The 55639-nt window shown below is 69.9% G+C and carries 51 protein-coding genes (1 of these 51 cut by a window edge); 23 read left to right on the forward strand and 28 right to left on the reverse strand.

Annotated elements, in window-relative coordinates:
- Positions 1–110 precede the first annotated feature (110 nt).
- From ACFXI3_RS26690 to ACFXI3_RS26705, 4 genes are all read right to left on the reverse strand, one after another.
- Positions 111–1115: a hypothetical protein gene (locus tag ACFXI3_RS26690; RefSeq protein WP_378403056.1), complete on the reverse strand. Its 1005-nt coding sequence runs from the start codon at positions 1113–1115 to the stop codon at positions 111–113.
- A gap of 46 nt (positions 1116–1161) precedes the next feature.
- Positions 1162–2820 (reverse strand): SDR family NAD(P)-dependent oxidoreductase, encoded by a 1659-nt coding sequence (locus ACFXI3_RS26695; RefSeq protein WP_378403058.1) that lies wholly within the window; start codon positions 2818–2820, stop codon positions 1162–1164.
- Between the two features lie 267 nt (positions 2821–3087).
- Positions 3088–3687 carry an AAA family ATPase gene (locus ACFXI3_RS26700; RefSeq protein ID WP_378403060.1) on the reverse strand — a complete coding sequence of 200 codons (600 nt, stop codon included), beginning with the start codon at positions 3685–3687 and terminating at the stop codon, positions 3088–3090.
- Positions 3688–3697: 10 nt separating this feature from the next.
- The gene (locus ACFXI3_RS26705; RefSeq protein WP_378403062.1) at positions 3698–4519 is read right to left on the reverse strand and encodes an MBL fold metallo-hydrolase; all 822 of its coding nucleotides are present in this window, start codon (positions 4517–4519) and stop codon (positions 3698–3700) included.
- Positions 4520–4620: 101 nt separating this feature from the next.
- Between ACFXI3_RS26705 and ACFXI3_RS26710 the strand changes: the two genes are divergently transcribed.
- Positions 4621–5055, forward strand: coding sequence for a MarR family winged helix-turn-helix transcriptional regulator (locus ACFXI3_RS26710; RefSeq protein WP_378403064.1), 435 nt, complete (start codon positions 4621–4623; stop codon positions 5053–5055).
- On the opposite strand, the gene ACFXI3_RS26715 is transcribed toward ACFXI3_RS26710, so the two are convergent.
- Positions 4979–5617 carry a TetR/AcrR family transcriptional regulator gene (locus ACFXI3_RS26715; RefSeq protein ID WP_378403066.1) on the reverse strand — a complete coding sequence of 213 codons (639 nt, stop codon included), beginning with the start codon at positions 5615–5617 and terminating at the stop codon, positions 4979–4981. The genes ACFXI3_RS26710 and ACFXI3_RS26715 overlap by 77 nt on opposite strands.
- 92 nt (positions 5618–5709) lie before the next feature.
- Between ACFXI3_RS26715 and ACFXI3_RS26720 the strand changes: the two genes are divergently transcribed.
- Complete coding sequence (locus tag ACFXI3_RS26720) at positions 5710–6771, forward strand: Gfo/Idh/MocA family protein (RefSeq protein ID WP_378403068.1); 1062 nt, start codon at positions 5710–5712, stop codon at positions 6769–6771.
- Positions 6772–6911: 140 nt separating this feature from the next.
- On the opposite strand, the gene ACFXI3_RS26725 is transcribed toward ACFXI3_RS26720, so the two are convergent.
- A complete protein-coding gene (locus ACFXI3_RS26725; RefSeq protein ID WP_370936952.1) occupies positions 6912–7901 on the reverse strand; it encodes a malate dehydrogenase in 990 nt (329 codons plus the stop codon).
- Positions 7902–8466: 565 nt separating this feature from the next.
- Here ACFXI3_RS26725 and ACFXI3_RS26730 point away from each other — a divergent pair.
- On the forward strand, positions 8467–9105 hold the full coding sequence (locus tag ACFXI3_RS26730) for a DUF4360 domain-containing protein (RefSeq protein WP_378403069.1): 639 nt from the start codon (positions 8467–8469) through the stop codon (positions 9103–9105).
- 38 nt (positions 9106–9143) lie between these two features.
- Here ACFXI3_RS26730 and ACFXI3_RS26735 read toward each other — a convergent pair whose 3' ends face one another.
- Positions 9144–9581 (reverse strand): MarR family winged helix-turn-helix transcriptional regulator, encoded by a 438-nt coding sequence (locus ACFXI3_RS26735; protein WP_378403070.1) that lies wholly within the window; start codon positions 9579–9581, stop codon positions 9144–9146.
- 72 nt (positions 9582–9653) lie between these two features.
- Between ACFXI3_RS26735 and ACFXI3_RS26740 the strand changes: the two genes are divergently transcribed.
- Positions 9654–10070 carry a nuclear transport factor 2 family protein gene (locus ACFXI3_RS26740; protein ID WP_378403071.1) on the forward strand — a complete coding sequence of 139 codons (417 nt, stop codon included), beginning with the start codon at positions 9654–9656 and terminating at the stop codon, positions 10068–10070.
- A gap of 202 nt (positions 10071–10272) precedes the next feature.
- Here the strand turns inward: ACFXI3_RS26740 and ACFXI3_RS26745 are convergent, their stop codons facing one another.
- Positions 10273–12054 (reverse strand): hypothetical protein, encoded by a 1782-nt coding sequence (locus ACFXI3_RS26745; protein ID WP_378403072.1) that lies wholly within the window; start codon positions 12052–12054, stop codon positions 10273–10275.
- Between the two features lie 128 nt (positions 12055–12182).
- Between ACFXI3_RS26745 and ACFXI3_RS26750 the strand changes: the two genes are divergently transcribed.
- Entirely contained in the window at positions 12183–13130 is a 948-nt protein-coding gene (locus ACFXI3_RS26750; protein ID WP_378403074.1) for an aldo/keto reductase, read from the forward strand.
- 1 nt (position 13131) lies between these two features.
- On the opposite strand, the gene ACFXI3_RS26755 is transcribed toward ACFXI3_RS26750, so the two are convergent.
- The 3 genes from ACFXI3_RS26755 to ACFXI3_RS26765 are packed head-to-tail and all read right to left on the reverse strand — an operon-like array spanning position 13132 to position 18743.
- Positions 13132–15219: an FUSC family protein gene (locus tag ACFXI3_RS26755; protein WP_378403076.1), complete on the reverse strand. Its 2088-nt coding sequence runs from the start codon at positions 15217–15219 to the stop codon at positions 13132–13134.
- Positions 15216–18305, reverse strand: a complete 3090-nt coding sequence (locus tag ACFXI3_RS26760; RefSeq protein ID WP_378403078.1) for a GH92 family glycosyl hydrolase — start codon at positions 18303–18305, stop codon at positions 15216–15218. The genes ACFXI3_RS26755 and ACFXI3_RS26760 overlap by 4 nt, the downstream gene beginning before the upstream one ends.
- Positions 18306–18344: 39 nt before the next feature.
- Positions 18345–18743 carry a GNAT family N-acetyltransferase gene (locus tag ACFXI3_RS26765; RefSeq protein WP_378403080.1) on the reverse strand — a complete coding sequence of 133 codons (399 nt, stop codon included), beginning with the start codon at positions 18741–18743 and terminating at the stop codon, positions 18345–18347.
- 56 nt (positions 18744–18799) lie between these two features.
- Here ACFXI3_RS26765 and ACFXI3_RS26770 point away from each other — a divergent pair, with 56 nt between their 5' ends.
- On the forward strand, positions 18800–19012 hold the full coding sequence (locus tag ACFXI3_RS26770; protein ID WP_378403082.1) for a hypothetical protein: 213 nt from the start codon (positions 18800–18802) through the stop codon (positions 19010–19012).
- 318 nt (positions 19013–19330) lie between these two features.
- Here ACFXI3_RS26770 and ACFXI3_RS26775 read toward each other — a convergent pair whose 3' ends face one another.
- Positions 19331–23638 (reverse strand): GH92 family glycosyl hydrolase, encoded by a 4308-nt coding sequence (locus tag ACFXI3_RS26775; RefSeq protein WP_378403084.1) that lies wholly within the window; start codon positions 23636–23638, stop codon positions 19331–19333.
- A 207-nt stretch (positions 23639–23845) separates the two neighbouring features.
- Between ACFXI3_RS26775 and ACFXI3_RS26780 the strand changes: the two genes are divergently transcribed.
- Positions 23846–24499, forward strand: a complete 654-nt coding sequence (locus ACFXI3_RS26780) for a class I SAM-dependent methyltransferase (RefSeq protein ID WP_378403086.1) — start codon at positions 23846–23848, stop codon at positions 24497–24499.
- Entirely contained in the window at positions 24499–25131 is a 633-nt protein-coding gene (locus ACFXI3_RS26785) for a class I SAM-dependent methyltransferase (protein ID WP_378403088.1), read from the forward strand. Before ACFXI3_RS26780 ends, ACFXI3_RS26785 begins: the two co-directional genes overlap by 1 nt.
- 3 nt (positions 25132–25134) lie before the next feature.
- Here ACFXI3_RS26785 and ACFXI3_RS26790 read toward each other — a convergent pair whose 3' ends face one another.
- Both ACFXI3_RS26790 and ACFXI3_RS26795 read right to left on the reverse strand, forming a co-directional pair.
- A complete protein-coding gene (locus ACFXI3_RS26790; RefSeq protein WP_378403090.1) occupies positions 25135–26439 on the reverse strand; it encodes a M20/M25/M40 family metallo-hydrolase in 1305 nt (434 codons plus the stop codon).
- Positions 26432–27259, reverse strand: coding sequence for a M55 family metallopeptidase (locus tag ACFXI3_RS26795; RefSeq protein WP_344275397.1), 828 nt, complete (start codon positions 27257–27259; stop codon positions 26432–26434). The genes ACFXI3_RS26790 and ACFXI3_RS26795 overlap by 8 nt, the downstream gene beginning before the upstream one ends.
- A gap of 188 nt (positions 27260–27447) precedes the next feature.
- On the opposite strand from ACFXI3_RS26795, the gene ACFXI3_RS26800 reads away from it, so the two are divergent.
- From ACFXI3_RS26800 to mptB, 5 genes are all read left to right on the forward strand, one after another.
- The gene (locus tag ACFXI3_RS26800; protein WP_378403092.1) at positions 27448–29223 is read left to right on the forward strand and encodes an ABC transporter substrate-binding protein; all 1776 of its coding nucleotides are present in this window, start codon (positions 27448–27450) and stop codon (positions 29221–29223) included.
- Between the two features lie 232 nt (positions 29224–29455).
- A complete protein-coding gene (locus ACFXI3_RS26805; protein ID WP_344275392.1) occupies positions 29456–30484 on the forward strand; it encodes an ABC transporter permease in 1029 nt (342 codons plus the stop codon).
- Positions 30481–31395, forward strand: a complete 915-nt coding sequence (locus tag ACFXI3_RS26810) for an ABC transporter permease (RefSeq protein WP_378403094.1) — start codon at positions 30481–30483, stop codon at positions 31393–31395. The genes ACFXI3_RS26805 and ACFXI3_RS26810 overlap by 4 nt, the downstream gene beginning before the upstream one ends.
- The gene (nikE, locus tag ACFXI3_RS26815; protein ID WP_344275386.1) at positions 31392–33044 is read left to right on the forward strand and encodes an ABC transporter ATP-binding protein; all 1653 of its coding nucleotides are present in this window, start codon (positions 31392–31394) and stop codon (positions 33042–33044) included. Before ACFXI3_RS26810 ends, nikE begins: the two co-directional genes overlap by 4 nt.
- Positions 33045–33135: 91 nt before the next feature.
- Positions 33136–34698 (forward strand): polyprenol phosphomannose-dependent alpha 1,6 mannosyltransferase MptB, encoded by a 1563-nt coding sequence (gene mptB / locus ACFXI3_RS26820; RefSeq protein ID WP_378403097.1) that lies wholly within the window; start codon positions 33136–33138, stop codon positions 34696–34698.
- A 40-nt stretch (positions 34699–34738) separates the two neighbouring features.
- Here mptB and ACFXI3_RS26825 read toward each other — a convergent pair whose 3' ends face one another.
- The 3 genes from ACFXI3_RS26825 to ACFXI3_RS26835 all read right to left on the reverse strand — a co-directional run bounded on the left by ACFXI3_RS26825 (position 34739) and on the right by ACFXI3_RS26835 (position 37746).
- The gene (locus ACFXI3_RS26825; protein WP_378403099.1) at positions 34739–35548 is read right to left on the reverse strand and encodes a hypothetical protein; all 810 of its coding nucleotides are present in this window, start codon (positions 35546–35548) and stop codon (positions 34739–34741) included.
- 143 nt (positions 35549–35691) lie between these two features.
- Positions 35692–36141 carry a hypothetical protein gene (locus tag ACFXI3_RS26830; protein WP_378403101.1) on the reverse strand — a complete coding sequence of 150 codons (450 nt, stop codon included), beginning with the start codon at positions 36139–36141 and terminating at the stop codon, positions 35692–35694.
- A 51-nt stretch (positions 36142–36192) separates the two neighbouring features.
- Positions 36193–37746: a hypothetical protein gene (locus ACFXI3_RS26835; RefSeq protein ID WP_378403103.1), complete on the reverse strand. Its 1554-nt coding sequence runs from the start codon at positions 37744–37746 to the stop codon at positions 36193–36195.
- 121 nt (positions 37747–37867) lie between these two features.
- Between ACFXI3_RS26835 and ACFXI3_RS26840 the strand changes: the two genes are divergently transcribed.
- Entirely contained in the window at positions 37868–38347 is a 480-nt protein-coding gene (locus tag ACFXI3_RS26840) for a nuclear transport factor 2 family protein (RefSeq protein WP_344275372.1), read from the forward strand.
- Between the two features lies 1 nt (position 38348).
- Here ACFXI3_RS26840 and ACFXI3_RS26845 read toward each other — a convergent pair whose 3' ends face one another.
- Complete coding sequence (locus tag ACFXI3_RS26845) at positions 38349–39197, reverse strand: alpha/beta fold hydrolase (RefSeq protein WP_378403105.1); 849 nt, start codon at positions 39195–39197, stop codon at positions 38349–38351.
- A gap of 71 nt (positions 39198–39268) precedes the next feature.
- Positions 39269–40147: an NAD(P)-dependent oxidoreductase gene (locus tag ACFXI3_RS26850; protein WP_378403107.1), complete on the reverse strand. Its 879-nt coding sequence runs from the start codon at positions 40145–40147 to the stop codon at positions 39269–39271.
- A 211-nt stretch (positions 40148–40358) separates the two neighbouring features.
- Here ACFXI3_RS26850 and ACFXI3_RS26855 point away from each other — a divergent pair, with 211 nt between their 5' ends.
- Complete coding sequence (locus ACFXI3_RS26855) at positions 40359–40640, forward strand: winged helix-turn-helix transcriptional regulator (RefSeq protein ID WP_378403158.1); 282 nt, start codon at positions 40359–40361, stop codon at positions 40638–40640.
- Between the two features lie 7 nt (positions 40641–40647).
- Here ACFXI3_RS26855 and ACFXI3_RS26860 read toward each other — a convergent pair whose 3' ends face one another.
- Genes ACFXI3_RS26860 through ACFXI3_RS26885 form a run of 6 tightly spaced genes read right to left on the reverse strand, consistent with a single transcriptional unit; the run spans position 40648 to position 45259 of the window.
- Complete coding sequence (locus ACFXI3_RS26860) at positions 40648–40836, reverse strand: hypothetical protein (RefSeq protein ID WP_378403108.1); 189 nt, start codon at positions 40834–40836, stop codon at positions 40648–40650.
- 2 nt (positions 40837–40838) lie between these two features.
- Entirely contained in the window at positions 40839–41207 is a 369-nt protein-coding gene (locus tag ACFXI3_RS26865) for a hypothetical protein (protein WP_378403110.1), read from the reverse strand.
- A 51-nt stretch (positions 41208–41258) separates the two neighbouring features.
- Complete coding sequence (locus ACFXI3_RS26870) at positions 41259–41966, reverse strand: hypothetical protein (protein WP_378403112.1); 708 nt, start codon at positions 41964–41966, stop codon at positions 41259–41261.
- A gap of 46 nt (positions 41967–42012) precedes the next feature.
- A complete protein-coding gene (locus ACFXI3_RS26875) occupies positions 42013–42426 on the reverse strand; it encodes a TIGR03668 family PPOX class F420-dependent oxidoreductase (RefSeq protein WP_344275355.1) in 414 nt (137 codons plus the stop codon).
- 5 nt (positions 42427–42431) lie between these two features.
- On the reverse strand, positions 42432–43331 hold the full coding sequence (locus ACFXI3_RS26880) for an LD-carboxypeptidase (protein ID WP_378403113.1): 900 nt from the start codon (positions 43329–43331) through the stop codon (positions 42432–42434).
- A complete protein-coding gene (locus ACFXI3_RS26885) occupies positions 43328–45259 on the reverse strand; it encodes a prolyl oligopeptidase family serine peptidase (protein ID WP_378403115.1) in 1932 nt (643 codons plus the stop codon). Before ACFXI3_RS26885 ends, ACFXI3_RS26880 begins: the two co-directional genes overlap by 4 nt.
- 130 nt (positions 45260–45389) lie before the next feature.
- Here ACFXI3_RS26885 and ACFXI3_RS26890 point away from each other — a divergent pair, with 130 nt between their 5' ends.
- Genes ACFXI3_RS26890 through ACFXI3_RS26900 form a run of 3 tightly spaced genes read left to right on the forward strand, consistent with a single transcriptional unit; the run spans position 45390 to position 47673 of the window.
- Positions 45390–45965 carry a DUF3090 domain-containing protein gene (locus ACFXI3_RS26890; protein ID WP_344275347.1) on the forward strand — a complete coding sequence of 192 codons (576 nt, stop codon included), beginning with the start codon at positions 45390–45392 and terminating at the stop codon, positions 45963–45965.
- A gap of 8 nt (positions 45966–45973) precedes the next feature.
- Positions 45974–46783 (forward strand): SCO1664 family protein, encoded by an 810-nt coding sequence (locus ACFXI3_RS26895; RefSeq protein WP_344275344.1) that lies wholly within the window; start codon positions 45974–45976, stop codon positions 46781–46783.
- Positions 46784–46809: 26 nt separating this feature from the next.
- Positions 46810–47673: a phosphotransferase gene (locus ACFXI3_RS26900; RefSeq protein WP_378403117.1), complete on the forward strand. Its 864-nt coding sequence runs from the start codon at positions 46810–46812 to the stop codon at positions 47671–47673.
- Positions 47674–47877: 204 nt separating this feature from the next.
- On the opposite strand, the gene ACFXI3_RS26905 is transcribed toward ACFXI3_RS26900, so the two are convergent.
- On the reverse strand, positions 47878–48870 hold the full coding sequence (locus ACFXI3_RS26905) for an aldo/keto reductase (protein ID WP_378403119.1): 993 nt from the start codon (positions 48868–48870) through the stop codon (positions 47878–47880).
- A gap of 161 nt (positions 48871–49031) precedes the next feature.
- On the opposite strand from ACFXI3_RS26905, the gene ACFXI3_RS26910 reads away from it, so the two are divergent.
- From ACFXI3_RS26910 to ACFXI3_RS26920, 3 genes are all read left to right on the forward strand, one after another.
- A complete protein-coding gene (locus ACFXI3_RS26910; protein ID WP_378403121.1) occupies positions 49032–49838 on the forward strand; it encodes a DUF3097 domain-containing protein in 807 nt (268 codons plus the stop codon).
- Between the two features lie 92 nt (positions 49839–49930).
- Positions 49931–50365: an NfeD family protein gene (locus ACFXI3_RS26915; RefSeq protein WP_344275331.1), complete on the forward strand. Its 435-nt coding sequence runs from the start codon at positions 49931–49933 to the stop codon at positions 50363–50365.
- Between the two features lie 116 nt (positions 50366–50481).
- The gene (locus ACFXI3_RS26920) at positions 50482–51789 is read left to right on the forward strand and encodes an SPFH domain-containing protein (RefSeq protein WP_378403160.1); all 1308 of its coding nucleotides are present in this window, start codon (positions 50482–50484) and stop codon (positions 51787–51789) included.
- A 61-nt stretch (positions 51790–51850) separates the two neighbouring features.
- Here the strand turns inward: ACFXI3_RS26920 and ACFXI3_RS26925 are convergent, their stop codons facing one another.
- A complete protein-coding gene (locus ACFXI3_RS26925; protein ID WP_378403123.1) occupies positions 51851–53194 on the reverse strand; it encodes an MFS transporter in 1344 nt (447 codons plus the stop codon).
- Positions 53195–53360: 166 nt separating this feature from the next.
- On the opposite strand from ACFXI3_RS26925, the gene ACFXI3_RS26930 reads away from it, so the two are divergent.
- Positions 53361–53930, forward strand: coding sequence for a TetR/AcrR family transcriptional regulator (locus ACFXI3_RS26930; protein WP_344275325.1), 570 nt, complete (start codon positions 53361–53363; stop codon positions 53928–53930).
- Position 53931: 1 nt separating this feature from the next.
- On the opposite strand, the gene ACFXI3_RS26935 is transcribed toward ACFXI3_RS26930, so the two are convergent.
- Positions 53932–55002 carry a DUF5937 family protein gene (locus ACFXI3_RS26935; RefSeq protein WP_378403125.1) on the reverse strand — a complete coding sequence of 357 codons (1071 nt, stop codon included), beginning with the start codon at positions 55000–55002 and terminating at the stop codon, positions 53932–53934.
- A 101-nt stretch (positions 55003–55103) separates the two neighbouring features.
- Between ACFXI3_RS26935 and ACFXI3_RS26940 the strand changes: the two genes are divergently transcribed.
- Positions 55104–55639 carry the start of an MFS transporter gene (locus ACFXI3_RS26940; RefSeq protein ID WP_378403127.1) on the forward strand. The gene runs 664 nt beyond the window's last position, so the window shows 536 of its 1200 coding nt (coding positions 1–536); its start codon is at positions 55104–55106; the stop codon falls past the right edge of the window.

Here is a 55639-nt window from a genome sequence, read left to right on the forward strand (position 1 = left end):
TCTACGTCACGCACTTATTTGTGGTCTTTTTTTATAAAAACAACCTATCGCGGGGGGCGCTCGTTCAAATACCCCCCCACCCCCCCGGCTCTCGTTCACAGCAAAAGAACTCAATGACGGCCGAGGGCCGAGACCAGGCCGCGGTACAGCCAGTACATCGGCTTCGGGGTGTAGTCGTCGGTCATCAGGCCGAAGTTGTCGAACGGGCTGGGGGAGCCGGTGACGTCGTCGCGCAGGTCGAACATCTCGTAGCTGGCCACGTTTTCCGTGACGCGGTCCTGGTTGATCGCGAGGATTTCCGTGGTGAGCGCGCGGGCCTGGCCGGCGGGCGTGCGCTCGGCGGTGTGCGTCGCCCAGCCGTTCTCCGACACGCGGATCGGCACGTCGCGGCCGAGGCCGGCGATCGGCATCTCCTGGGTGCGGACGTTGTGCAGGGTCTGGTGGACGAATCCGGCGAGGTCGGCCTGCGGCGGGATGCCGGGCAGCCCGGCGTCCGGGTAGAGGTCGATGCCGACGAAACCGACCGAGCGGCTGAACTCCGCGCCGCCGAGTTGCGCGAGGTGCTGCCAGAACTGGGTGAACGGCTTGGTGAAGGCGACCTCGTCGAAGCCGATCTGCAGCCGGTCGAACCCGTCGCGGTCGGCCGTCTTCTTGCCGGCGATCACACCCTGCACCAGGGCGGTGTCGCCGTTCGGCTGGGGCAACACGTTCTGTTCGAGGGTCACCGAGATCGTGTCGGCGACCGGGCCGTAGCGGTGCACCGTGTTCTCCACGCAGGTCTGCCATTCCGGCATGCTTTCGCCGGAGTAGCTGAGCACCACGTCCAGCCGGCGGCCCGGGGCGAGGTACTGCGTTTCGTCGTCGGGGAAGGCGCTGCCGCAGCCGCGGTAGTCGCGCAGCAGGAACGGCTGGCGTCCGGATTGCAGCTGCGCCAGCGCTTTCCGGATCTTCGCCGGATTGTCGGGTTTGCCGGTGGTCGAACCGCCTCCCGCGTATCCGCCCGGGTAGATGCCGAAGGTCAGGGGCGAGGTCGTGGCGTCGGCGGCGGCAGGGGCGAGCACGGAGAATCCCGCGACGAGGGCGGCGGCCGCGGCAGCGGTCCGGATCTTGTTCATGGGATCGAGTATTGCGGCGCACCGGGAACGGACCCGATGACGGATGTCATCTTCCGGCCGGGGTATTCGTCAGCAGTCTCGGAAAAGTTCCTTCGGGCGGGCAAGGCTCTGCGGCGCGCGGCGGGGCCAGGACGGGGCCGGGGCCGATAACGACCGGTTCTTCGCTGCCGAGGGCGGCGTCGAAGACGGCGGGATCCCAACGGCCCCACGCGATCGACACGGCTGGCAGGCCTTTCGCACGCCGGTGTACGGCGAGGGCGTCGAGGAACCGGCTGGCGGCGGCGTAGTTCGCTTGTCCGGCTTCGCCGAGCGCTCCAGCGACGGAGGAGAAAAGCACGAACGCCGACAACGGCAGGTGTTTGGTGGCTTCGTGGAGGATCCAGGCGGAGTCGGCTTTCGCGCGCAGCACCGGGTCGAGGCGTTCGGGGGCCTGCTCCGCGAGAACAGCGTCGTCGAAGACGGCGGCACAGTGGATCACGGCGGTCAGCGGCGGGTTGCAGGAAGCGATGAGGCTTTCGACCTGCCCCGGGGCGGCGACGTCGATGGCTGCGATGCGGACGTCCGCGTCGAGGTTCTGGAGATGCTCGGCGTTGGGCGCGGCGGGGCCGCTGCGGCTCGCCAACACGAGGTGCCGGACGCTGTGCTCGGTGACGAGGTGTTCGGCCAGCAGCGCACCGATTCTGCCGGTGCCGCCGGTGATGAGGACGGTGCCCGACGGAGCGATGGGCCGGGCGGTTCGGACTGTGGCCGGGCGGATCCGGAAGGCGTGCGGGACTCCGTTGCGGAGGGCGAGCTGGGGTTCTGTGTTGCCGCCGACGAGGTCGAGGATCTCGGCGACGGGCGTCGGTGCGTCGAGATCGACGGCGGTGATCTCGCCTGGGTATTCGGCGGCTGCCGCGACGACCAAACCCCAGACCGCAGCGTTCACCGGGCCGGATCCAGCGGTGGTGACGACGAGCCGGTCTTCGCGGTTCTGCAGTGCGCGCAGGGTGTGGGCGGTGAGGGAGTGGAGGTCGGTGCTGGCCGGGATTTCGAGGATTTCGGCTGCGCCGGGCTTGGCCGGGACCGGGACCCACTCAGGGCGGTAAAGGATGGTTTCGGCGGGCAGGTCGACCTGCCGGGCGCCGCTGCCGGAGAAGACCGCGTTCCAGGCGACCGGGATGCCCGCGGTGTACAGCCGCCCGACCTCGGCGAGGAGGTCTTGAACGGAGGCCGGCGTGAGGTCCAGGACGAGGCTGGTGTCGTCCCAGGGCTGCTTGGTCACCCGGGCGACCGCCTCGGGGTAGAGACCCCAGGATTCCAGCAGACGGCACAGCGCGGCCTGGAAAGCGAAGAGACGGTCGTGGTAGTCGCCGAACATCGCGTCGAAGGTCTCGGCGAACAGCGGAAACCGTTGTAAGAACTCGGTTTCCCTGCCGGGCGGGAGTTCGGTGCCGCGGGAGACGAAGGTCAGCCGGGGTTGTCCAGACACCGGTTGCCCGGCCGTTTCGCCGCTCGCGACTGCTTCCAGGGCCGCTCGATCCCCAGCCGGGACCAGGACGCGGTGCGCCAGCGGAGCGCGGGTCGCGAGGCTGTAGGCGAGGTCGAGGTCGGACGCTGTGCTGTCGAGAAGGCCCGCGGCGAGGGCGCGCAGGGCGACGCTGTCGGTCGCGCTGAGCAGCCAGGGTGGCGCGGGGAAGTCCGTGCTGGCGGCGGGTTCGGGCATGGGAGTCTCTTCCGGAGGGACGTGCGCGGGAACGGATCGAGGAATGCCGGGCCGTCGAAGCGGAAGAGCGGTGCGATTCCGGTGGGCTGTCCGCTGCGGAGAAGCGGGATGGCGCTGGAATCAGCCGCGATTTCCGGAACAGCCGTGGACTCGAATCCGGTCCGCGGGCGCACCCTGGCGTCGGCGAGGGTGCACGCGGTCCGCCCGGCGAACGGCGGCCGGACCGCGTCGGCTCTGTGTCCTGGCACTCCTCGACATATACCGCCCTCAGGCCGGGCTGGGCGGCGGGTTTCCCGTTTGGTCCCCGTTCCGTGCACTCGGTGCCTCCGCCGCTGCTCGGCGGGCAACAATTGCCGCGACCCGCGTGCACGTTTCGTCCGGGTCGAGGTGTTCGGTGTCCAGCACTGTGCACTGTGGACGGAGCGGGAGGTACTCCGCGACGTGGTCGTGGATCCGGTCGAGCAGCACCGGCCCGCCCAATTCGGCCATCGCGTCGGCGGCCGCGTGGTCGCCGCGCGCGGCGAACCGGGCCTTCGCCTGCGGCCGAGGCGCGGCGAGCATGATCTCGACGTACTCGCCACCGGCCGCGCGGGCTGCCTCCTCGAACCGCTCGGCCTGCTCGATGCGCGTGACCAACTGCGGCATGACCACGTCGTGCCCGGCCCGCAGATGGGTTTCCGCCATGGCGAGCGCGAGCCGGCGCGCGGCGGGCAGCGTGTCCCAGAACGCGGTCCGCCAGCCGCCGATCATCGTCACCACCTGGTCGGCCTCCAGGGCGAGCACGCCGGGGTGGAGATCGGCGTAGCGCCGCGCGACGGTGGACTTCCCGATGCCGGACGGGCCGTTGAGGTGGATCAGCCGGGCCATCCGGCCGAGCCTAGCGGTCGAGCGGATGCCAGCGGCCGTCGCGGACGTGCCCGAAGACGACGTCGGCGAAGTGGTTCCCGAAGCCGATCGTGCCGGGCTCGGCGAGTTCGGCGACGAGCTTCCGGCGGTGGCTGGCGGCCTCGACCCGATCGTGGTCGTACACGCAGGACCAGTCGGGATTTTCGATCTGCACCGGGGAATGGGCCGCGTCGCCGAACGCGATCAGCCGCTGCCCGCCGGCCGCGATGACGTACTCGGAGTGTCCTGGAGTGTGCCCGGCCGCGAAGCGAACCTGCACGCCGGGAAACACCTCCTCGCCGTCTTGGACCGTGCGGACCTGCGGGGCCAGCGCATCGATCTCTGCGGACGCTTCGCGCTGCGCCCATTCTGGCTCCGGCACCAGAAATTCGGCCTGGGTGAACGCGGTGGGCTGCGATGCCCAGCCGATGTGGTCCGAGTGCAAGTGCGTCAACGCCACTGCCTCGATGTCTTCCGGCTTTCGCCCGAGCGCAGCCAGATTGTCGGGCAGTGCGCCTCCGTACAGGAGGCCGTTCGGTGCGCCCGGCTCGGCGGGCACCGACTGCGGCCCGAATCCGGCGTCGATCAGCAACGCCCGGTCGTCGCGTTCCACGAGGAGACCGCCGATGCTGGCGACGAGGTAGCCGTCGTCGTCCAAGTACTCCAGGCGCTCGGCCCAGGTCTCGGCAGTGCTGTCGGGCAGCCACAGCCGCGGATTTCCTTGCGCAGCCCCGTCCGGCACAAAGGACACCTTCGTCTCGCCCAGGTGCATGGTCTGGAGCAGCGCGGGCTGGCGCAGTCGGTCGTCGAGCACGGTTTCGTTCCCTTCCCTCGGTCTTCTCCGACCATAAGCATCAAGCTAAAAACATTCAAGCTTTAAATATGCTGACTTGATGGAGTTGCTAGGATGGCGTCATGACGGAACCTCAGGCGATCGCCGAACGAGAGCTGTGCGGCCTGGTGAACGGGCTGGCGCAGCAGATCGCCGACCACGTCCGCGAGCGCGCCGTGACGCTGGGGCTGACCGCCGCGCAGGCGACCGCGCTGCGCGAGCTGACCGGCCCGATGACCATGCGCGAACTCGCTGAGCGGATGAGCTGCGAGCCGTCGAACGCCACGTTCGTCGTCGACAAGCTGGAGAAACAAGGCCTGATCGAGCGTCGCGCGCACCCGACCGACCGGCGCGCCAAGCATCTCGTCCTGACCGCGGACGGCGCGGCGTTGCGGGAGCGGCTGCTCGAACTGCTGACCCGGGACTCGCCGCTGGCCGGGCTCAATCCGAAGGAACAGCGGGTGCTGCGGGGGCTTCTGGAGCAAGCGATCGTGCCGGGCGCAGGCCGTCGAGGATGATGCGGAGATTCCGCCGCCACTGGTCGTCGCCCGGGACGAGTCCGATCGTGTGGCCGGGCGGGATCGCGGTGGCGAGGGCGAACGGGACGTCCCGCCAGTCGAGGTCGGCGCGGAGCACGCCTGCTTTTTGGGCGCGCTGAACGAGTTGCCGCATCGCTCGCCGCAGCCGGGTGATGCGCGGCTCCAGGTCAAGCCGTTCGCCGCGGCCGGACAGCGCGTCGTGCAGTCCGCAGCTGGACGCGCGTAGCTGGACGTAGCTTTCGGCGAACTCGGCGAATCCCTGCCACGCGTCGGGGGAGTCGAGGGCGTGTGCGGCGCGGTCGGTCATCTCGTCGATGGTGTCGGCGAGGATCGCCGCCAGAAGGGCGTCCAGCGACGGCACGCGCCGATACAGCGTGCCGAGGCCGACGCCCGCGCGCTGCGCGATGTCGCGCGTCGTGACCGCGAGCCCGAGTTCGTTCAGTGCCTCGCGGGTGGCCGCAACCAGCCGCTCGACGTTGCGTTGGGCGTCCGCGCGCGGTTGGCCTCGGGCGAGCAGTGCTGCGACGGCGGAGTCCGGCATTCCCGCAGTCTAAACCAAGCGGGTCACGCTGTTCCGTTTCTGGTAGCTTGACGGAAGCGGAACACCTTGACCCGCTTACTGGAGGTGGGGACTTGACCAAGCCGATCGGCGTCGGAATCCTCGGCGCGAACCCGGACCGGGGCTGGGCCGGGCGGGCGCACATTCCCGCGATCGCCGCGTCGCCCGACTTCTCTCTCGCCGCGGTCGCGACGACTCGCCCCAGCAGTGCGGAAGAAGCTCGCACCCGCTTCGGCGCGCGGCACGCCTTCACCGATGCCCGAAGTCTTGCCGAGCATCCGGACGTTGACCTGGTTGTCGTCACGGTGAAAGTGCCCGCGCATGTGGAGCTGGTGACGGCCGCGCTGGAGGCGGGCAAACACGTCTACTGCGAGTGGCCGTTGACGACGACCGCAGACGAAGCCGCCGCGCTAGCGGCCGCGGGGGAGCGGGCCGGGGTGCACACGGCGGTGGGTCTGCAGGCGCGGTTCTCGCCGGCCATCCGCCGAGCCCGGGAGATGATCGCCGAGATCGGCACGGTGCAGTCCGCGACCGTGTACAGCTCGCGCAGCAAGGGAAACACGCGTGACGTCCCTGGCTGGACGGCTTACACCTACGACCGTCGGGCCGGGGCGGGGCTGGTCGAAGTCCTCGGCGGGCACACGCTGGATCTGGTGCAGCACCTGCTCGGGCCGATCCGGGAGCTGACCGCCAGGACCGCGATCAGCAACGGCTCGCATCGCGTCGCCGAGACGGGGGAGCCGATCGAGGTCACGGCTCCGGACCATTTCCTAGCGCACGCCGAGCTCGACGGCGGGGCAGTGGTGTCCGTCCATCTGCACGACGGGGAAGCGGCGACACCCCGGACGCGGATCGAGATCCTGGGCGCCGAAGGGAATCTCGCGCTGACTTCCGCACCGGAGACCGATCCGTGGGCGGCGCAGCTGCAGATCGGCAGGCTGGAGTTGCGCTTGTCGCGCCCGGAGAGTCCGGAGTGGACGGTGGTTCCGGTGAGCGAGGCCGGCGAATCGCCGATCCAGGCGGCGAACGTGGGCCGGGTCTACGAACAGCTGGCGGCGGATCTTCGCGACGGCACGCGGACGGTGCCCGACTTCGGCGTCGCCCGCCGGCTGCACGAACTACTCTCAACTGTATAACGACCTATACGGCGGGCGATCTGTAAAGACAGCACCGTCGCGAGACGCCTCAGCGAACCCGCTACTTCAGACCTCGCAGAGACGTCAAGAACGAACGATGGCCGCCCCGGAACCGGGGCGGCCATCGCGGAAAACGAACCTCAGATCAGGCCCAGCTTGCGGACCGCGTCGCGCTCCTCGGCCAGTTCGGCCACGGAGGCGTCGATGCGCGGGCGGGAGAACTCGTCGATCTCCAGGCCCTGCACGATCTCGTACTTGCCGTCCTTCGCGGTGACCGGGAAGGAGGAGATGAGGCCTTCCGGGACGCCGTAGGAGCCGTCGGAGACGACGCCGGCCGAGGTCCAGTCGCCCTCGGCGGTGCCGTTGACCCAGGTGTAGACGTGGTCGATCGCGGCCGATGCGGCGGACGCGGCCGAGGAGAGGCCGCGGGCCTCGATGATCGCGGCGCCGCGCTTGGCGACGGTCGGGATGAAGGTGTCGGCGAGCCACGCCTGGTCGTTGATGGTCTCGGCGACGTTCTTGCCGTTGACCTCGGCGTGCTGCACCGACGGGTACTGCGTGGCCGAGTGGTTGCCCCAGATCGCGACCTTCTTCAGGTCGGTCACGGCCACGTTCAGCTTCTTGGCCAGCTGGGCCAGCGCGCGGTTGTGGTCGAGGCGGGTCATCGCGGTGAAGCGCTCGGCGGGCACGTCGGGGGCGTGCGACTGGGCGATCAGGGCGTTGGTGTTGGCCGGGTTGCCGACCACCAGCACGCGGATGTCGTCGGCCGCGCCGGCGTTGATCGCCTCGCCCTGGGGCTTGAAGATGCCGCCGTTGGCCTCGAGCAGGTCGCCGCGCTCCATGCCCTTGCTGCGGGGGCGGGCCCCGACCAGGAGGCCGATGTTCGTGCCGGAGAAGGCCTGCTTCGGGTCGTCGAAGATGTCGATGCCGGCCAGCAGCGGGAACGCGCCGTCGTCCAGTTCCATCGCGGTGCCCTCAGCCGCCTTGACCGCCTGGGGGATCTCCAGGAGCCGCAGCTTCACCGGGGTGTCGGCGCCGAGCAGCTGACCGGACGCGATGCGGAACAGCAGCGCGTAGCCGATCTGGCCGGCCGCACCGGTGACGGTGACGTTGACAGGGGCTTGGGTCATTGCGCTTCTCCAGCTTGAGACGACTTTGGCTAGTACCGAGGATGCTAGCCCTACCGGCGGGCGCCGTCCGGGTGCGTCCAGTCACGGTAGTCAAGGTCACGTTCGCGGGCCGGTGCGAGCTGTCTGTCATCCGCCTTAAGTCGCGCGCCGAAGGGCGTAACTTAAGATCACGATCTCGTTGCGGGCGGCGCGGACCCGATGCCGCGGAGTTCGGTAGCGGAGCCCGTGGTGGGCTGTGGTGCGGGCGCGAGCCGCCGAATCGCGCCGGAAGCCAGGGCCGGCGCGCAGTGCGGGGCGAGGCTTGAACTGTCCCAATTGCCCCGGTTTTCGGGCGTATTTTCGCCGGGTTGTCCGGACCAGCCGGGTCCGGTGGTTCTGCGTCGTGTATTTTTCTATCTTTTTTGTTGATTCGTCAATTGTCCATAATAGCTTTTGTCAACGGTTTGTTAACACGTTGCTGTGCGCAGCTAAGCAGTTACGTTGCTCCATTCAGTGGGACTCGATGAGTAGTTCTCGCGCTACCCTGTCGAAACCCCCCACCCCCGGAAGTAATGGGAAGGAACCCATGCTTACCACAATGGCCGCTGCGCTTGTGGCGCTCTCCTCGACTATTACCCCGCATTCCTGGCCGCAGAATCCTCCGCCGGACAAAATTATCATCGACGTCGCGACCGTGAACGGGACCGGCTGCCCGCCGGACACGGCCGCGGTATCGGTTTCGGCGGACAACACGGCTTTCACCGTCACCTACAGCCAATACACCGCCCAGGTGGGCGTCGGCGCGCAGCCGACGGACTTCCGCAAGAACTGCCAGATCGGCCTTCGCGTGCACGTGCCGCAGGGCTTCACGTACGGAATCGCCTCGGCGGACTACCGCGGATTCGGGCACCTCGAAAAGGGTGCGTACGGCGTGGAACGCGCGAACTACTATTTCCAGGGAAATTCGCCGACCGCGTACGAGACGCATCGGCTGGACGGATTCTACGACAATGACTGGCAGTTCTCGGATCAGACTGACATCGACGCGATTATCTATGAACCGTGCGGCCAGGAACGCAACCTGAACATCAACACGGAATTGCGGGCGTACGCTGGCTCTTCGGACCCGGCAAAGACGACGAGCTTCCTGACGATGGACTCGACGGACGGCAGCGTCCAGACGGTTTACCACTTCGCCTGGAAGCAGTGCCCGTCAACTCGGTAGCTGTGCGGACTCGGGCCCGTGAGCGCTTCCTCGGACGCTCACGGGTCCGTCTGCGTCACGTTTTCCGTGAGCCTGCCCAGTAATGCGGCCAGTGTTGCGATCTCGTCGTCGGTGAACCCGCGGCGCATCCGCTTGTCGTGCGCGATCGCGGCGTCGGCGAGGCGGTGGAAGGTCCGTTCGCCGTATTCGGTCAGCTCGACCTGGTGCACGCGCCGGTTTTCCGGGTCGCGGGTGCGGGTGAGCAGGCCGGCGGTCTCCATGCCGTTGAGGTGGTGGGTGAGGGTCGCGCCCTGGATGCCGACGGCGTCGGCGAGTTCGCGCTGGCTGGCGTGCCGGCGGGTTTTGAGCGCGATGAGGATCTGCCAGACCGGTTGCGATCCGCCGACCTCGGCCAGTGCGCGGTCGAACGCCTGGCCCGCGGTCTTGGCGGTGCGGGCGAGGAGGACGCCGAGCGGCGGCGTGGCGGGTCGGGGCACGGGGAGACGGTACCGCAGGCTCGTCGAACTCTAACCGTTTGACGACGAACGATTAGATGTCTAACGTTTTTGGTGTCTCATCAACGGGCGCTGGAGGGCATCATGGACACCGCGGAGATCGCTGAACTGGGCAAACGCTGGGCCGCCGCCGAGGTCGCGGGCGACACGGACACGCTGGGCGGCATGGTCGCCGACGAATTCCGGCTCGTCGGGCCGCTCGGATTCGTGCTGGACCGGGCGCAGTGGCTGGGCCGCTACCAGTCCGGCGCGCTGGCGACGCTGCGGCTGGATTGGCGTGACGTCGAGGTGCGCGTGCACGGGGACACGGCGATCGCGATCGGCGTGCACGATCAGGAAGCGACTCATCAGGGGAACCGCGTCGACGGCACGTTCCGGGCGACGCATGTGCTTGTCCGCGACGAAGGCGGGTGGCGGATCGCGGGGATGCACCTCAGTCCGATGGGTGCGCCGCCTGCTTTTGCCCGCTGATCTGGGGGGTGGCAATGCGGGGTGCGCCGGGAGAGATGTGACGGAGCACTGCAATCTCGCGTCGTTGGGCGAAGTTTGCCTCGTTGAAGAGCCCCGCGGTGGGTGTGCCCGGAGGGGCGGTCCGTGGAGGGCACCTTCACGGACCGGCGGCGGCTGCCGCAGTGTTCGCTCGCTGCGGCAGCGGCTCCGGATCGGTGCGGGGTCAGGGTTTCCGCCACAGGTGCACGGTCGTGTCCGCTGTCGAACCGGACGTGGTGGCGAGAGTTTTGCCGTCCGGGCTGATTGCGAGGCTGAAGACTCCGGGGATACCGGCTCCGTCCTGCTTGCCGTCGAGGCCCCGGACCGTGACGGTGCCCGTCGCGATCGCGATGAGATGCTGGTCGTCCAGCCCGGGGATGGCGATGATGGCGAACGCCCCTTGCATTTCCCCGTTGCCGGGGTCCTGCGTGAGGGAAAAGGCCGGGCGGATCTCGTCGTGCGTGGCGGTGTCCCACTGCCGCACCTTCGGAGCCGAGCTGGCCGAGCCGCTGGCTGTGGCGATCAGCGTCCGGCTGTCGGGCCGGAAGGCGAGGCAGCAGAGTTGCTCGGTTTCGCTGAGGGCGATGGGGTTTCCCCGCATCCGGAGCGAAGCGGTGTCCCACAGGCCGAGCTGGCTGGGGTGGGCGGAGTGGCCGTCCCACTGGTAGACGGCGAGCGTGCGCCCGTCGGGGCTGAACTCCGAGTTCCGGAAAGCCTCCGGTGTTTCGACGCTGCCGATGCGGGTGCGGTCGGCGACTCGCCACAGTTCGAGCCGGCGCGGGGAGGTCATCGGCACCGCCGCGACGCTGCCGTCGGGGCTGAGGGCGGGCCAGCTGCCGTCGCGGTCGATGTTCTCGAGCACGAGGGGTGCACCGATTTCCCGGCCGGTTCGCGGATCCCAGGTTTGCGCCGTGAAGGTGTGGTCTTTGACCCTTGAGGCGACCAGGGCTATGCCGTCGGGGCGGAAAGCCGCGCCGGCATCGGTGGAGTCGGGGAAAGGGCCGAGGCGCGGGCCGACCGGTTTGCGGGTCACGACGTCGAGGACGTCGATAGTGAAGTCGGCGTTCGATGTCGCGAGGAGTCGGCCGTCGTGATTGAACCTGAGATATTGAGGGTGCTCGCGAGCGGTGAGGAATCCCGATTCGACCAGCGGCGGCTGGGGTGCGGGCGGGAGCGCTTCCGGTGCGGGCGTGTCCGGCCAGGCGAGCCAGGCGGCCAGTCCGGCGATCACCAGGGCGAGCGCGCCGATCAGGATTCCCCGGCGTGGCACCGGACGTCGCGGAGGCGTCGGGGTTTCCGAGACCTGGTAGATCACTGAGTCGTTCTGCGGTGCCGGCTGGCCGTCGAGGAACTGGGCCAGTTCGGCGGTGCGCTCGGCGATGAGCTTCTCGACAGCGGGCGGCCACGGCTCGGCCGACGGCCCGATTGCTTCGAGGAGTTCGGCGGCGGTGGGCCGGTCGGCCGGGTTTTCCGCGAGACACGGGCGGAGCGCCTCGGGAAGCGCGGACTGCGCGGCGAGGAGCGTGCCAAGCGCGAACAGGTCGTCGGCCGGGTCGTCGCCGGTTGCGCGGGCGATGAGCCTTGCTCCGCTGCTGGTGAGCCGGACGTGCGACGGTGTCAGTTGTCCGTGCGCGAGGCCGGCGCTGTGGAGCTGGGTCAAGTCGGCCGCGATTCCGGCGGCCAGCCGGAGCACCGCCGGTTCGGGCAGCGTGTCGCCCACGTCCCGCAGCGAGGGGCCGGGCACGAACTCTTGCGCCCACCAAGGCAGGGCCGCGTCCGGATCGGCCTCGAGCACCGCGCTCAACGCCGCGGCTTCGGCGGATTGCCGGTTCGCCAGCGTGAGCGAGACCAGCCGGTCGTCCGGCCCGCTGCCGAGCAGCACCCGGGTCGTCTCGTCCCGAGTCACCTCCGCGAGCACCCGGTACTGCCCGATCCAGAGCGGATCGTCGACGGCCGGTCTTCTCATCAGCTGCCTCCCCAGAAAGCTGTCCGAGAAGGAAGATCTTGCCAGCTGCGCGGCCGGGCCCGGTACGGGCGGGCAGAATTTCCCGCCGTCGCGGGCATTCCCGGGGCCGGGAGTGCTTGAATGCGATCATGGTCGCACTTCGCACTCTGGGCTCATCCGACCTCGCCGTCTCCCCGCTGTGCCTCGGCGGGAACGTGTTCGGCTGGACCGCCGACGAAACGGCGTCGTTCGCGGTGCTGGACGCCTACGCCGAGGCGGGCGGGAACTTCCTCGACACCGCCGATTCGTACATCTATCAGTTCCCGGGCAACGAGCCCGGGCAGTCCGAGACGATCATCGCCAGGTGGCTCGCCGCGCGCGGCAACCGGGACGACGTGGTGGTCGCGACGAAGGTCGGGGACAGCCCGCAGTTCAAGGGGCTCGCTCCGGCGAACATCAAGGCCGCGGCCGAGGAATCGCTGCGGCGGCTGGGGACCGACCGGATCGACCTGTACTACACGCATTTCGACGACGAGTCCGTTCCGGTCGGGGACATCGTCGCCGCGCTCGACGAGCTGGTGAAGGAAGGCAAGGTCCGCGCGATCGCGACGTCGAACATCAGCCCGGAACGGCTCGCCGCGTCGCTGGAGTTCTCCGACCGCGAGGGGCTGGCGAAGTATGTCGCGCTGCAGCCGAAGTACAACCTCGTCGCGCGAGAGTACGAGAGCGAGCGGCGGGGGATCGTGGAGCGGCACGGGCTGGCCTGCGTCCCGTATTTCGGTCTGGCGTCGGGGTTCCTGACCGGCAAGTACCGGCCCGGCCAGCAGGTGGACAACATCCGCAACATGCCCGGTCTCGCGGGCGGCTACGCGGACACCGAGCACGGCGTGAAGGTGCTGGCGGCGCTGGAAGAGGTCGCGAAGGCGCGCGGCGCGGAGATGGCGACGGTCGCGCTGGCCTGGCTCGCGCGGCAGCCGACGGTGGCCGCGCCGATCGCGTCCGCGCGCACGGTCGAGCAGGTTCCGGCGCTGGTCGCGATGCAGGACGTGGAGCTGAACGACGACGAGCTGCGGATCCTCGACGCCGCCTCCGCGTAGGTCAGCTGTGGCGCGGCGGGTCCTGTGCGCCGACGCCCAGCACGCGGCCGAGCGCGATGAGTCCCTCGTCGAGGTGGCTCATGCTGGACAGCACGGCGCGGGTTTCGGCCTCGTCGATCCGGTCGGCGACCGGGGTGCCGTCGTCGCGGACGAGCTTGCGCAGCCGCGTGCTTCCCGGGTTGCCGACCGCTTCGTGCACGAGGTCGACGTTCGCGATGATCCGGCCGGCGAACTGGTCCAATCGTTCCGAGACCGGGCCGGCGAGCTGGCCGGGCTGCGCGCGGGCGGCCACGTGCCGGGCGCGGAAGGCGATGCCCTCCAACGTGGTCAGGACGTGCCAGCCGTAGTCGCGGCGGGCGCTGCGCAGGTTGATCGGGTGGGTGAGCGGTTCGATCGTCAGCCGCACCTGCTCGACCGCCTTGTCCAGGTCGCGGGACATCTCGATGATGTTCACGTTCTCCCGGCCGGACAGCAGCGTCGCCGCGGATTCGACGAACTCGTGCAGTTCGTCCAGCGCGATCGCGATGTCGTCGAGCATCACCGCGCGGGTGCGGACCGGCAGCACCACCACGGCGGCGAGCAGCCCGCACGCCGCGCCGACCGCGGTTTCGGCGACGCGGATCCACAGCACTTCGATGCTGAACGTGCCGAGCAGGCTGTAGAGCAGGCCGAGCATGCTCGTCACGAAGAACGCCATCAGGAACTGCGAAACCCGCGCCGTGTAGACCATGCCGAAGACGCAGACCAGCAGCAGCGCGAGGATCGCCGGCGTGTTGCCGCTGACCAGCAGCGCGAGCGCGACGCCGCCGACGATCCCCAGCAGCGTCCCGCCGGTGCGGCGCATGCCTTTCACGAACCGCGCGCCCGCGCTGGACGTGCCGATGAACACGACGAACACCGTCAGCACCGCCCAATACCAGCGTTGCGGCGAGATCAGCTGCCCGGCCAGGACGGCGAGCCCACCGCCCAGCACGGCCTGGATCGCGCCGCGCGTCTGGTTGTCGTACGCGAACGCCTTGGTCGGTTCGTCTTCCTCGTCCTCTTCGACGGGGAAGTCCACTCCTTCCTGGAGGCTGGCGATGCGCTGCGCCCGGTCGTCCGCCACGGCCAGTTCGGCGATCGCGCGGCGGACTCCGTCGCCGGGGTGCGCACGTTCGTCGATCCGGCTGCCTTCCACGAGCATCCGGCTGTACTCGCCGGTCTGGCTGATCAGCGGCAGATCGCGCGGATCGCGTTCCATCAGCGACCGGAACCGGGACAGCCGCGCCACCAGATCGTCCGCGACGCCCTCGGGCAGCGGCTGCGAGCACGTCCGCCGCACGGTGATCACCAGCCACTGCACGGCCAGCTCCACCTCGATGACCCGGCGGCGCAGCTGGTCGGCGCGGCGGTCGTCGACCACGTCGGGCGCGTGGTCCTCGATCAGCAGGACCACCTCGTGCAGCCGTTCCACCGAGGTGCGGATCTGCCGGTTGCTGCGATCCGAACCGCCGGAGGAGATGTACGCCTCGGTCGCGCGCACCGCGGCGCCGAGCCGTGCGCGGAACGCCTGCCGGTAGCGGATCAGCTCGCTTTCGGCGTTGCGGCGCAAGAGAAGGAACCGCACGACCGCGTTCGCGGCTATGCCAATTGCCAGCGCGATCAGCAGGTGCGGCACCTGCGCGAGGTGCGCCTGCAGGAACATCGGGAAGAAGAACAGGAAGAACGCCATCGACCCGAGCGCGATGCCGCGCGCGCCGAACCGCTGCACGTACACCGCGACGAAGATCAGCAGCACGAACACGACGCTGTCGAGCGGCGCGTAGGCGGAGCCGAAACACGCGGCGGTGATCGACGCGGCCCCGACCACGAGCGCCAGCAGCAGCGTGACGGCCTGGCCGCCGCTGGTCGCGTCGTTGACGGTGAAAGCGCTCATCATCGCCGCGATGGCCGCGACGAGCGTGGTGGTGAGCGGGAAATGCAGCGGCTGCATCGCGAGGACCGCGATCACGATGCCGAGCACCGCCGACGCGGCGAGCCGGAGCCGGACGAGACCGGGGTCGGCGGCCGCCAGCCGGTCGAGGAAGGCGTTGCGTACGTCGGTGATCATCGGGCCAGCAGCTCCCACTGGGCGAGGGCGACATGCCGCCGGGTCGAGGCGCGGACCCGCAGCCGGTAGTGCCGGCACGCGGCAGGATCGGAGAGCGCGAACGGCCGGGTCTGGCGCCGCCAGCGGAACACTTCGCCGGAGCGTTCGTCCAGGGTCCGCCACTGGTGTCCGTCGTCGGAGCCTTCGAGCACCCAGTCCCGCGGATCGCCCGCGCCGGCGCCGGAGGTAAGCGTGTAGAGGACGACTTCGCGCGGTTCGCCTTCCGTGGTGAAGGCGATGGTGGGCCTGGGCGTGCGGAAGACGGCCTGGGTGCGGCTGGTGTTGTCGGTCAAAGCGGCGATCCCGGTGCCGGTCAGGTCGCTGAGCGGCGCGGGGGCGACCGGGGCGACCGGTTCTGCGCCCCAATCGCCGGGCTCGGCGCGGACGTCGAACTCCAGCACCGCGCCGCGCGCGAGGACCGCGTGCGCGAGGGTGGCCGAAGGGTGCGGTTCGCCGTCGACAGTCAGGCCGTGCACGTACGGCGTGTCGGCTTCGCTGTCGGCGCTCGCGGCGCGGGGTGCTCGGATCACCAGGTCCTTTCCGTTCTCGAGGTGCACGGTGGCGGAGCGGAACAGCGGCGCGCACACCGCGTACCGCGGGCTGCCGACGGTCAACGGGTAGAGACCGAGGGCGGTGAAGACATACCAGGCCGACATTTCGCCGTTGTCCTCGTCCCCGGGATAGCCCTGGCCGAGTTCGCTGCCGAGGTACAGCCGGCGCAGCACCTCGCGGACGGTGCGCTGCAGTTTCGCCTGCGCTCCGGCGAAGGCGTAGACGAACGGGATGTGGTGCGAGGGCTGGTTGGAATGCCCGTATTGGCCCATCCGCACGTCCCGGGCCTCGGTCATTTCGTGGATCCGGCCGCCCTGTCCGGTCTCCGGGGTCCGGAAGAACTCGTCCAGTTTCGCCTCGAGAGCTTTGCCGCCGCCGTGAAGTGCGGCCAGGCCGGGGCCGTCGTGCGGCACGGAGAACGCGGTGTTCCACGCGTTGGTCTCCACGTAATCCGGGCCCCACACCGTGGGGTCAAATCCTTCAGCCGAGTGCCGCCAGCCGCCGTCGAGAGCGCGGCCCTGGAAGAAGCCGATGCGTGCGTCGAAGTGGTTGGCGTAGTGCTGGGCGCGCTGGCGGAAGTAGACGGCGTTGTCGGCGAATCGGCGGGCTCGCGCGCCGTTGCTCTCGCGGGCGAGCGCGTCGGACAGATTGGCGAGGCCGAAGTCGTTGAGGCAGCCTTCGAGCGCCCAGGACAGGCCGCCGCGCGTCGAGGCCGGGGTGTAGCCGAGGAACGCGGAGCGGTCGAGTCCCTTGCGGCCGACGCCCGCGCGCGGCGGGGTGACAGTGGCGTTCTTGAGCGCTGCGTCGTAGGCGGCCTCGACGTCGAAGTTCGTGACGCCTTTCAGGTACGCGTCGGCGAACGCGACGTCGGAGCTGGTTCCGGTCATCAGGTCGGCGTAGCCGGGGGAGGACCAGCGGGCGATCCAGCCGCCTTCGCGGTACTGCTGCACGAAACCGTCGATCATCCGGCCGCACTGACGCGGCGCGAGCAGCGCGTACGCGGGCCAGACGGTGCGGTAGGTGTCCCAGAAGCCGTTGTTGACGTACAGCTCGCCGTCCACGACCTTCGCGCCGGTGCGCCGCCGCGTGCTCGGCCGGAAACTCCGCACGACCGGGCTCGCGTGCCGGATGCCGCGCGGCGTGTTCTCGTGCGCGACGTTCGGGTACAGGAACATGCGGTAGAGGCAGGAGTAGAAGGTGGTCAGCTCGTCCTCGGACGCGCCTTCCAGTTCGACCCGCCCGAGCACCTCCTGCCAGCGTTCCCGGGCGTTGTCTCGCACCTCGTCGAACGTCGTGCCCGCCGGGATTTCCAGCGTCAGGTTCCGTTTCGCCTGCGCGAGACTGATCAGCGACGTCGCGATCCGCAGCGTCACCTCCGGCGCGGCGAACTCCAGGCTCCCGGTCACCGTCCGCCAGAACGGCCGCCGGATCCGCCCGCCTCCGACCGGGCGTTGATCAGCCTCGGCGTACACGAACATCCGCCGCGCGCCGGTCGACAGTCCGCTCCGCACCCACGTGTGCCCGGCGACGACCCCGCGTTCGGCGTCGATCCGGAGACCGCCGCGGTTGCGGGCGTTGTCGAACAGCACCCAGCCACGGCCGTCGGGGAAGGCGAACCGGAACATCGCCGCGTGCTCGGACGGCGCGATCTCGGCGGTGATGCCGGTGCGAAACCGCACCCGGTAATGGTGCGGCCGGTCGGTCTCGTCGTCGTGGCCGAACGCCAGCGAACGCCGCACGCGGTCCGGCTCGACCGGGCCGGCGCCGGGCATCAGGTGGAAGGTGTGCCGGTCGCCCATCCACGGACTCGGCTGATGACTGAGCCCGAACGCCTGCAGCCGCGGCTCGTTCCGCGCGTCGTTGTGCCGATGGTAGGAGTAGAACCAGTTCAGCGCACGCGCGTCGGTGACTGGGGTCCAGAAGTTGAACCCGTGCGGGACCGCGGCGGCCGGGAAGGTGTTGCCGCGCGAGAACTCGCTGCTGGAATGCGTGCCGCGCGTCGTGCGGACCCAGTCGACCGGGTCGTTGTGCTGCGGCGGATGCTCGGCGATCCGGACGTCGTCTAGCCATCCGGTCGCGTCGGAGCCTGTCGCCAGCAGGATCCGCCGCACCCTTCGTCCCGCGAACGCTTTCAGCGGACGGCGCACCAGGTTCCACTGGTCGACGTAGAGTTTCTTCGGCTCGGGAGAGAACCCGGCGCGGCTGCCGTCGTCGAACTCGACGTCGAGCGCCACGTGCGTGCTGCGGTAGCTCGGGACCGGACCGTCGGAGGCGGGGAAGACCACATACGACAGTGCACTGTGGTCAGTGACCGGAACGTCCACCTCGAACAGCGTCACGGGCGGCCCGGCCTGGTAGCGCAAGGCTTTCGCCCCGGTGAACCCGACACCGGTCTTCGCGGTCGGCGACCGCCGCGGCCCGCTGTCCACCCGCGCCCCCGCGACCGGCTGCGGATCGCCCGCTTCGAACGAGGAGAAGAACGCAGCCGTGGTCACGGCCCCCACGGTAATCGCTCCCGCACCGGCGGTGCCGGATCAGCTCGCGGTGAGCCGGATCAACCCCGCGTCGGTGGACGTGAACCCGCAGGCTCCGAAGTAGAACGGGCGGAGATGCGGTTCGAAGTCCACGTGCAGCCACTCGCAGCCCGCGTCCCTCGCGGCGTCGCGCGCCCGGCGGACGAGTTCGGTGCCGATGCCGCGGTGCTGCCAGTCCGCGTGGACCTTCGGGTCGAGCAGGAACGCGTGGTCCGCGCCGTCCCAGGCCAGGTTCGCGAAGCCGACCAGTTCGGTGCCGTCGTGCGCGCTGACCCAGCCGAGGCTGTGCTGCTTCGCGCGGTCCCACCAGCCGGGTTCCGCGCTGCCGCCGTGGGCTTCGGTGAGGGTGACCAGTTGTGCGTCGGTGAGGGTGGCGCGCCAGGAGTAGTTGATCTTCATGGGCCGACGCTCCCACGGGGCCGGGCGCGGGAGCCAGCCAATAAGCTGGCACGGCGATGAAACACGTCAGAGTGGAAGCGACCGGGACGGGCAACTACCTCGATCCTCGCGCGTATCTCGGCCTGCTGCCCGGGCTCTCGGCCGAGCTTCCTCCCGGCGCGCGAGCATTCGCCGCCGACCCGGATCACTACAACTTCCACGGCGCGCGGTGCGTCAAGGATCTCGTGCTCGACACGATGCAGCGCGGAACCGCGGACGGCGAGGACTGACTGCAGCTCGGCTTCCGGCACGACTGCTGGAAACACGAAGAAGACCTGAGCATCCGCTACGTCGGGCTCAGCATCCTCACGCCCGACCCGGCCGACTGGACCGGCTTCGGCCCGGTCACGCTGGACGAAATCCTGCCCTGCGAACTCGGCTGCAGCCACGAGATCGGCTTCATTGGCGGATCCCTCACGGTCGTCAGCCGCGACTTGACGGCGACCTGGACCGACGCGGACTGCCCCGACAAGTAAGCCGATACGCCGCAGGCCAGGAACCCGGAACGAATCCGAGCCCCTGGCCTGCGGCTGTCTACCGGGAACCGATCAGAACTGTGCGCACTGCCCCGCGGAAGGCCCGCGAACAGTATTGGCGAGTTGATGATCCGTCGGGGCAGGGGAGTTGCCCGTACACGCCAGCGGCCCGCCCACAGTGCTGCTCGCGATCAACGGCCCCTGGTTCCCCGTCAGGTTCACCGGGCCCGAGATGTCCGTCAGCTCGATCGACACCGGCCCAGTGGATCCGGTGATCGACACCGGACCCGCCACCTTCGTCCGGTTCAGCACCACCTGCGCCGCACCGGCCGCTGACACCGGACCGGTGATCTGGCCGCCGCGCACGATCAGCGAAGCGCCGCGCGCCACGTTCACCGGGCCGGACACCGTGGCGCCGTTCAGACACACCACACCGCTCGACACGGTCAGCGGGTCGTTCTGCACGCCGGTCAGCGTTTTGCCGCACGAGGCGTCCGGGCGGCCCAGCAGTTCGAACTCCGCCAGCGTCGCCGGACCGCCGGTGGTCGCGGTGACCTCGAGCCGGTAGTAGGCGTAGTGCGCCGGGTTCTTCACCGCGAACGCCCGGGTCTGCTGCCGCCACTGGAAGGACTGGTCGGTCTGCTGATCGGCGACCGTCCAGTTCTTCCCGTCGTACGAACCCTTCAGCGTCCAGCTCTTCGCATCACCCGCACCAGTGCCGGAGGTGAGCGTGTAGTGCGTGACCGCCTCGTCCGTCGACTTCAGCTGGTACTGCACCGCACCCGTCACCTTCGCCTGCGTGCGCGAAGTGTTGTCCACCAACGCCGACGCGTCCGAACCGTCCGAAGTGGACAGCGTGCCCAGACCAGGGCCGGTCTCGTCGTGCAGCGGCGTCGGCACCGCGTCGCCCGTGGTGATCGACTTCGGCGCGTCGCCCGCACCAGTGCCCCACGTCGACGGGTTCGGGCCCATGTCGAAGTCGAGCGTGGCGCCGTGGGCGAGCACGTCGTGCGGCAGCGACGTCGACGTCCAGTTCTTCCCGTTGACCTTCAGACCCTGGACGTAGACGTTCTTCGCCGAGTTCTTCGGCGCGTTGATCACCAGGTCCCCGCCGGGCAGGTGCACGGTCGCCTTGGTGAACAGCGGCGACCCGATCGCGTAATCCGGGCTGCCCATCTGCAGCGGGTAGAAGCCCAGCGAACTGAACACGTACCACGCGGACATCTCGCCGTTGTCCTCGTCGCCCGCGTAGCCCTGGCCCAACTCGCTGCCGGTGTACAGCCGCGACACCGCTTCGCGCACCTTCGCCTGCGTCTTCGCCGGCTGACCCGCGTAGTCGTACATGTAGAGGATGTGGTGCGAGGGCTGGTTGGAGTGGCCGTACTGGCCCATCCGCACGTCCCGCGCCTCCCGCATTTCGTGGATCACGCCGCCGTAGCTGCCCGGGTAGTTCGCGGTCTCCTGGTCGGCGAAGAACTGGTCGAGCTTGGCGCCCAGCTTGTCCTTGCCGCCGTAGAGATTCGCCAGGCCCTGCCCGTCCTGCGGCACGGTGAAGGCCATGTTCCAGCCGTCGGTCTCGGTGTAGTCCCCGCCCCACTGGCGCGGATCGTAATCAGCCTTGGCCTTGGTGAACTTCCCGCTCGCGTCCTTGCCCTGGAAGAACCCGGTGCTCGGGTCGAACAGGTTCACGTACTGCTGCGCCCGGCTCGTGAAGTACTGGTAGTTCTCCAGGTACTCCGCCTTGCGCGGGTCGTTCGCCGCGGCCGTGTCGTACAGCTTCTTCGACAGGTTCGCGATGCCGAAGTCGTTGACGTAGCCCTCGATCGCCCACGAGAAGCCCTCGCCGGTCGAGTTCGGCGTGTAGCCCAGGAACTCCGACTGGTCCAGGCCCTTGCGGCCGACCGCCGAGTTCGGCGGCGTCACCGTGGCGTTCTTCAGCGCCGCGTCGTAGGCCGACTTGACGTCGAAGTTCGTCACGCCCTTCTGGTACGCGTCAGCGAACGCGACGTCCGAGCTCGTGCCGGTCATCAGGTCCGCGTAACCGGGGGAGGACCAGCGCGCGATCCAGCCGCCGTCGCGGTACTGCTGCACGAAACCGTCCACCATCTTGCCCGCCATGTCCGGCGTGAGCAGCGAATACGCCGGCCACGTCGTGCGGTAGGTGTCCCAGAACCCGTTGTTCACATAGGTCTGGCCGTCGACGATCTTCGACCCGGTCTGCGTCGCGGTGTCCGTGCCGGTCTTCGGCGACACCGGGCTCGCGTACTGGTACTTCGGCGCTTCCTTCGTGCCGACGTTCTCGAAACCCTCGTTCGGGTACAAGAACAACCGGTACAGGTTGGAGTACAGCGTCTCCATCTGGTCCTTCGACGCGCCCTGCACCTCGATCACGCCGAGTTGCTTGTCCCACGCCTGCTGCGCCGCGTCCCGCACCGCGTCGAACCCGGCGTTCGGGGCGATCTCCTGCTCCAGGTTTTTCTTCGCCTGGTCCACGCTGATCAGCGACGTCGCGATCCGCATCGTCACCGTCTTGTCCGCACCCGCGGCGAACCGCAGATACCCGGTCACGTTGTCCCGGTTCTGCCCGGTCAGCTTGCCGCCGGTGGTGACGGGCTTGTCGAACGTCGCGTACACGAACATCCGCCCGGCGCCCGCGGACAGCCCGCTCTTCGCGTCGGAGTACCCGCTGAGCGTGCCGTGCGCCGGGTCGAGCGTGAGCCCGCCGGAGTTGTTGACGTTGTCGAAGATCAGGCTGGAATCGTTGCCCGGGAAGGAGAACCGCATCATCGCCGCGTGATCCGCCGGCGCGATCTCGGTCTTGATGCCGTTCTGGAACGTGACGCCGTAGTAGTGCGCCCGCGCCACCTCGTTGTCGTGCGTGAACGGCAGCGCCCGCTTGTCGCGGTTCGCGTCCGGCACCCCGCTCGCCGCCGACGGCATCACCTGGAAGCTCTGCCGGTCGCCCATCCACGGGCTCGGCTCGTGGCTCACGCTGAACGCCTGCAATGCGGGAAGATTGTCCGCGTTGTTCTGCGAGTGGTAGTTGTACAGCCAGCTCGCCGAACCCGCGTCCGTCACCGGAGTCCAGAAGTTGAACCCGTGCGGCACCGCGGTCGCCGGGAAGTTGTTGCCCCGGGAGAACGTGCCGTTCGCCATCGTGCCGCGCGTGGTGAGCACGTTGTCGCTGGGCCGGGTGCTGGCCGGCGGCGTCGGCGTCGCGGAGATCTTCAGATCGTCCAGCCAGCCCGCGAACTGCGCCGGGCCGTTCGCGTTGTCGTAGCCGATCGCGATCCGGTCGATCGTCTTGCCCGCGGCGACCCGCCCGATCGCCGAACGCACCAGGTTCCACTGGTTCGCGTACAGGACCTTGCTCGCGCCCTGCCCCTCCGGCGTCAGCGGGAACCCGTACTGGTCGGTCGCGCCGAGATCGCGCAGATGCGTGCCGTCGGTGAAGTCGAGGTCGACCGCGACGTTCGTGCTCGGGTACTTCAGATCGCCCTCGACGAACTGTGGCTGCACCTTGTACGACAGCTCGGTCGTCCCGGTCACCGGGATGTCGACGTCGTAGACCTTGTTGTAGGAGTACCCGTGCCCGGCCTTGGGCTGGCTCCCGGAGTACCGGAACGCCTTCTTGCCGGTGAACCCGACCCGGTTCTTGTTGGTGTAGCCCGAATTCGGGCCCGAGTCCACCACGCTGCGCATGTTCGGCAGCGGCGGCGGGGCCGGATCGTCGTTGGCCAGCAGCAGCTCCGAGAACTGCATGATGTCGTCGCCGTGATTGCGCGTGACGTCCATCTGGTAGTACCGGTACGCGTCGCTCGGCGCGGACAGCTTGTAGTCGTTCTGCTGGAACCGCTTGTCGAACGACTGGCCCGACTGCTTGTCCAGATCGGTCCACTGCTGCCCGTCGTTCGAGCCGCGCAGTGTCCAGTCCTGCGGGTCGCGGCCGGGCGCGTCGTTGGCCGAGGACACCGCGTAGTGCGTGATCTTCGTCGGCTCCGACAACGTGAACGTCACCGACGCGGTCGGATCCCACGACAGCCACTTCGTGCCGGTGCTGCCGTCGATCAGGTTCGCGGCGACCTCGCCGCCGCCGGTGTTCTCGCTGGTCGCGCTGATGTCGGTGACCTTGCCCCGGATGTCGCCGGGGATCGCGGTCCCGTTCGCGCCGTCGACGCCCGAAGCCCGCGGCTTCCCGGCGGAATCGGTGTCGACGGCGTCCTGCGTCGGTTGCGGGTCGGTCGGCTCGAACGAAGAAACGAAGTCCGGCGGGGCGGCCTCGCCCGGCGCGGCACCGGCCGCGGCGGGCAGGACGACCAGGCCCGCCGCCGCCACGGCCGCGGCGAGCACGACGTGGAACGGTCTGGCGCTTCGGGGCATCATTGCTCCCAGTTCGTCAGGGGGGATCAGGGATCGGGACTCGGGGCCCCGGAAGCTCAACTCGCGGGTGACATCGATGTCAAGGCCGCCCCGCAAACCTGACCGGAAACGGACAACCGCCGGGCGCCACCGCTGCGGCAACCGGGTGGCGCCCGCACGGCCAGTCGAGCGCACCGGCGCCCGGGCCCGGCGGGTATAACAGAGTCCATGCCAGACGACGCCATCGATCCCGACGAGGAAGCCCGCCGCCGGGCCGGACTCGCACTCGCCAACGGTGACCCCACCGGGTGGTTCGAGCCCCTGTACGCGGCCGCGGAAGCCGGAGAGGCCGTCCTGCCGTGGTACCGCGGCAAGCCCTCGCCGGACCTCGCCGCCTGGATCGAGGGGCGGCCCGGCGCCGGCCGCCGCGCCCTCGTCGTCGGCTGCGGGATGGCCGACGACGCCGAACTCCTCGCCGCCTCCGGATACGAGACCTCCGCCTTCGACGTCTCGCCCAGCGCGATCAAAGCGGTGCTCAACCGCTTCCCGGACACCGTCGTCTCCTACCGCACCGCGGACCTGCTCACCCCGCCCGCGGAGTTCCATTACGCCTTCGACCTGGTCGTGGAGATCATGACCGTCCAGTCGATGCCCAAGGACGTCCACGACCCGGCCATCGCCTCGGTCTCCGGTTTCGTGGCCCCCGGTGGGACGCTCGTCGTCGGCGCGGTCGCCGAGGAAAGCATCGACCTCGACACCTGGGACGGGCCGCCGTGGCCGCTCAGCAAAGCCGAGGTCGAATCCTTCGGCCGCGACGGCGTCACCCTCGCCTCGCTGGAACGCGTTCGCGAGGACCGCTGGTGGGCGGAGTTCACCCGCTGATGTCCGAGGACCGTCCCGCGACAAGCCACGAACGCCAGGCAGGCCGTCCGTGGGACGAGTCCTATCAGGACGGTCCGGCCCCGTGGGACCTCGAACGCCCGCAACCGGCCATCGTCGAGCTCGCCGCCGAGGGCGCGTTCCGCGGCACGGTCCTCGACGCCGGATGCGGAACCGGCGAGAACGCGCTGCACCTCGCCGCGGCCGGACTGTCCATTGTGGGCATCGACATCGCGGAAACCGCGGTGGCGCAAGCGAAAGAGAAGGCTCGCGTCCGAGGTCTCTCCGCCGAGTTCGCGGTCGGCGACGCGTTCCGGCTGTCCACGCTGAACCGGATCTTCGACACAGTCCTCGACTGCGGGCTGTTTCACACCTTCGACGCCCAGGAACGCCAGACCTACGTCGCCAGCCTCGCGTCCGTCACCGAACCGGGCGCGAGGCTGCACGTCCTGTGCTTCCGCGACACGGACGGGGACGCCGGTCCGCACCCGGTCACGCGAGCCGAACTGGAAGCGCCTTTCCGGCGCGAAACCGGTTGGCAGCTCGAAACCCTGCGAGACAGCAAGATTGTCGCCAGGTTCGCGCCGGACGGTCTTCCAGCCTGGTTGGCGACCGTCCAGCGCGTCACTCCCTGAACCTCAGCAAGACTCCAGGAACCGCGTCAGCACCCGCGTCCCGAACCGCAGCCCGTCCACCGGCACCCGCTCGTCCACGCCGTGCGCCATCGCCCGGTACGGGAACCCTTCCGGCAAAGCCAGGGGAGCGAAGCCGTAGCACGCCATCCCCAGCTGGGTGAACGCTTTCGCGTCCGTCCCGCCGCCCATGCAGTACGGCACCACGACCGCCTCCGGGTCCTCCGCCCGCAGCGCCGCCGCCATCGCGTCGAACCACGGCGAATCCACCGGAGCCTGCACCGGCGGCTGATGCGCCACGAATTCCCGCGTGACACCCTCGCCCAGCAACGAATCCAGCACCGCGAACAGCTCGTCCTCGGTCCCCGGCAGCACCCGGACGTCGACCTGGGCGCTCGCCTTCGACGGGATCACGTTCACCTTGTACCCGGCGTCGAGCATCGTCGGCGTGGTGCTGTTGCGCACCGTCGGCACCACCAGCGCCCCGGCCGTCCCCAGCCGCGCCACCGTTTCGTCGACCGCCTCGCCGGACGAAAGATCCACCGGCACGCCCAACGCGGCACCGGTCCGCTCCAGGAACGCACGCACGGTCGGCGTCAGCTGCACCGGCCAGCGGTGGTCCGCGATCCGCTGCAGCGCCCCGACCAGCCGCACAACCGCGTTCTCCGAATTCGGCCGCGACCCGTGCCCGGCCCGCCCGGTCGCGGTCAGCCGCAGGTGCGCGGTCCCGCGCTCAGCGGTGCCCACCGGGTACAGCCGCACTTTCCGGCCGTCCGCGGCGGGCACGTGGTAGCTGTACCCGCCGGACTCGCTGATCGCCGCCGCACAGCCCTCGAACAGGTCCGCGTGCTCCTTGACCAGCCAGTGCGCGCCGTAATCGCCGCGGTCCTCCTCGTCGGCGACGAACGCCAGCACGAGATCCCGCCGCGGCCGCAGCCCGGACGCGACGGCGGCCAGCACCATCGCGCAGAAATCCTTCATGTCGACCGCGCCCCGGCCCCACAGGAACCCGTCGCGGACCTCGCCGGAGAACGGCGGTACAGACCAATCGCCCGCGGCCGCGGGCACCACGTCCAGATGCCCCTGCACGAGCAGCGCGGGCAGCGTCGGATCGGTGCCCGGGATCCGCGCGATGACATTCGACCGCTGCGGTTCGGACTCCAGAATCCGCGCCGAAACCCTGTGCTGGCCCAGGAATTCGGCGACGTACTCGGCGGCCAGGCGTTCGCCCGCGGCCTCCCCGTCGCCCCAGTTGGTGGTGTCGAACCGGATCAGGTCCGCGCACAGCGAAACAACGTCGACCTCAGCCATAAATGCCCTGCACCGCCCCTGCCGCGATGGCCGTGACCACCTTGAACGCCTTCATCGCCTCGGTCATGCTCGGCGCCTCGAACGCGACGCGGCGCGTCCCGGTCTGCTCCACGGTCGGGATCACCGCGGTCGCCTGCGCTAGATGGCTCGCGTCGAACTCGACCTCGATCCGGTGCCGCCCCGGAGTGCGCTCGGCCCGCCCGGCCAGCGCCATCGACTCCCGCGCGCCGGTTTCCAGCAGCTTCGCCGTGCGCGCCGGCGGCAGGCAGATCGCCGCGTACCGGCTCACGCATTCCTTGACCTGCACCAGTTCCGCGTCCGGCGCGTAGTCGCGCGCGTCCTCGCAGGTCTGGTCGTCGCCGCTGACCAGCAGCACCGGCACGCCGTACTCGGCCGCCATCGCCGCGTTCAGCCTGCCCTCGCTCGCGGGCACGTCGTCCAGCCACACGCCGGTGATCTGGTTCTCCAGATAGGTGTGCGACAGGACGCCGTCGAACCCGGCCCCGGCGTGGTAGCCGAGGAACACCACACCGTCCACACCGGAATCGATGCCCTGCATCATCGACAGCGGCTTGTGCCGCCCGGTCAGCATCCGCGCGCGTTCGTCGAGGTCTTCCAGGAGCAGGTTGCGCTGCGACGAGTGCGCCTCGTTGACGAGCACGTCGGTCGCGCCCGCCGCGTACAGGCCGGCCAGCACCGCGTTGACGTCGCCGGTGAACATGCCCCGGAACCGCTGCCACTGCGGGCTCCCGGGCACGACGTCGTCGGTCCAGGTGACCCCCGTGGCGCCTTCCATGTCGGCCGAGATCAGGATCCGCATGCCGGGCACTCTAGTGATCCGCGCCGCGACCATAACGATCGGACACGCAGCGGCACCGTCACATATTGCGCGCTTCCCGCCGTATGTGGTTACTTTTCGTCTCTGGGGTCGGGGATTGACGATGGGGTGGTTCTCAAGTGCGAAATAAGCACAGGCGGCACGGGTTGCGCCGCGTTTTCGGTGTCGTGATGGCAGGAACGCTGGCGATTCTGCCGTTGGCGGGCACTGCGGCCGCGCAGCAGCAGGCGCAGCCGAAGGTGCTGCGGGTCGCGTTGACCACTGGTATCGACCACTTGAACCCGTTCACCGCCGGGCTCGCCGCGTCGACGCAGGTCGGCCGGTTCATCTACGAGTTCCTGACGATCCCGTCGCAGGACAAGGCCGAGGCCGCGCCCGCGCTCGCCGAATCGTGGACGACGTCGCCGGACAAGCTGACCTGGACGTTCAAGATCCGCAAGGGCGCGAAGTGGTCCGACGGGCAGCCGGTCACCGCGAAGGACGCCGCGTTCACCTTCAACCGGATGCTCACCGACGCCACCGCGCGCACCGCGAACGGCAACTACGTCGCCAGCTTCCAGTCGGTGACCGCGCCGGACGACGCCACGCTGGTCATCAAGACCAAGACCGTGCAGTCGTCGATGGCCCTGCTCGACGTCCCGATCGTGCCCGAGCACGTGTGGTCGCAGATCAAGGACTACAGCGACCCGAAGACCGACACGATCCCGGTCGTCGGCGTCGACGACGGGCCGTACCAGATCACCGAGTACAAGCAGAACGAGTACGTCAAGTTCAAGGCCAACAAGGACTACTGGCGCGGCGCGCCCAAGGTCGACGAGCTGCAGCTGCTGGTGTTCAAGGACGTCGAGGCCGCGGTCAACGCCCTCAAGCAGGGCGAGGTCGACGTGATCAACCGGCTGACCCCGACCCAGTTCGACGCGCTGAAGGACCAGCCGAACATCGCGCTGAACAAGGCTCCCGGCCGCCGCTACAACGAGATCAACCTGAACTTCGGCGTCCAGAACTCGGAGAACAAGCCGATCGGCAACGGAAACCCGGTGCTCAAGGACATCCGGGTGCGCCAGGCGATCGCGCAGTCGATCGACATCTCCACGATCGTGGACAAGGTCGCCGGCGGCTACGCCCAGCCCGGCGGCGGCGTGATCCCGCCGATCTATTCGGCCTACCACTGGGATCCGGCGCCGGGGGAGGCGCGCAAGTTCGACCTCGCCGCCGCCAACGCCGCGCTCGACGCGGCCGGCTACCCGAAGGGCCGCGACGGCATCCGCACCGCGCCCGGCGGCGCGCGCCTCGAACTGCGCCTCACCGGCCACGCGAACCGCGCGCCCGACCAGCGCCTCGCCCAGTACGTCACCGGCTGGCTGCACGACATCGGCATCTCGGTGAAGCAGGAACTGGTCTCCGACGACGAGCTGAACGACCGCACCAACGCGGGCAACTACGACCTCGCGATCTCCGGCTACGCGAACAACCCGGACCCGGACTACTCGCTGGCCCTGCACACCTGCGCCGCGCGGCCGAACGCCCAGGGCAAGGGCGGCACCACCGACACGTTCTTCTGCGACCCGCAGTACGACGCGCTCTACGCCAAGCAACTCGCCGAAACGGACCCGGGCGTGCGCGCCGGCTACGTGAAGCAGGCTCAGGCACGGCTCTACAGCCAGGCCGTGAACGTCGTCTACGACTACGACAACGCGCTCGAGGCCTACCGCTCCGACAAGTTCTCCTCGTTCGGCAAGCAGCCCCAGCCCGAGGGTTCGATCCTCGAGCAGACCGGCTACTGGGGCGTCTACGGCGCGGTCCCGGCCGACGCTTCGGCCGCTTCGTCGGACAGCGGCTCCGGCACGACAGTGTGGATCGTCGTCGCCGGGGTAGTGCTCGTCGTGCTCGTGGGCGGCGGCATCGCGCTGTCCCGCCGCGGCAAGTCCGCCGACGACCGGGAGTGAACCCGATGCTCTGCCAGCCGACTGCTCCAGCGCGCGAGTCCGAAGCCGGAAACTCAAGCTTCCCGGCTTCGCCGCGCCGACCGTCCACAAAGGACGCAACGCCCCCCGAAACGCCGACTCTATGCCCTCGCGACCGCTCGATCGAGTCCGTGAGGGGAACCCTGCGGTACTCAGAGTCCCGCAGGGTTCCCCTCACGGACAGCCGGACCGTCCAGCGGAGGGGGAACCGCGGGTGAGCCAAGCGATCGCGCCCGACCAGGCCGCAGTGCTCGCCGACCCCGACGAGCGCCGCGGCGGGACCGGGACGCTCCGGTTCGTCCTCACGAAGATCGCCGAGGCGGTCGCCAGCGTCTTCCTGGTGATCGTCCTCGGGTTCTTCCTCTTCCGGCTGCTGCCCGGCGACCCGGTCGCGTTCATGGCCCGCGACCGCCCGACCGACCCCGGCCAGATCGCCGAACTGCGCGAGCGGCTCGGCATCGACAAGCCCGTCCTGGCCCAGTTCGGGAACTACTTCGTCGGCCTGTTCCAAGGCGACTTCGGCGAGTCCTACATCGAACGCCGCCCGGTGCTGGACATGATCGGCGAACGGCTCTGGCCGACCGTGCTGCTCGTCGGCAGCGCGACCGTCCTGGCCGTCGCGCTCGGGCTTTGGCTCGGCATCCGCGCGGCGTGGAAGCGCGACAGCTTCTTCGACCGCGCGCAGACCGGCATCGCGCTGACGTTCTGGTCGGTCCCGCAGTTCTGGCTCGGCCTGCTGCTGCTCGTGGCCACCAACGGACTGTTCCCCAGCCGCGGCATGCACTCGCCCGACGCCGGGCCCGGGTTCTTCGCCCAAAGCCTCGACGTGCTGCACCACCTGATCCTGCCGTGCCTGACGCTGCTCGCGGTGTTCTACGCGCAGTACATGCTGGTGATGCGCTCGTCGCTGCTGGGGGAGATGAACGCCGACTACCTCACCACCGCCCGCGCGAAAGGCCTGCGCGACGACCTCGTCCGGCGACGGCACGCGGTCCCCAACGCGCTGCTGCCCACCGTGACGCTGGTGTTCATGCAGTTCGGCACGGTGGTCGCCGGCGCGGTCACCGTCGAGGCGGTGTTCAGCTGGCCGGGCCTCGGCCAGCTCACCTACGACGCGCTGCACGGCCCGGACCTGCCGGTGCTGCAAGGGGTTTTCATCGTCCTCGCCAGCGCCGTCGTCCTGATGAACCTGTTCGCGGAGCTGCTCTACCGCGTGCTCGACCCGAGGGTGCGTACCGCATGACCGCCGCAACCACCGCCGAGAGCGCCCGCGCGATCGCGTGGCGCCGCCGCCGCGCCGGAATCGCCCGCACCTGGCACGAGTTCGCCACCCAGAAAGCCGCGCTCGCCGGGCTTTTCCTGCTCGTGCTCACCGTCCTGCTCGCGCTGCTGCTGCCGCTGATCAGCGACCAGAGCGGCCTCGACGTCACCCGCGTCGCCGGAAAACCGCTCAGCCCGCCGGACAGCCAGTTCTGGCTCGGCACCGACATCGACGGCCGCTCGGTGCTGCTGATGACCGTGTGGGGCACCAGGATCTCGCTGCTCGTCGGATTCTGCGCGACCGCGCTGAGCGTGTTCATCGGCACCCTGATCGGCATCACCGCCGCGCACTTCGGCGGCTGGGTGTCGGCGATCCTGTTGCGGTTCACCGACTTCTTCCTCGTGCTGCCCTCGCTCGTGCTGGCCATCGCGCTGGCTGCCGTGCTGCCGCAAGGGATCTGGACCATCGTGCTCGCGATCGGCGTCACCGCGTGGCCGAGTACCGCCCGGCTGGTCCGCGCCCAGACGCTCACCATCGAAAGCCGCCCGTACATCGAACGCGCCCGCGCGCTCGGCGGCGGACACCTGCACGTGGTCGCCAAACACGTGCTGCCCGGCGTCGCCCCGCTCGTGCTCGCCAACACCACCCTCGTGGTCGGCAACGCGGTGATCGCCGACGCCACCCTGTCGTTCCTCGGCGTCGGCGACCCCACCTCGATCTCCTGGGGCGCGATGCTCGAAACCGCCCTCAACAACGGCGCGGTCACCCGCGGCGCCTGGTGGAACCTGCTCCCGCCGGGCATCGCGATCGTGCTCGTCGTGCTGATGTTCACCCTCGTCGGCCGCGGCCTCGAAACCGTGCTGAACCCGCGGCTCAAAGGACGGCACTCGTGACCGCGCTGCTCGAACTCAAAAACCTCGGCGTCACCTACCGCACCGGCGGCGGCGACGTCCCCGCGGTCCGCGGCGTCGACCTGCGCCTCGACGCGGGCGGCACGCTCGGCGTCGCGGGGGAGTCCGGCTCCGGCAAGTCCACCGTCGCGATGAGCGTGCTCCGGCTCCTCCCTCGCAGCGCGAAGATCACCGGCGAAATCCTGCTCGACGGCGAGGACGTCAGCGAGATGCGCTGGGGACGGCTGCGCGCGGTCCGCTGGGCCGAGGCGTCGGTGGTGTTCCAGGGCGCGATGCACGCGCTCAACCCGGTCCGCCGCATCGGCGAGCAGATCGCCGAACCGATCCGCCTGCACGCCCCCGACGGCAAGGCGCAGACCGAAGCACAGGTGCAGGCCCGGGTCACCGAACTGCTCGAACAGGTCGACCTGCCGCGCTCGCGGGCGGGCGCGTACCCGCACGAGCTCTCCGGCGGCCAGAAACAGCGCGTGATGATCGCGATGGCGCTGGCCTGCGAACCGCGGCTGGTGATCGCCGACGAACCGACCACCGCGCTCGACGTCATCGTCCAGGCCCAGGTGCTGTCCGTGCTGTCGAAACTGGTCGCCGAACGCGGCATCGGGCTGATCATGATCAGCCACGACCTGTCCGTGCTCGCCGCCACCTGCGAACGCATCGCGGTGATGTACGACGGCGAACTCGTCGAGGAACGTCCCAGCGCCGAGCTGATGTCCTCGCCGCAGCACGAACACAGCCGCGCCCTCGCCGCAGCCTTCCCGACGGTCGGCGACCCGGTGTCGCGCTACGCCCCGGCCACCGCGACCCCGCTGCCCCCGGAGCCGGAGGAGCGCGCGGGTGCGGACGAGGCGCCGCTGCTCGCCGCCGAGGACCTGCACGTCACGTTCCGTGACCGCAAGGGCAAGCGGATCCACGCGGTCAACGGAGTGAACCTGGAGGTCCGCCGGGACGAGATCGTCGCGCTGGTCGGCCAGTCCGGCTCCGGCAAGACCACCCTCGCCCGCACGCTGCTCGGCCTGCAGAAACCCGACTCCGGCGCGGTCCGCTACGCGGGCAAGCCGGTGCCCGCGGGCGGGGCCGGGCTGCGCGCGTACCGGCGGGAAGTCCAGCTCGTGCTCCAGGACCCGACAAGCGCGCTGAACCCGGCCCACACGGTGTACGAGGCGGTCGCCGAAGGCCCGCGCATCCACGGCCTGGCGAACGAACGCGACGTCGTGCTCAAAGCGCTCGAATCCGCCGAACTGCGCCCGCCGGAGAAATTCCTCGACCGGCTCCCGCACGAGCTGTCCGGCGGCCAGCGCCAGCGCGTCGTCATCGCCGGGGCCCTCGCGCTCGAACCGTCGCTGCTGCTCGCCGACGAACCGGTGGCCTCGCTCGACGCGTCGGTGCGCGGCGAGATCCTCGCACTGCTGCTCCGGCTGCGCCGCCAGCTCGGCCTGTCCGCGCTCGTCATCACCCACGACCTGGGACTGGCCTGGAACATCGCCGACCGGGTCGCGGTGATGTACCGCGGCGAACTCGTCGAGACCGGTACCGTCGAACAGGTCCTGCTCGACCCGCAGCACGAGTACACGAAGTCGCTGCTCGCGGCGCTCCCCGGGGGCACCGCGCAGCGGACCGCGGCCGAGGCCTGACCGCAGTCCGCTCCGGGCGCGCGCCGAACCCGGCCGCGCCCGGAGCCAGTGCGGGGCGGGCCGACTGCACCCGGTAATCTTCTGGATCGAAATGGCCACTACTATCGACGACGCGCAGCCGAACGCCGGAAGTCTCGACCGGCAGTTCCTGACGCCTTCGCGCTTCCCCTACCGCACCATCGCCATGGGTACGGTCGGAAGCGCCCTCCTCATGCTCGCCGCGCTGGGCGCGGGCGGCATCCTCATCCGAGACCCCGTCATCGGCCACGGCCCGCTCTCGTGGATCCGCTACGGCCACGGCCGCGCGCTCGCCAACGCGCTGCTCTACAGCGGATTCGGCCTCGTCGTGTGGGCGTGGGTCCGGCTCGGCCGCTACGCGCTCGCCGGGCGCATCGGCAGCAAGCCGATCCTGATCGCCGCGCTGTGCTGGATGGCGCCGCTGATCGTGTCGCCGCCGCTGTTCACCCGCGACGTCTTCTCCTACCTCGGCCAGGGCGCGCAGCTGCTCTACGGGCTCGACCCGTACGCCAACGGCCCCGCCGAGCTGCCCGTGCTGCCGAACGTCGTGCAGAACGTGCACCCGCTGTGGCAGACCACGCCCGCCCCGTACGGGCCGCTGTTCCTGCTGATCTCCAAGGGCATCGTCGCGATCACCCAGGACCACATGATCGCCGGCGTCATCCTCACCCGGCTCGTCCTGCTCGTCGGGCTCGGCATGACGCTGTGGGCGCTGCCCCGGCTCGTCAAGCACCTCGGCGGGAAGCTCCCCGTCGCGCTCTGGGTCGCGGTCGCCAGCCCGATGATGGTCATCCACCTCTTCGGCGGCCCGCACAACGACCTGATGATGCTCGGCTTCCTCACCATCGGGATGCTCGCCGCGCTCGAGCGCAAACACGTCATCGCGGTCATCCTCGTGACGATCGGCATGCTGATCAAGCCGACCGCCGCCGTCGCGCTGCCGTTCATGGTCTGGATGTGGGCCGCGGACATGCGCGGCCCGTCGAAGACGAAGAACTTCTTCAAGGCCGGCGCCGCGGCGGTCGGGCTGTTCCTGCCGGTGTTCGTCGTCGGCACCTGGGTGTCGCTCGGCTCGCTCAACCTCGGCTGGTGGTCCGGGCTCAAGGCCCCGCAGCTGATCACCAACTGGCTGAACTTCCCGAGCGGCATCGGCGAGGCCGTCTACAACCTCGTCCACATTTTCGCCACCGTTCAGCCGTCGCCGTTCGTCACCGTCGCGCGCGCCATCGCGATGGTCGGCCTCGTCGTGTTCGGCGTCCGCCAGTGGTGGCTCGCCCGCGGCGGCGGCAAGGAAGCCGTCTACCGCGCCGCGATCACCCTGCTGGCCGTCGCGATCCTCATGCCGCCGACCCTGCCGTGGTACCTGACCTGGGGCTTCGTGCTGATCTCGGCGTTCCCGTGGGAGCGGCGGAACCTGTCCGCGATCGTGGCGATCTCGGTGTTCGTGACCCTCGTGTACTACCCGACGGGGGAGCAGGCGCTCTACGACTGGTGGTTCATCGCGATCGTCGTCGTGGTCAGCCTCTACGCCGCCGCGTCCCTGCTGCGCCCCGACCCGCTCGGGCTCGTCGCCGCATGGCGGAAGAAGCCCAAGGACGAGGAATTCCTCCCGGACACTCCCGCCAAACCGCTGTGAAAGGGTGGTCCCGGCCTCCCGCCGGGACCACCCTCTCCGGCTACTTGCGGTTCGCGCGGTAATTCCGGAACAGCAGGTAGGTGTCGAGAATATCCGCAGGGTCGCTCTCCACCGAGCGGTAAATGCCCCACTTCGGCCGCACGTAGTCGCCCTGATCCGGCAGCTTCACCCCGGTCTTGCTGCCCTGTGCGGCGATCGGCGCCCCCGCACCGGCGCCGCTGCGGATCACGCAGGCCGCCGCGCCCGCGTCGCCCGGAGTCAGCGTCCACTCGATCGTGATCCACTTGTCCCGCAACGGAGCCAGCTTCGCCGCCGCGATCGACGGCGAACCCGGATTCGCGTACGCCCGCGCGGAAATCATCTCCACACCGCCGTCCCGGACCAGGTCGAGCGTCACCCACGGACCTTCGTTCGTCGCCGGGGTCTTCGTCTGGAAGATGTGCGTGAACCGGCTTGTCCCGTGCAGACTGGCCGGGATGAACATCTCGTAGGACAGCGTCCAGGTCTCGCCGTTGTGCATCTTCAGCGCGGAACCGTTCTGCACCATGCCCTTCGTCTCGGTCCGCTGCCGATCCCCGCCGCCCGTGGTGTCGCGGTCGTCGCGCCAGATGTTGAAGCGGTAGTGATTTCCCTCGACCACCACGTATTTCCGGTCGGGGTGCGCACCGCCGCGATCCGCCTCTACGCCCTCGAAGGCTTTCAGCCCGTCCTTCACGGGATCGGGATGCCACAACGGGCTCGCGGCAGTGGCGAACCGGGCCAGCGGGCCAGCCAGAACCGGCACGGCGAGCGCCGCCCCGGCCATCGTGCGCAGCGCCGTACGGCGCGGAAAAGCAGAGGAATCCGGCATCACGGAGTGTCCTTTCCGAACAGGAACGAAAGGGGCACATCGGCCGGCGGCGTCGTACATCCGATGTCTGGCAGGTCAAAGGTAAGAGTCTTGCCGAAGGCGGTCAAGGTCCGGTCACCGCTGGGGAACCGATCAGAGGATCGTCACCATCGGCTTACTGTGCGAAGGATCGGATTGATGCTCTTAAGCTCGTCGAGCAGGTGCATCGCTCCGCGCCGGACTTCCTCGTTCGCGCTGTGCGTGAGCGGCTCGCACATCCCGACCGCGGCGTCCCGGTCGCCGGAGGTGATCCCCAAGACCTCGCTGACCGCTCGGTCGATCCATTCCGCCTGCTCTGGATCAGCCGTCGCGAGTGCTGTTGCCACCAATCGGATGCACGTGGCGTCGAGCCGTTGAAGCAAGGCTCGCGCGGTCGCGTCGATGACGCCCGTGTCTTTGCTGTCCAGCACGAGATTCACCAGTGCCTGTTGAGCCTCAGGGGCGTCAGCGAAGTTCGCCAGGCTGCATCCGGCGTCCGCCCTGTCCTGGTAGGCCGGACTGCTCGCCAACGCGACCAGCGAAGTCACGCACGCGTGCCTCAGTTCGGTATTCACGGGTACACCTTTCACCCGCGGCCGGGCCCGTCTCAACGGGTTTCTTCGCGCTCAGAACATCTTGGTCAGCACGTCGTGCCAAGCAGTCACGGTCTGCGCGAGCTGCGCACCGGTCTTGGCGGCCTCGGTCACCGCGCTCAACGCCAGTTTCGCCCGGCCGCGCTTCTGCTTCTCGCCGGGTTCAGCGGCGGCTTCCGCGATGTCCTTGACGTGGTACAGAAGCTCCTCGCGCTCCTCGTCCGGCAGATCAGGATCCTCGCGGACCGCCGCGGAAAGCGCCTCGATCGCCTCGGCGAGCCGGTCGTCGCGGCCGGCGACCGGAGCCAGCACCGTCGTGATGTCGCGGACCGTGCTGTTGAGGATGAAGTTGCTGTGCGTCACGTCGCCGCCGATTTCGATGCGGTGGCCGGACTGCGGCGCGGAATCCCGTTTGTAGTCGGCCATGTTGCCGAGCACCTCCGTCAGATAGTCGAGCGCGATGGTCACGTAAGCCAGATAGGCGCGGGCGAAGCTTGCGGCGTCGAGCCGGTCGGTGCTCCACCGGGCCACGAACTCGAAACCCTCGGTTCCCTTGGCCAGCCGACGGCGGATCTCCTCGGTCACGAACCCGTCTAGCACCCCGCCGTCCAGCTGCCACGCGGAACCGAACCGGAGCGGCCACGGCCCGGTGAGCGCCGCCTCCTTCAGCTTCGCGGTGTCTTCGATGAAGTCCCGGAGATCCTGCTCCATCGCCTCGCCCGACACGTGCTCCTTGAACCGGGCTTCCTTCGGCCGGTGCATGAGCGGCAACAGCTTGGGAAGGGGGAGCGCGGCCAGCCCGTCGGCGACCGCGACGAGCGCGCTGTGCAGGTCGCCGAGGAAGGCTTCCCATTCGCCGGGCGGGAGCACCGCGATCCCGGCGCCGTCGTCGGCCCGCCCGTAGCGGGTGCTCAGGGTTTCGCGGAACCGTTTGGCGAGCGGATCGGTGATCGGGGCCAGCAGGCGCTCCGCTTCGGGATGGATGCCGGAGAACAGGATCCGGCGCGCGGAAGCCCAGACGAACAGATCCTTGATCCGGCCGACCGTTTCCCGGGCAGGGCGAGTGCCGTCGCGCTCGAAACCCCACCAGACGTTGTACCGGCCGTAGTCTTCCTCCTCCTGAAGGAAACGTCCCGGTTCGCACGGCCGCTCGACCTGCGGGCGCAAGACCTCCGCGTGCGCCCGGGCCTCGTCGGCGACGCCGACGGTGAGCGCGGCGAGCACCTCGCGGATCGTGCGCCTGGCCCGGTCGGCGTCAGACACGGCGTCGCGAGCCGAGCCGCTCAAGGTCAGTTGCACCGGACCCGGGTGGCGCGGTGCGGGCAGCTTGGCTTCCCTTGTCTTCCGCTGCCATTCGGAGGCCTGCGAAGACCGCTCAGAGCTGGTCTTGTCCCTCACGGCCTGCGTGTTCGCCGCGATCTTCGCCTTGTTCTTCTCGTACGCTTTCGACGCGAGCCGGAGACCGCCGCCGATCAGCGCGATCCAGACCAGGGCGTTGAATCCGTTGGCCACCGCATGGTCGAGGTTGCTGCTGACGGCCGCGGCGATCAGCATCACGACGACCACCACCGCGATTGCACACCCCACAACGCCTCCCCCCGATGCGCAGCGGCCCCACCGAGGGTGCGACCGCCGTCACAGCATGATGCCACGGCACTCGGACGCGGGACGATGAACCGAGACAGCGGGACCCCGAGGGGAGAAGCCGGTGCAGGAAACGGATCAGCACGAACTCGACGCCTTGCTCGCGACAGCCCGGATCGTCCGCACCTTCAACAGCTACTACCGCGCGGTCGACGAGCGGCAGTTCGACGCACCGCGTTTTCAGCGGATCTTCGCGCCGGACGGGAAGATCGTGCGCCCCAACGGCGCGGAGACCGCCGGCCCGGAGGACATCGCCGACAGCCACGCCCGCAGCTTCGCCCGCTTCGAGTCGAGCCAGCACCTGCTGACCGGCCACGACGTCGAGATCCACGGCGCCACGGCCGTCGTGCGCGCGAATCTCGTCGCGATCCACCTGTGGAAGGACCGCCCGGTCACCGTGCGCATGGAAGACCGGGCGTTCACCGCGGGCGGCGTCGTCACCGCGGACCTGCGGCAGACCGGGAACGGCTGGCGCATCACCGAAGTCCGGACCCGGATCCTGTGGCGGACCGGCTACTTCGGGGACCTCGCGCAGACGCGCTGACTCACCGGGAGACGTCGCGGTCGAGGAAGTCCACGAGATGCGAGGTGAAGACGTCGTTGTCGTCCCCGGCGACCATGTGCCCGGCCTTGACCTCCTCGAACCGCGCGCCGGGCGCCAGCCGCCGGAAATTCTCGACGCTCGCGTCGGTCACGACGTCGGACTCGCTCCCGCGCACCAGCATCACCGGGACCTCGAGCGCCCGCGCCGCGTCGGCGAGCCGGTCCTCGCCGATGTCGCGGCTCGGCTCGTCGCCGAAGTCCAGGATCCGCGGATCCCAATGCCAGTGCCAGCGGCCGTCCGCGCGCAGGCGGACATTCTTGCGCAGCCCTTCGAGATTGCGCGGACGGCGGCGGTGCGGGTTGTAGGCGTGGATCGCGTCCGCGACCTCCTCCAGCGACGCGAACCCGTTCGGCGCGCCCGCCATGAACTCGGCGATCCGTTCCCGGCCGGCCACCGAAATCCGCGGCGTGACGTCGACCAGCACCAGCCCCGCGGCGCACCCCGGCCGTTCGCCGGCGGCCGTGAGCGCGGTCATCCCGCCGAGCGACCCGCCCACCAGCACCGGAACCTCGCCGAGCGCTTCCAGGACGGCGTAAAGGTCCTCGACGAACGCGTCCAGGGTGTAGCCGTCCGGCGCCCACTCGCTGTCCCCGTGCCCGCGCGCGTCGAGGGTGACCGTCGACCAGCCGTCGCGCGCGACCCGTTCCGCGGCGCGGCCCCAGGAATGCCGGGTCTGCCCGCCGCCGTGCAGGAACAGCACCGTGCCGCGCCGCGCGCCGTCGGGCTCCCAGCGGTCCCCGGCGAGGCGAACTCCCTTGCCGTGAAACGAAACCCGATGGACCCTGCTCATGTGCGCTCCGTTCGTCACCCTCGGCCCGCACCATATGTCCGGTGCCGCTTGAGTGTTCCGGCGCTCCGCGGCTACGCCGCCGGTTTGCGAAGCACCTCCACCAGCGCCGAGATGCTGTGGTCCCCGTGCCCTGCCTCGACCGCCCGCTGCACCAGATCGTTGAGCGGGCCGCGCCAGGACGTGTCGACGCCCGTCTCCGCGCCGAACGCGTCGTCGTCGGCGGCCATCTCGTGGAAGAGATTCACCGAGGACGCTGCCTCGGTGTAGTCGCCGCGGTCGATCTCGTCGGCGAAGACCGGCAGGACCGAGTTGATCATCTCGAACCACTTCACGGTGAACCGCACCAGCGTGCTCGCCTCCAGCCCGCGCGACTGGACCGCGGCCGCACCCTGGAAAAACCCGGCGAGCGCGGGCAACAGGGTGCCGCCGACCGCCATCTCGTACAGCGCGGCCAGATCCGGCTCGCCGCCGAGGTGGACGGTGTCGCCGCCGAGCACCTTCAGCGTGGTCTCGTGCTCGTCGAAAACGGCTTTGTCCCCGGCGTAGTAGAGAAGCGTGTCCCGCGCTCCGACCGCGGACGGCACGTTTTTGACCGCTCCGGCGAGAAACCGCGCACCGCGGCCGGCCGCCCACTCGGCCGTCATGCGGGCATCAGCCGGGATCCCGCTGTTCAAGGTCACGAGCGCGCGCCCGTCGAAGGACACCGGCCCCAACGCCTCGCGAGTGTCGCCGAACGTCGTCAGACACGTGACGACCAGCGGGCTCGCGGCGACCGCCGAGGCCGGGTCGGCGGCCCGGACCGCCCCGTCGGCCACCAGCGGCGCGGCCTTGTCCGGCGTCCGGTTCCACACCGTCGTCGGATGCCCGGCCGCGAGGAACGCCCCGGCCAGCGCCCGCCCCATCGACCCCAGTCCCGCAACGGTCACCGGCGTGCGAATATCCCCAGTCATATTTTTCAGCTCCAGCAATGGTTTCCGATGAATCACACCGTCCACATCGGACCCTGAGGCCCGGTTCCGGCGTCCGTTTCATCCTGAAGCCGCACGCACCGAAGATCAAGTACCTACAATTTTGTTCGGTACTGACATTATTGTCAGTGAAAAAGGGGAGGAGCCTTCGGTGAAGAAGTACACCTGCGGACTCGACGCGGCGATCGCCGTCATGGGCGGCAAATGGAAAGGCCTGATCCTGTTCGCCCTGAGCGACGGCCCGGTCCGGTTCGGCGAGCTGCGGCGCGCGGTGCCCGGCATCAGCGAGCGCATCCTGATCCACCAGCTCCGCGAACTGGAGAGCAGCGGGCTCGTGCACCGCGAGGTCTACCACCAGGTCCCGCCGAAAGTGGAGTACTCGCTGACCGATTTCGGCCGCACGCTCAACGCCGCGATCGCCCCGCTCGGCGAATGGGGCGAGGAACACCTCGAACGGATCGAAGCGCTGCCCTGAAGCCGGGTCAGCGCTTCGCCGCGCGGTACCGGTTGATCAGCGCGGTGAGGGTCGCGTGGTCCGCGCCGCGGTTGAGCGCGGCGACCAGGTCGTCCGGGCAGAGCTGGTAGTGATCGCCCCACCAGCGGCGGGCACGGTTGTCCCAGATCTGGTACCCGCCGGGCACGCCCCGGGCCACGTAGCGCCGTTTCGCCATCGTCAGTCCTGGTCGAACGCCGCGGCGAAGGTGGGAGCCAGTCGCGTCAGTTCGGCATGCTGCCCCGTCGCGTCTGGGGTGCCGCAGCGGTTCTCGGTCTCCAGCGTCGCCGACCCGCAGATCCCGGGTTCAGCCGCGTCGCCGCATGTCAGTGCCGCATCGACAGTCGAGAGGAGCCGCTCGCCGGAATAGCCGTCGTAGGCCGCCACCAGCTGCCAGACGAGCAATTCCCCGGCCCGGGCGGTCGCCTGCACATCATTGCGAAAAGCGCGCTCCCAAGGTCGTTCGCCCTCGCACTGCGGCGCGAGGAGCAGCGGGTCGATCCACTCGGCGGCAAAGGAAGCAGGAGCCTGTCGCTGCTCGACCCCCAAGATCCCCCTCCGCATGCCGGGAAGATCGCCGGGCTCGGGCCCAGCGTTACCTCAGTCCTGGTCGAACGCCGCGACGAAGGCGGGAACCAGCCGCTTCAGTTCGGCCTGTTGCGCGGCCATGCTCATTTGGTAGTCGGTGGCCGCGACCGCAAGAACGCGATTGCCGTGCGCGAGGACCAGGACACAGCCGGCCATCCGGGCCTCCGCGAACTGCCCGCAGAACCCGAGCTGGGGATCACCGGTGCCGGGGACCGAGAACCGGGACTTCACCGTCAGCTCGGCGTCCTCGGGGAGCCCTTTGCCGTGCGAGGAGAACCGGCTCACGACTGCGAGATCGTGGTCTCCCGACACCGTTTTCCCACAGCTGAGAGCCTTGTCCAGGCCCGAGACGACCTGCGATCCGGTGAAGCCCTCGTACTCGGCGAGCCGCTGCCGGACCCACAGCGTGTCCTTTGTGGAGTACGCCTGCGCGCCGTTCCGTACGGCGGCGTCCCAAGGCTGGTCGGTGGCGCACGCCCGCACGATGCGCAGCGGCGTGTTCGGGCCGACGACGTACGGCAGCCGATCCCGTCCCACGGTGAGACCGGCCTTCGCCAGCTCGTCCCCGCTCGGCAGATACTTCGTGAGGTCACCCGCGGCCAGCGGCGGCGCGGAACTCGACGGCGGCGCGGGACTCGGCTTCGGAGCAGCCGCCGGACCCTCGGCCGAACAGCCCGCGACCAGCAGGACAAGGCCGGTCAGCACAAGCGCGATACGCATGATCCTCCCCAGTTCGGGAGAAAGATCGCCACGCCCGGACCGTTCGTTACGAACCCGCCCAACCCCGCCAGGTCCGCACCTCGGTCACGACCACCGCGTGCTCCGGCGGCCTCTCCGCGTACTGCGGATACTTCTCCGTCAACCAACCGGCATACGAAGCCCGTGAGGCGTCAGCGACCACCCGCGCCGCCCCGTCCGCGCGGGCCCACCACAATCGCGACCAATCCTCGTCGTACTCGTCGACCAGGAACGACACCGCCGGGTTCTCCGCGATGTTCGCCAGCCTCCGCAACGACGTCGTGGTCTTCGGCTTGTGGTCGACCGCGAACACCACCGTGTCGTCGCGCACCGCGAACGTCACCGGCACCAGATGCGGGACCCCGCGACTGTCCACTGTGGCGAGACGGGCCACCCGCGCCGCCGCGAAGCGCGCCCGGGTTTCCACAGTGGACAGTCGCATGCGGCTCAGTCCAGCGCGGGGGAGTCGAGGGTGACGGTGCCCAGTTCCGTGTCGAGCGAGGCCGAAACCCCGAGCGGCAGCGTCGGCGACCCCGCCACGTGCCCGAAGCCGAACCCGCTCAGCACCGGAACCCCGAGCGGCGACAACCGTTCCGCCAGCAGTTCCCGGACCTCCGCCGGGTCGCCGCACGCGGCCCACGAACCCAGCACGATCCCGCGCACGCCGTCGAGCCAGCCGGAACGCAGCAGCTGCGTCACCATCCGGTCGATCCGGTACGGGCTCTCGGTCACGTCCTCCAGCAGCACGATCCCGCCGCGCGCGGACCCCTGCTCAGCCGTCCCGACCCCGGACGCCAGCAGCGACAGATTCCCGCCCACCAGCACGCCCAGCGCGCGGCCGGGCACGACCACATCCGGCTCCCGCGCCCGCAGCACCCGCGCGTGATCCGGTTCGAACAACGTCCGCCGCAGGTGCTCCGACGCGTCTTCGTCGAAGAGGACGCTGGCCGGCATCGGCGAGAGCAGCGTCGCAAGGTCCAGATGGGTGTGCACGGCCCGGTGCAGCGCGGTCACATCGCTCGACCCGGCCAGCACCTTCGGCCCGGCAGCCCGCAACGCCGCCCAGTCCACCAGATCGATCATCCGCTGCGTCCCGTAGCCGCCGCGCGCCGCCAGCACGCACCGGACCTCCGGATCCAGCCACGCCTCGGTGAACTCCGCCGCCCGCGCCTGGTCCGGCGCGGACAGGTAGGACTGGCCGGAAGCCCGCACGCCGGCCCCGATCCGCACCTTCACGCCCCACTCGCGCAGCACCGGAAGCGCGGCGTCCAGCAGGTCCTGCGGCACCGGCCCGGACGGCGCGACGAGCGCGACGGTGTCCCCGGCGGAGAGTCTGGCGGGCCTCATCGGGACAGCTCCAGCCGCGGCACGTCCGGCGTCTCGAAGCCGAACACCTGGCCGTAGAAGGAAAGTTCCGCCTCCAGCGCGGCGACGATCGTCTCCGCCTTCCGGAAACCGTGCTGTTCGCCCTCGAACCGCAGGTACGCGTGCGGGATCCCGGTGCCGTCGATTTCGGAAACGAACCGGTCCGCCTGGTCCGGCGGGCAGATCTCGTCCTCCAGGCCCTGCAGGAACAGCACCGGCCCGGCCAGCGAACCCACGTGCGTCATCGGCGAGCGCTCCCGGTACCGCTGCGCGGTTTCCGGATACGGGCCGACCATGCTGACCACGTACTGCGACTCGAAGTCATGCGTTTCGCCGCCCTCTCCGGTCCAGCCGGCGAAGTCGAGGATCGGGAACTTCACCGTCGCCGCCGCGTAGGTGCGGGTCATCGTGATCGACGCCGCCGAGGTGAACCCGCCCGCGCTGCCGCCGCGGATGCCCAGCCGGGCCCGGTCGGCGATCCCTTCCGCGACCAGCGCTTCGGCGACCGCCGCGCAGTCGCGCACGTCCACCACGCCCCACTGCTCCCGCAGCCGCTCGCGGAACGCGCGCCCGTAGCCGGTGGAGCCGCCGTAGTTCACCGCGACGACGCCGATGCCGCGGCTGGTGAAGTACGCGAAGTCCAGGTCCAGCGATTCGTCGCTGTGCCCGGTCGGCCCGCCGTGCACGTGGACCACGTACGGCGGCAGTTCGCCTTCCGGTGCGACGAAGTCCGGGTTCGTCGGCGGGAACACGTAGGCTGGGATGTCCGCGCCGTCCGGCCCGGTGAACACCCGCTCCTGCGGCACCGGCAGGTACTCCGCGGGCGGCAGCGAGGCCGGCTGCGGCGTGAGCGCGCGCCACTTCCCGGTGGCCGGGTCCAGCACCACGACCGCGCTCTCGTGCCGCGGCCCGCCCGCGATCCCGGCGATCCCGTCCGGCGTCGCGACGAGCCCGATCGACGACCACACGGTCAGCTCGGTGTCGACGCGCGTGACCGAACCGTCGCTCTCGTCGAGGATCGCCGGCTTTCCGGAGTCGAGGACCGCGTGCTTCCCGCCGCCCAGCGGAGCGAACCAGCTGGTGCCGAGCTTCCACATCGGCCCGCCCAGCTCGCGTTCCACCGGCGCGAGATTGACGGTCGCGCCGTCGAGTCCGACGCGGTGCAGGTTCCACCAGCCGTTCGGGTCGGCGAGCACGAGCAGCTGATCCGCGGTTTCCCACGCGACCTGGCACACCGCGACGTCCGGCCCGCCCGCCAGCACGCGCGCGTCCCCGAAGGAACCGTCGGCCGCCACCGGCGCGACGAACAGCTCGGTTCCGTCCCACGGCATCGCCGGGTGGTCCCACGCGATCCACGCGGCGTGCGCGCCGTCCGGCGACAGCTGCGGAGCGGTGAAGAACCGGTGCCCTTCGACGAGCACTCGTTCGGCGGAGCCGTTCAGCGGGATCGCGACCAGCTCGCGGGAGATGTCGGTGCGCCGCGGCCCGGTGCTGCGCTCGCGGACCGCCCACACCTCGCCCTCGCGGCCGGGCCGGAGGTCGCCGTACCGGACGCCCTGCGGCGTGGCCGGTTCCGGGGTGAGCGGGGCGACTTCGCCGTTCTTCAGCGCGTACACCCGCTGATCGGCCCAATGCGTGAACACCACGACGTCGTCGACCGCGAGCCACGGCCGCCCGCCGTATTCGTGCACCCGGTTGCGGACGTTCCACGGCGCGGGCAGCACGTCCTCGACGCCGCCGCCGGGAAGCGCGCGCACGAGCGCGACGCGACCGCCTTCGGCAGGCCGCGCCTCCGCCCACCAGAGCGCGCCGTCGACCGCGGCGAGCCATTGCGCGCCGCCGCCGGCGGCCGCCGCGTCGGCCGCGGTGACGGGAGAGGTCCAGGTTCCATGAGGAGAGATGCGAGGCACCCGGAAAGCCTAACGAGGATCCGCTGCGTGTCCGGATCCGCACGCACCGCGCAGGAATCCCGCGCGAACTCCCCTCAACCCGGGGCGGCGGATGCCGATCATGCGTGCGTGGCCTAGGGTCGAAGACGCTATGTCACGCGTAATCCACGTCTTCCGCAAGCCCGACCGGTTCGTGGCCGGCACGGTCGGCGAGCCCGGCGACCGCACCTTCTACCTCCAAGCGACGGAGGACGTGCGGACGATCAGCGTCACGATCGAAAAACAGCAGGTGGTCGTCCTCGCGGAGCGGCTCGGGTCGCTCCTGGAGGAGGTCGCCAGCCGGTTCGGGGCCGACGTGCCCGCCGAGGCCCCCGACGACGAGGTCGACGTGGACCCGCTCGCGGTGCCCGTCGAGGAGGAGTTCCGGGTCGGCACGATGGGGCTCGGCTGGGACGCCGACTCCGGCGCGGTCGTCGTGGAGCTGCTCGCGATCACCGAGGGCGAAATCGACGAGACGGTCGTGCTCGACGACACCGAGGAGGGCCCGGACGCGGTCCGCGTGTTCCTCACCCCGGTCGCCGCCCGCGCCTTCGCCGAACGCGCCGACCGCGTCGTCAACGCCGGCCGCAAGCCGTGCCCGCTGTGCGGCGAACCGCTCGACCCGGCCGGGCACATCTGCCCGCGGCAGAACGGGTACCGGCGCGACGTCGACGTGACCGAGGACTGAGGGCGCCCGTGGCGAGCACCGCGCCAGGGCCGGCCGACCCCGCCGCCCGCGATTTCGTCTCCCGCGGCCGCATCGACGTCGAGGGCAGGCTGGTCGACGCCTCCAACGTCACGCTCTTCTGCGCGATCGAACTCGACGGCGTCACCGGCCGCGTCGTGTACAAGCCGGTGTCGGGGGAGCGGCCGCTGTGGGACTTCCCGGACGGCACTCTCGCCGGCCGCGAGGTCGCCACCGCGATGATCTCCGACGCCTGCGGCCTCGGCGCGATCCCGCCCACCGTGCTGCGCGACGGCCCGTTCGGGCCCGGCATGGTGCAGCTGTGGGTCGAGACCGAGGAGGACACCGAAGTCGTCGAGGTCTGCGCGCCGGAGGAAGTCCCCGAAGGCTGGCGCACCGTGCTGCACGCGCACGACCGGCTCGGCGAACCGGCGGTGCTCGTCCACGCCGACCACCCGGACCTGCGCGAACTCGCGGTCCTTGACATCGTCGTCAACAACACCGACCGCAAGGGCGGCCACCTGCTCGCCGCGACCGACGGCCACGTCTACGGCGTGGACCACGGCATCTGCCTGCACACCGACCCGAAGCTGCGCACCGTGCTGTGGGGCTGGATCGGCGAGGAACTGCCCGAGGACGCGGTCGAGAAGCTGCGGAAGCTCCGCGCGGACCTCGACGGCCGCCTCGGCGCGGAACTCGGCGAGCACCTGACCGCCTTCGAGATCCGGGCCCTTTCGCAGCGCACCGACTACCTGCTCGCCGAGGCGGTGTTCCCCGAGCCCGGCGACGACTGGCGCGCGATCCCCTGGCCGCTGTTCTGATGGCGGAACTGAGGGACAACGCTCTGATGGACACCGCTGCCCGCGCCCGCCTCGTCAACCGCTTCGGCCCGGCTGCGCAAGCGTGGTGCGACGCGCTGCCCGCGCTGGTCGAGCGGCTCTGCCGCCAGTGGGGCCTCACCGTGTCCGAAGCCCGGCCCGGCAACACCGGCCGCACGCTGCTCTGCCGCGACGGCGACGGCACGCTGAAGGTGCTCAAACTCTGCCCGGACCGCGCGATCGCGACCGCGGAGGCCACCGCACTCGGGTCGTGGACCGGTCTGTCGCGGGTCGTGCAGATCCTCGACGCCGACCTCGACCACGGCGCGGTGCTGCTCGAAGGACTCGAACCGGGCGACACGTTCACCGAACGCGGTGCGGACGTCCCGTGGGACCAGATCGGCGAACTGCTCGACGACATCCATGGAGTCCCGGCCGCCGGGCCGTTCCCGACCCAGCTCGAACGCGTCCGGTTCATGTTCGGCCTCGCCGAGCAACGCCTCGCCGGATCCCCGGCCGAAGCGCACCTTCCGCTGGAATCGCTGCGCACCGGACTGGCCCGCGCCGAGAAACTGGCGGCCAGCGGCCCGATCGCGCTCGTGCACGGCGACCTGCACCCGGGCAACGTCCTGGACGCCGGACCGGAGCGGGGCGCAGTCGCGATCGACCCGAGGCCGTGCGTCGGCGACCCGGCCTTCGACGCCGTCGACTGGGCCGTGCTGCCGATGGCCGACGGCGCCGCGGTCGAGGACGGGATCGCCGAACTCCCGCACCTCGACGGAGACCGGGTGCGTGCGTGGTGCGTCGCGCTCGCCCCGCTGGTGGCGATGGGCCCGCTCCGCCGCGGCGGGCCGACGCCGTTCACGGACGCCGTACTGCGGATGGCGCGCTGACCCGGTCCAATGCCAGGAACTCAAGGCCGCACAGCGGCCAGGCTAGGTGTCCGTGAGAGGCCTACGAGACTTGCCAGGCAAGGCGAACGTACGTGAGGGGAACCCTCACGTACTCAGATTCCCCCAGGGTTCCCCTCACGTACCTCACCCGCAGCCTCGCCTCAGGCACCTGGCGTTGTGGCCGGTCAGGGCGTGTCGAGCCCGCTAACCCCGGCCGACCTCCGCGGAGTGCGCGGGAAGGTAGCGCTCGCCCGTCACCTGGTCGTTCAGCGGGTCCAGCGCGGCCAGCGCCTCGGCGTCCAGGGTGAGCTCCAGCGCGGCGGCGTTCTGCTCGAGCCGGGCCGGGCTGCGGGTGCCCGGAATCGCGGCCACCGCCACCCCGAGCCGCTCGGCCTGGGCGTACACCCACGCAAGCGCCACCTGCGCCGGAGTGGCGCTCAGCCGGTCGGCCACCTCGCGCACGCTCTGCGCGATCTTCTCGTTGGCCTCGCCCGCCTCCCCGGTGAAGCGGGGGTTGGTGCGCCGGAAGTCCTTCTCGCCCAACGCGGAGCGGTCCAGGGCGCCGGTCAGGAATCCCCGCCCCAGCGGCGAGTACGGCACCAGCCCGACCCCCAGCTCGGCCATCACCGGGGTGACCGCCTCGACGTCGCGGGTCCACAGCGAGTACTCGCTCTGCACCGCCGCGATCGGGTGCACCGCGTGCGCCCGGCGCAGCAGCCCGCCGTCGACCTCGGAAAGCCCCAGGTAGCGGACCTTGCCCGCCTTGACCAGTTCGGCCATCGCCCCGACGGTCTCCTCGATCTCCACGTCCTGGGGCGGGCGGTGGGCGTAGTACAGATCGATCACGTCGACGCCCAGCCGCAGCAGCGAGGCGTCGCAGGAGCGCAGCACGTAGTCGCGGGCTCCTCGGATGCGGCGTGCCGCGTCGCCGCCGCTGCGGTCGAGGCCGAACTTCGTGGCCAGCTGCACCTGGTCCCGGCGCGCGTGGACGGCCCGGCCCACCAGCACCTCGTTGTGCCCGGTGCCGTAGGCGTCGGCGGTGTCCAGGAATGTGACGCCCAGCTCCAAAGCCCGGCCGATCGTGGCCAGGCCCCCGTCCCAGTCGGCGGCGCCGTAGCTCTCGCTCATCCCCATGCACCCCAGGCCCATCGCGCTGACAGCGAGACCGGGCGAGCCGAGCGTGGTTCGGGTGATCATGCGCGGTACTCCTCCTGCCCGGCCGACCGGGCGACACCTCGAAGACTGGCGAACACCGCCGACGCTAGGAGCTGGAGCGCGCTCCACGTCAAGCCGGAGGACCGGCTCCTTCCGGCGTGGCGGCGGGACGTGCCCGCGCCGCGCCGATAACGTGCCCGACCGTGCGCTATCACGACGTGCTGTCCGGCCCCCGCAAGCGGAAGATCCCGGAGGTCCCCGCCGAGCCGGGTCTCGTGGTCGAAGACCCGGCCAGCGGCTACTGCGGCGCGGTGGTGAAGATCGAGTACGGAAACGTCGTCCTCGAAGACGCCAAGGGCCGCCACCGGGTGTTCCCGCTCGCGCCCGCCGGGTTCCTGCTGGAAGGCAAGCCGGTCACGCTCGTGCCGGTCAAGAAGACCGCCGCCCCCACGCGCCAGGTGTCGGCGTCGGGGTCGGTCCGCGTGCAGGGCCTGCAGGCGCGGGTCGCGCGCGACTCCCGGATCTGGGTCGAGGGCAAGCACGACGCCGAACTGGTCGAACGCGTCTGGGGACACGACCTGCGCGTCGAGGGCGTCGTCGTGGAACCGCTCGACGGCGTCGACGTCCTGGCCGACCGGATCGCCGAATTCGGCACCGGTCCCGGCCGCAGGCTCGGCGTGCTCGTCGACCACCTCGTCGCGGGCAGCAAGGAATCCCGGCTGGTCGGGCAGATCCGCGACGAGCAGGTGCTCGTCACCGGGCACCCGTACATCGACGTCTGGCAGGCGGTGAAACCGGCGTCGGTCGGCATCCGGGCCTGGCCGGAGATCCCGCGCGGCATCGAATGGAAGGCCGGCATCTGCGACGCGCTCGGCTGGGGCGAACCGTACGAGGGATGGCAGCGCGTGCTCGCCGGGGTGCGCAGCTTCCGCGATCTCGAAACGCCGCTGATCGGCGCGGTGGAACGGCTCATCGACTTCGTGACCGAACCGGGCGACGACGCTCCGTAATGCCCGGTTTGCCGGAAAAATCCAAGGTCACGCGTCGGTCACGTCGAGTAGTTTGCCCGGTGCGAAACGACCCGATCTGAGAGCATGAGGGCATGGCAGCGGCTCTGATCTGGCTGATCATCGGCATCGTCCTGATGATCGCGGAGGTGATCTCCGGGGACTTCGTGCTGATCATGCTCGGCATCGGCGCGCTGCTCGGAGCCGGCTCGGAAGCGCTGACCGGCAACATCTACATCGACGTCGCCGTGTTCGCGGTCAGTTCGGTCGGGCTGCTCGCGCTGGTCCGCCCGGCGCTCAAGCGCCGCTTTCTCTCCGGGTCGGGCATCCCCACCGGCATCGACGCGCTGGTCGGAGCCCGCGCCGTCGTAGTGTCCACTGTGGACTACGATGCCGGCCAGGTGAAAATCGGCGGCGAGGTGTGGTCGGCGCGCGCCGTGCACGAATCGCAGCCGCCGATCGCGCCGGGCACCAGCGTCACGGTCGTCGAGATCTCCGGCGCCACGGCCGTGGTGGACATCGTCGCGTGAGGCGCCGTCCGAGGAAAAACGGTACTAGGTAAGGGGAAACGCTCTTGTCGACAATAGCGATCGTCGTGGTCGCGCTGCTGGCCCTGTTCGTCATCATCACAGTGGTCAAGGCGATCATGGTGGTGCCACAGGCCCAGTCGGCGGTGATCGAGCGGCTCGGCCGGTTCCGCACGGTCGCTTCGCCCGGCCTGACCTTCCTCGTCCCGTTCCTGGACAAGGTGCGCGCGCGGATCGACCTGCGCGAGCAGGTCGTCTCGTTCCCGCCGCAGCCGGTGATCACCGAGGACAACCTGACGGTGAACATCGACACCGTCGTGTACTTCCAGGTCACCGACTCGCGCGCCGCGGTCTACGAGATCTCGAACTACATCATCGGCGTCGAGCAGCTCACCACCACCACGCTCCGCAACGTGGTCGGCGGCATGAGCCTGGAAGAGACCCTGACCTCCCGCGACTCGATCAACACCCAGCTGCGCGGCGTGCTCGACGAGGCCACCGGCCGCTGGGGCATCCGCGTCGCCCGCGTCGAGCTGAAGGCGATCGAGCCGCCCGCCTCCATCCAGGACTCGATGGAGAAGCAGATGCGCGCCGACCGGGAGAAGCGCGCGATGATCCTCACCGCCGAAGGCCAGCGGGAGTCGTCGATCAAGACCGCCGAAGGCCAGAAGCAGAGCCAGATCCTCGCCGCGGAAGGCCAGAAGCAGGCCGCGATCCTCGCCGCGGAAGCGGAACGGCAGTCGCGGATCCTGCGCGCACAAGGTGAACGAGCCGCTCGCTACCTGCAGGCGCAGGGCCAGGCGAAGGCGATCGAGAAGGTGTTCGCGGCGATCAAGGCAGGCCGCCCGACGCCGGAGGTCCTCGCCTACCAGTACCTGCAGACGCTGCCGCAGATGGCGCAGGGCGACGCGAACAAGGTCTGGATGATCCCGAGCGACTACGGCAAGGCCCTCGAAGGCTTCGCCCGCGCGCTCGGCGCTCCCGGCGACGACGGCGTGTTCCGGTACGAGCCGCCGAAGGACGACACCCCGGCCCGCCCGGACCTCGACGACGACGAGGTCGCTGGCTGGTTCGACACGAGCAGCGACCCGAAGGTCGCCGAAGCCGTGGCCGCCGCGGAAGCGGTGGCGCGCAAGGAGGTCGACGGGCCGCTGGGCGCGTCGACCGAGCGCCGGGCGATCGGCGGGGCTCCGGCCGCGAAGCCCGAAGCTCCCGCGCCGGTCCAGGAAGAGGAGCCGCCCGCTCAGCAGCAGCAGCAGCAGTCGTTGCCGCAGCCGCAGCCCCCGGCGGGCCCGCAGGGCGGCCCGTACCAGGGACCGCCGCCGCAGCAGTTCGGCGGACCGCACGGACCCGGACCGGGCAGCGGGCCGTTCCCGCAGCAGGGACCGTTCGGCGGACCTCAGGGCGGGCCGCCGCCGCAGCGCTGACCACGTCGTGCGAAGGGGCTGCCACTCCGGATTTCCGGGTGGCAGCCCCTTTTTCGTGCGCTCAGCGGGCGTAGACGGCGACGTCGTCGATGTCGGCCTTCGAACGATCGGGCAGCGCGATCACGCACAACACAGTCACCACAACGGAAGCGACGATGTAGATCGAGATCGAGTACGGCGTGCCGGTGGTGTGCAGGAGCCAAACCGCCAGCAGAGGCGCGGGGCCGCCCGCGAACACCGACGCCAGTTGATATCCCAGTCCCGCGCCGCCATAGCGCAGATGCGTCGGGAAGCTTTCGCCGATGAGCGCCGCCTGCGGGCCGTACTGCATCGAGTGCGCCACCAGCGACACGATGATGGCCAGGAAGATCATCGCGTGGCCGCTGTGGGTCAGCACGGTGAAGTACGGGAACGCGAGGACTCCGGTCAGCACCGCGCCGGTCAGGTAAACCTGTTTGCGGCCGATCCGGTCGGACAGCTGGGAAAACAGCGGGATCAGCAGCAGCTCCGCCGCCGCTCCGACCAGGACCGCGTTGAGCACGAAGGTTTTGCTGAATTCCGGCCGTTGCACCACATAGAGCAGGACATAGCTGGTGAACAGGTAGAACGGCATCTGCTCGCTGAACCGCAAACCGGCCGACAGCAGGATTTCCCGCCAGTGACGGCGGACCACGTCCTTCACCGGGGCTTTCGAGGTGCGCTTCGCGGCGACCGCGGCGGCGAACATCGGGGTTTCCAGAATCCGCAGCCGGATGACCAGGCCGATCGCCACCAGGACCAGGCTCAGCAGGAACGGGATTCGCCAGCCCCACGAGGAAAAAGCGTCCGGAGACAGCGTCGCGGACAGCAGGGTCATCCCGCCGGTGCCCAGCACGAGTCCGACCGGAACGCCGACCTGCGCGAAACTCGCCAGCAGCCCGCGCCGGCGCTGGTCGCCCCATTCCATCGCCAGCAGCACCGATCCGCTCCACTCGCCGCCGATCGCGATGCCTTGCACGAGACGCAGCAGGACCAGGATCAGCGGGGCCGCGATGCCGATGGTCGCCGCGCCGGGCAGCAGCCCGACCACCGCCGAGGACAAGCCCATCAGCAGGAGCGTCACGATGAGTGTCGCCTTGCGGCCGAGCCGGTCGCCCCAATGGCCGAAGATCGCCGCGCCGATCGGGCGGGCCGCGAACCCGACCGCGTAGGTGGCGAACGACTGCATGACCCCGGCGTACGAGGAGGACGCGGGGAAGAACAGATGGGGAAAGACCAACGCGGCGGCGGTGTTGTAGAGGAAGAAGTCGTACCACTCGATGGTGGTGCCGATCGAACCGGCCAGGGCCGCCCGGCGTACCTGCACCCGGCGGTCGCCGGAGGAAGCGTGGACTGACTGGGTGACCTCGTTGTCGCCTAGAGTCATGGTCGTGCACCTCTCGTGACGGTCGTCACACTACAGTGTGAACGACCGGCAGAGGTTTGACGATTCCTGACGTCTGCTCCGGACGGGTTGTTTCCGACCCTCCGGCACGCCGAACCCACCTGGATCGGGCGCCGCGCGGGCAGGACTCGCGACTACCATCACAGCCGTGACGGAGGACAAACCGCTGCGCGCCGACGCGCGGCGAAACCGCGCGAAGGTGCTCGAAGCCGCCGAGACCGTGTTCGCGGCGAAGGGCACCGGCGCGCCGACCGAGGAGGTCGCGCGCGAGGCCGGCGTCGGCATCGGCACGGTGTTCCGGCACTTCCCCACGAAAGAAGCGCTGCTGGAGGCCGTGCTCTACGCGCGGCTGCACCGGTTCGTCGACGAGGCGGACGCCGTCGTCGCGCAGAACGCCGAGGACGCCGGTGCCGCGTTCTTCACCTTCCTCACCAGCTGGATCGAGATGTCCAGCGCCAAAAACGCCTACTTCGAAGCGCTCACCTCGGCCGGCGTGTGCGTGCCCAGCACGGGTTCGGTGATCGGGGAGCGGCTGCGCGAATCCCTCGGCGTGCTGCTGCGGCGCGCCCAGGACAGCGGCGCGGTGCGACGCGATGTCACCACCACCGAGCTGATCCCGGTGATCATCGGCACCGCGAAGGCGGCCGAGCACGTCGGGGCCGATCGGGAGCTGCGCGACCGCACCATCGCGATCCTGTTCGACGGCCTCCGCACCTGAGTCAGCGAAGCACGGCAGCCAGCAGATCGGTGCCCAGCGAGGACAGCTGCGGCAGATCGAGCGAGTAGCGCACGTACCGGCCTTGGCGCTTGGTGGTGAGCAGACCCGCCCGGCGCAGGACCGCGAGATGCCGGGACACCTCCGGCGCGGACAGATCCCAGGTGTGCGCGAGTTCGCTGGTGGTGTGCGGGCTTCGCGCCAGCGTGCGGACCAGGCGCAGCCGCACCGGATGGGCCAGCGCGTCAAGCCGCAGTTCGACCGTTTCCAGCGGCACGGGCGCGGCGGCGTTGGCGACCGGGTACTGCACCACCGGCTGCCAACCGGCGGCGTGCACGACGACGAGGTGCGGGCTGCCGAAGACGCTGGGGATGAACGTGACGCCGTCTTGGGCGGAGGTCGCCTTGTCCTGCAGCTTGTCCACGACGATGCGGGAGCCGTCTTCGGACAGTGTGACCGCGCTGGAAACCGCGTCGAGCGCGGTGCGGAGTCCCTTGTGCCGCACCAGGTCTTGCTTGTGCCGCAGGTCCGCGGCGAGCTGCGGTTCGAGCCCGGCCCACGCGCTGTCGAAGAAGGCTTCGGCGCATTGCTCAAGGGTGTCGCGGACGCGGGCCCTTGTGGCCGCGGGGTCGGTCAGGAGGCTTTCGGCGAAGGCTTCCTGCCGGGGGCCGCGTGCCTGGGCGAGGTCCAGGGCACGCTCGCGCGAGTCCGGGTCGGCGAGCGGGGAACGGGTCGCGATCCGGGTGCTGCCGCAGGTCGAGACGAGCGCCGCGGTCGCGTACGTTTCGTGGTCGATCGCGTCGACGTCGGCCAATTCCTCGGTCAGGGCCGGGCGCGGACGTCCGGGCAGCAGGAAGTCCGCCTGCGAAGACCTCCACAGGGAATCGGCTTCCCGCACGCGTTCGGCCAGTTCGGGCCGCATCCCGGCCCAGACTTCGCCCGCCCACGCGGCGAATCGCGGGTGATGGCCCGGCTCGGCCAGGACGTGCAGCATCGCGGTCAGCTCCGCGAGCGGCGACGCGGCGAATCGCACCTGCTCGGCCGGCGGTCCGGCGATGTCGATCCTCAACGGCACCGCACCAGCATCGCCGATCGGTCGGGCCGGGGCTTCGCCGGTTGACGGAAACTGCGAATCGGCGTGCTCCGGCCCAGGTCCGCGCAGCAGGGTCGAACGCCATGACCACCAAGATCCGGCCGAGCGCGCTGATCCGCGTCTCCGGCGGCCCGCGCTACGCGGCCGCCATGGCCGTCGACGCCCTCGGCACCGGCCTGTTGCGCCCGTTCCTCCTGATCTACGGCGTAACCGTGCTCGGCCTGTCCGCGCCCGCGACCGGTGCCGCCATGACGGCTGGCGTCGTGGCCGGGCTCGGCTGCCTGCCGTTGGTGGGGCGATGGCTCGAACGCGGTGCGCGCACCACCGTGGTGGCCGCTTCGATGCTGGTGCGTGCGATCGGGGTCGTGGTGCTGCTGGCCGCGCCTGCGGGCGAGGTGTGGACGTTCGTCGGCGCGGCGATTCTGCTGTCGGCAGGGAATCAGGCGTGGCCAGCAGCTCACGCCGCACTCGTCGCGACGCTCGCTGAAGGCAGGCAACGCGATGCCGCACTCGCCGCCGGTCGTTCCCTCCGCAATGCCGCGCTCGGCATCGGCGCACTGCTGGCGACGGCGTGCCTGGCCGGTGGCGCGAATGCCTTGCGGGCCATGGCGATCGGGAC

Origin of the sequence: Amycolatopsis sp. NPDC059235, from assembly GCF_042754125.1 — a bacterium.
GTDB classification, from domain to species: domain Bacteria; phylum Actinomycetota; class Actinomycetes; order Mycobacteriales; family Pseudonocardiaceae; genus Amycolatopsis; species Amycolatopsis albidoflava.

Excerpts from the sequence above, each read along its gene's own strand:
- ACFXI3_RS26765 (WP_378403080.1), bottom strand. The coding sequence starts at position 18,743 with ATGAAGATCAACTACTCCTGGCGCGCCACCCTCACCGACGCACAACTG.
- ACFXI3_RS26850 (WP_378403107.1), bottom strand. The coding sequence starts at position 40,147 with ATGACTGGGGATATTCGCACGCCGGTGACCGTTGCGGGACTGGGGTCG.
- ACFXI3_RS26810 (WP_378403094.1), top strand. The coding sequence starts at position 30,481 with ATGACCGCCGCAACCACCGCCGAGAGCGCCCGCGCGATCGCGTGGCGC.
- ACFXI3_RS26905 (WP_378403119.1), bottom strand. The coding sequence starts at position 48,870 with ATGATCACCCGAACCACGCTCGGCTCGCCCGGTCTCGCTGTCAGCGCG.
- ACFXI3_RS26920 (WP_378403160.1), top strand. The coding sequence starts at position 50,482 with ATGGTGGTGCCACAGGCCCAGTCGGCGGTGATCGAGCGGCTCGGCCGG.
- mptB (WP_378403097.1), top strand. The coding sequence starts at position 33,136 with ATGGCCACTACTATCGACGACGCGCAGCCGAACGCCGGAAGTCTCGAC.
- ACFXI3_RS26700 (WP_378403060.1), bottom strand. The coding sequence starts at position 3,687 with ATGGCCCGGCTGATCCACCTCAACGGCCCGTCCGGCATCGGGAAGTCC.
- ACFXI3_RS26845 (WP_378403105.1), bottom strand. The coding sequence starts at position 39,197 with ATGAGCAGGGTCCATCGGGTTTCGTTTCACGGCAAGGGAGTTCGCCTC.
- ACFXI3_RS26755 (WP_378403076.1), bottom strand. The coding sequence starts at position 15,219 with ATGATCACCGACGTACGCAACGCCTTCCTCGACCGGCTGGCGGCCGCC.
- ACFXI3_RS26775 (WP_378403084.1), bottom strand. The coding sequence starts at position 23,638 with ATGCCCCGAAGCGCCAGACCGTTCCACGTCGTGCTCGCCGCGGCCGTG.
- ACFXI3_RS26890 (WP_344275347.1), top strand. The coding sequence starts at position 45,390 with ATGTCACGCGTAATCCACGTCTTCCGCAAGCCCGACCGGTTCGTGGCC.
- ACFXI3_RS26915 (WP_344275331.1), top strand. The coding sequence starts at position 49,931 with ATGGCAGCGGCTCTGATCTGGCTGATCATCGGCATCGTCCTGATGATC.
- ACFXI3_RS26785 (WP_378403088.1), top strand. The coding sequence starts at position 24,499 with ATGTCCGAGGACCGTCCCGCGACAAGCCACGAACGCCAGGCAGGCCGT.
- ACFXI3_RS26725 (WP_370936952.1), bottom strand. The coding sequence starts at position 7,901 with ATGACCCAAGCCCCTGTCAACGTCACCGTCACCGGTGCGGCCGGCCAG.
- ACFXI3_RS26750 (WP_378403074.1), top strand. The coding sequence starts at position 12,183 with ATGGTCGCACTTCGCACTCTGGGCTCATCCGACCTCGCCGTCTCCCCG.
- ACFXI3_RS26730 (WP_378403069.1), top strand. The coding sequence starts at position 8,467 with ATGCTTACCACAATGGCCGCTGCGCTTGTGGCGCTCTCCTCGACTATT.
- ACFXI3_RS26855 (WP_378403158.1), top strand. The coding sequence starts at position 40,359 with ATGGGCGGCAAATGGAAAGGCCTGATCCTGTTCGCCCTGAGCGACGGC.
- ACFXI3_RS26870 (WP_378403112.1), bottom strand. The coding sequence starts at position 41,966 with ATGCGTATCGCGCTTGTGCTGACCGGCCTTGTCCTGCTGGTCGCGGGC.
- ACFXI3_RS26880 (WP_378403113.1), bottom strand. The coding sequence starts at position 43,331 with ATGAGGCCCGCCAGACTCTCCGCCGGGGACACCGTCGCGCTCGTCGCG.
- ACFXI3_RS26770 (WP_378403082.1), top strand. The coding sequence starts at position 18,800 with ATGAAACACGTCAGAGTGGAAGCGACCGGGACGGGCAACTACCTCGAT.
- ACFXI3_RS26875 (WP_344275355.1), bottom strand. The coding sequence starts at position 42,426 with ATGCGACTGTCCACTGTGGAAACCCGGGCGCGCTTCGCGGCGGCGCGG.
- ACFXI3_RS26800 (WP_378403092.1), top strand. The coding sequence starts at position 27,448 with ATGGCAGGAACGCTGGCGATTCTGCCGTTGGCGGGCACTGCGGCCGCG.
- ACFXI3_RS26900 (WP_378403117.1), top strand. The coding sequence starts at position 46,810 with ATGGACACCGCTGCCCGCGCCCGCCTCGTCAACCGCTTCGGCCCGGCT.
- ACFXI3_RS26690 (WP_378403056.1), bottom strand. The coding sequence starts at position 1,115 with ATGAACAAGATCCGGACCGCTGCCGCGGCCGCCGCCCTCGTCGCGGGA.
- ACFXI3_RS26715 (WP_378403066.1), bottom strand. The coding sequence starts at position 5,617 with ATGCCGGACTCCGCCGTCGCAGCACTGCTCGCCCGAGGCCAACCGCGC.
- ACFXI3_RS26790 (WP_378403090.1), bottom strand. The coding sequence starts at position 26,439 with ATGGCTGAGGTCGACGTTGTTTCGCTGTGCGCGGACCTGATCCGGTTC.
- ACFXI3_RS26825 (WP_378403099.1), bottom strand. The coding sequence starts at position 35,548 with ATGCCGGATTCCTCTGCTTTTCCGCGCCGTACGGCGCTGCGCACGATG.
- ACFXI3_RS26710 (WP_378403064.1), top strand. The coding sequence starts at position 4,621 with ATGACGGAACCTCAGGCGATCGCCGAACGAGAGCTGTGCGGCCTGGTG.
- ACFXI3_RS26795 (WP_344275397.1), bottom strand. The coding sequence starts at position 27,259 with ATGCGGATCCTGATCTCGGCCGACATGGAAGGCGCCACGGGGGTCACC.
- ACFXI3_RS26780 (WP_378403086.1), top strand. The coding sequence starts at position 23,846 with ATGCCAGACGACGCCATCGATCCCGACGAGGAAGCCCGCCGCCGGGCC.
- ACFXI3_RS26860 (WP_378403108.1), bottom strand. The coding sequence starts at position 40,836 with ATGGCGAAACGGCGCTACGTGGCCCGGGGCGTGCCCGGCGGGTACCAG.
- ACFXI3_RS26695 (WP_378403058.1), bottom strand. The coding sequence starts at position 2,820 with ATGCCCGAACCCGCCGCCAGCACGGACTTCCCCGCGCCACCCTGGCTG.
- ACFXI3_RS26745 (WP_378403072.1), bottom strand. The coding sequence starts at position 12,054 with ATGAGAAGACCGGCCGTCGACGATCCGCTCTGGATCGGGCAGTACCGG.
- ACFXI3_RS26925 (WP_378403123.1), bottom strand. The coding sequence starts at position 53,194 with ATGACTCTAGGCGACAACGAGGTCACCCAGTCAGTCCACGCTTCCTCC.